The following is a 54,806-nucleotide window of genomic DNA, read 5'->3' as shown; positions in this document are numbered from 1 at the left end:
CCCGAGGCCCCCGGCGGCGAGGTCACCGTCACGGGCTGGCTGCTGCCGCCCGTCGGGGCCGAGGGGGTCGTCCCCGTCGAGGTGTCCGAGGGACAGGTCGAGCGCATCGCGGCGTCCGTCCTGGTCCAGGAGTGGGACCACCCCCTCTACGAGGGCTACGTCACCCTGCCCGGACAGGACCCGGCCACGGACTCCCTCGTCCCGGTGCCGCCGCCCGAGCCGCCCACCGAGGTCGAGGTCAACTGGCGCAGCCTCAGCTACACGGTGCAGTGGGCGATGTTCGGCGTCTCCGCGGTGGTCTTCTGGATCATCCTCATGCGCCGTGAACTGGCGGAGGCCCGCTCCCGGCGGGAGCGGGCCTCCGACGGGGAGGAGCAGGAGGGTCAGCCCGCGGTCGCGGGCTCCTGAGCCCGCTCGCCCGCGGCAGCCTCCTTGGCCTGCTCGGACCTGACGATCCGGTGCTCGACGACGAACCCGACCACGGGGACGGTGCCGGCCAGGGCCACGCCGAGGGTGCGGGCGGCGCTCCAGCGCCGGTCCAGCGCGACCCACAGCACCGCGAAGACGTACACCATGTAGATGTAGCCGTGCGGCATGGCGATGAAGAGCATCAGCGGCGACTCGGGGCCGAACCAGTGCTCCAGCCCCTGCGGCGCCGGCATCAGGGAGAAACGGGCCGTCTCACCGACCAGGTACTTGGCGGGCATGGCCACGAAGGTCAGCCCGATCAGGAAAACGCCGGTCACGTACGCGAGCACCCTGTACAGCCCGAACGACACACGCCTCTTGTCCACCGCTACCTCACACGCTTCGTCAGACTTCCGCCCCGAGGAGGGTCGGGGTCCCTCCTCGAGGCTAAACGCTGTCCGCGGCCACGGCCCCCCGGGGTGGACGAGGCCGGACAATCTCACATCGCCGCAGTTCAGCTCTTGTTGGACGTGCGGTCCGGACTGCTCCACCGGCCGTCGGAGTCGGTGGTCCACGCCTTGGAGACCATGCGCAGCGACAGGTAGGCGTCCACCAGCCTGATCGGGAAGAAGAACAGGCCGTACAGCAGGTAGGACGGACGCCGCCGGACCACGGTCAGCAGGCAGGTGAGCATGTAGTCCGGGATGAACAGGCCGATCGCGATGGCCGTCAGCGGCAGGAGCGCCGACACCGCCGTGAAGGCCCCGCCGAAGAACGGCAGCGTCCCGAAGGGCTCGCCGCCGAGCGTTCCCACGAGCACGAACACCCCGAGCAGCGCGGTGAGCAGCAGGACCAGGGAGACCAGCACGACCTCGACGACGTAGAGCGCGAGGAACGCCCAGAAGACGCTCGGCCAGATCCCGTGCCTGCGAATGGTCTGCCAGAAGCCGAGCGTCCACCGGCCGACCTGCTTGTAGTAGTCCCCGAACGTGAAGGGGTCCTGGCTGTAGGCCTTGGTGTCGGGGTTCATCGAGATGCGCCCGAGGCGCTTGTGGTGCACCTCGAAGGTCATGTTGAAGTCCTCGATCACCAGCCCCGGGGGGTTGACGTCGATCTCCCGCAGAGCCTCGCTGCGGTAGACGCTGGCGAAGCCCGGCACGATGAACGCCGTGTTGGCGTGCCGCCAGGTCTGCCCGAACCGCATGAGGTACTGGAGCATGAAGTACAGCCGGTCCCGGTAGGCGGAGATGGTCCTGCCGACGATGGTCCGCTCCTGCGGCTTCCACTCCGAGACGACGAAGCCCGCGACGGCGGCGACCGAAGGGTCCTCCAGCTGGCGCCTGGCCCCCTCCACGTACCCCGGGTCGAGTTCGGTGTCGGCGTCCAGGATGAGGACACCGCCGTAGTTCTCGGTCAGGGAGAACTCCTCGATGACCGCCTCGATGGCGCCGGCCTTGCCGCGGTTGGTGAGCAGTTCGAGCACGTTGACGCCGGTCCTGGCGGCGATCTCCGCCGTGGCGTCCTTGGAGGAGTCCGAGACCACGTAGACGTCCCAGCGGTCGAACAGGCTCAGCGCCGATCCGATGGCCGCGTGGATGACGGGTTCCTCGTTGTGCGCGGGGATGACGACCGCCAGGGAGATACCGGGGTCGTCGCCCCGCGCGCCCCCGGGCCGCCCGGAGGCGTGACGCCCCGCCGGTCGGACGGGACGACCGCCCGGCCCCGGGGGGCCTGCATCGGACGCGCCCACCTCGGAGGCGCCCGCGGCGACCAGGACCCGCTCCGGCGGGGCGGCCCCGACCGCCCGGCCCCGGCGGGCCCGCGGCCGCACCACCGCGCGGATCGAGTCCTCGCCCAGGCGCAGGAGGCCGGCGGCGGTCCACAGGAGGAGGTTGGCGCCGAACGCCAGCCACAGGAACACGTAGCCGAACGCGCCCAGTCCCGCGGCGGCCGCCATGTCCGCGGCGAAGGCGAACCAGTAGACGAAGAGTGCGACAGCGAGGACCAGGGCGATCAACCCGGTCAACAGGCCACCGATGAAACGAGCGATACGCACAGCCCTGGGACCCCTCCGAAAGATATCGGTTTTCGGACCGACATGAACCCGCACATCCAGCGTTAGGTTGACGCCCTACGGCACTGAGTGGTTGACCCTGGTTCGCGTCCTATGTAGGCCACGCAAATCGTATACACGGGCTTGCGTCAGGTGGTACCCATTAGAAGATATTTGTGAGGAGGACCGGGGTGGCGCGGTACGCACTTCGGTTTATACCAGGCTGCCCGAAAACTCGGACAATCCTCACCAAAGGTTCCCCACGGAGAGAAGGAGAACGCTCGGCGTGATCGGCGGCTTACCCTCCCCCTCGCCTGATCCGACCCGCGGCAAGCAGGACAGCAGGCCCATGAGCAACACTGCCACCAGCAATGACATCGGGGAACCCGACTCGGTCATGCGGGTGGCACTCCACCAGCCGCACTACCTGCCCTGGCTGGGCCTCATCGACAAGATCGACCGGGCCGACCTTTTCGTCGTATTGGACACGGTGCAGTTCGAACGGCGTGGTTGGCAGAACCGGAACTATGTCGCGGGGCGTGACAAGCCCGTCCTGCTCACCGTGCCGGTCAACCAGGGCAACCGCGATGATCGCATACTGGACAAGCGCATTGACAACGGGCGCCAATGGCGGATCAAGCACTACAAGGCACTCTCGGAACACTGTTACCGCAGAGCGCCGTACTGGCGCGAATACCGCGATGAGATCGCCCATCTGTACGAAACGGAGTGGGACGGCCTCGCGGAGCTCGCCACGGAGACGACCCGCATGCTGATGCGCTGCTTCGGGATCGACACCCCGGTGCTGCTCGCCAGCGAGATCGGGGACTTCCCGGGGCGCAAGAGCGAACTGCTCGCCCAGATCTGCGCCAAGACCGGCGCGGACATCATGCTCTCGGGGGACGGTGCCAGGGACTACCTGGACACCGGGGCCCTGCGCCGCTACGGGATCGGCGTCGAATGGCAGGACTTCCGGCATCCGGTCTACCCGCAGCACCTGCCCGCCGGAGCCGGCTTCGTGCCGCGCCTGTCGGCGATCGACCTCCTTCTCAACGCCGGGCCGGACGCGCTCCAGGTGCTCCGGCAGGCACGGACCCGGAGCTGACCGCGTGTCGGCACGCGGGTCGGCACCCCGCCCGCGACCGCGGGCACGGGACCGCTCCACGGGTTCGGGACAACCACGATCGCCCCCACCTCGGCAAAGGACGGCACACCGGCATGACGACGGACTGGTCCCAGGAACGGATCCTGGTCTACGCCCCCCACCCGGACGACGAGACGCTCGGCTGCGGCGGCCTCATGAGCAAGGCCAAAAGCGCCGGAGCCGAGGTGTTCGTCCAGTTCCTCACCGTCGGGGACACCGCCGACCAGTCGCCGAAGGGCTTCTCCACCGCAGAGGAGCGCTACGCGGAGATCAAGAAGGTCTCCGACCACTTCCGCTGGGACGACTGGCACATGGCCCTCCCCGGTGACGCCCACCACCTGCGGCTCGACACCGTCGCCCGGGTGGACCTGACCCGGCTGATCGAGCGGGAGAGCCCCCTGTCGGTCGAACGGCTCCGGCCGACCGTGGTGCTCGCGCCGCACCGCACCAGCTACAACCAGGACCACCAGGCCACCGCCGAGGCCGTGCACACCGCCCTGCGCCCCTCCGACACCGCCCTGCGCCACCACCCGCGGCTGGTGCTGGCCTACGAGGAGGCCGCCGACCAGTGGCGGTCGGAGCCGGTGGCGCCGCCGAACCTCGTCGTCGAACTCGACGAGTCCCAACTGGCGGACAAGCTCCACGCCATGGAGCTGTACGGCTCGCAGAGCCACAGGCACCCGCACACGCGCTCCGAACCGACCCTGCGCAGCCTCGCCGTGCTCCGCGGCATGCAGGCCGGGGTCGCGCTCGGGGAGGGGTTCCACGTGCTCCGCTGCCTGGCCTGAACGACCGGGCCCCGCCCCGGTCCACGCACTTCTCCGACACGCGCCCCGCTCGCGCAACGCTGGAAGCACCTCAACGCACACCGCTCGTAGTGGAGGGGAAACCATGAAGGCTGTAGTGACCGGAGGAGCCGGGTTCATCGGCTCTCACCTGTGCGACCACCTGGTCGCGCGGGGACACCGGGTGACGGTCCTGGACGACCTGTCGACCGGTTCCGCCGCGAACCTCTCCCGGGTGGAGGGCTCACCCGGATTCCGCTTCGTGCGCGGGGACGTCCTGGACAGGGAGCTGGTCGACGCGCTGGTCGCGGAGGCGGACACCGTGTTCCACCTCGCCGCGGCCGTCGGCGTCTACAACATCGTCGACAACCCGCTGCGCTCCCTGCGGATCAACCTGCACGGGACGGAGAACGTGGTGGAGGCGGCCGTCGCGCACCGCGTGCCGTACATGATCGCGTCCACCAGCGAGGTCTACGGCAAGAACGACGCCGACGGGCTCAAGGAGGGCGACGACCGGATCTACGGGTCCGCGACCAAGAGCCGGTGGTCCTACGCCGCGGCCAAGGGGCTGGACGAGCTGATCGCCTACGTGCACGGGACCGAGTCCGGCGTCCCGTGCGTCATCGCCCGCTTCTTCAACGTGGTCGGCCCCCGGCAGACCGGCCGCTACGGCATGGTCGTCCCCCGGTTCGTCGACCAGGCGATGGCCGGGGAGCCGATCACCGTGTACGGCACCGGGACGCAGCGCCGCTGCTTCGGCTCGGTGTTCGACGTGGTGCCCGGCCTCCTCAGACTGATGGAGACCCCCGAGGCCTACAACCAGGCCGTCAACCTGGGGGGCCACGAGGAGATCTCGATCAAGGGCCTGGCCGACCGGGTCGTCGAGCTCACCGGTTCCGCGAGCCCGATCACCTACATCGACTACGAGGAGGCGTACGGGGAGGGCTACGAGGACATGCAGCGCCGCTACCCCGACACCTCCCTGGCCGGGCGCCTGGTCGGCTACCGGCCCGAGCGCGACCTCAACGACATCATCCGGTCGATCGTGGAGCACCGGAGCACGGCACCGCCCGTGCCCGCCCCCGCGTAGGAACCCGGCCGGTCCGGCACGGGGCGCCTCCCCGCCCCAGCCGGCTCCGACGCAGGGACCCCGGACACCGCGCCCGGGAGGGGTGGCCGCCCGCTCCGGCGGACCCCCGGCGCGCACCGCGCCCGCGGAGGGACAGGAGTGACGGCGCCGGACCCCCGCCGACCAGCCCGGCCAGGGCATAGGGGCAGGACGCCAGAGGACGCCGGAACCGGCCCCTCAGGAGCCCGCCAGCACCGTCAGCACCAGGACCACGCTCAGCGCGAGCACCGACGAGCACAGGAACGCCATGGCCCACGGCCTGGCGACGGCCGACGGGGGCCCGCCCGTCCCCGGGTCCCGGGTGCCGTAGCCGATCCGGCGCCAGCGCCACCACAGGTGGAAGGCGAGCACGGCGCACACGGCCAGCAGCGCGGCCGCCGTGGCCACGCGCACCGGCGGGGACGCCTGGAGGACGCTGTCGACGTCGTTCGTGAGCGAGCCGCGCATGAACAGCAGGCCCACCACGGCGAGGAGGATGAGCGTCCGCTGCCACGACATCAGGGTGCGTTCGGGCTGCAGCCCGGGGTCGTCGCGGTCGACGGGCGCGTTCACAGGAGGTTGCCCAGCAGGACGAGGGCGCACACCAGCCCCACCGCGAACGTGGTGACCAGGGGGAGCAGGCTCAGCCGCAGGGTCCCGCCCCGGCTCATGATCCTCTGCACGCGGTACCAGCGCAGCGGCGCGTAGACCGTGATGACCCCGGCGAGCGCCGCGAGCAGCAGACCGACCGCGGTGCGGGGCCACTCCGCCCATCCCAGGGGGAGCAGGTGCAGCACCGCGACGGCTCCGGCGAGGAGGGCCAGGGACGTCCTGACCCAGGCGAGGAAGGTGCGCTCGTTCGCGAGGGTGAACCGGTAGTCGACGTCCCGCTCCCGGGCGCCGTCCCCGGGCACCGCATCGTCCTTCACGGCCACCCCCGTCCACCTGGCGCTCCGCGCGCTCCGTCCCCGTCCGGCCACGGTTCCCCACGAGGAATCCGCGCCCCTCCGACCGACCCTAGCCGCCGAGCTCCTTTCCTCCCAAACAGGTATGCAACACGTGTTGTGTCGGAAACCTCTTGTCCTGGACACGGGTCCGTGGCCCCGGGAACGCATGCGGAACAAACGAGTGGGCACGACCGCTGTAGGACTGAGAGATGGCGGTTGGCCGACGGTCGACACCAACCAACGAAGAGATCAGGAGACCACGTGCCCACGGTCGAGCTCACCAAGGACAACTTCGCGGAGACGCTGAAGGACAACGACTTCGTCCTCATCGACTTCTGGGCGGACTGGTGCGGTCCCTGCCGGCAGTTCGCCCCGGTCTTCGAGAAGTCCGCGGACACCCACACCGACATCGTGCACGCCAAGGTGGACACCGAGGCGCAGCGCGAGCTGGCTTTCGAGTTCAAGATCCAGTCCATCCCGACGCTGATGATCGTGCGCGAGCGCACCGTCATCTACAACGAGCCCGGCGCTCTGCCCTCCGAGGCGTTGGAGAGCCTGATCACCCAGGCCAAGGAGCTGGACATGGACGAGGTGCGCCAGAAGATCACCGAGCAGGGCGGCGACGCCCCGGAGTAACCGGGCGGCACCGGGAAGACCCCGCGCCCGGCCCTCCCGCGACGGCGGGAGGGCCGGGCGTTCGCATGTCCGGGCACGGGACCGCCACGTCCGCCCCCTCCTTCGGTGACGGAAGCGCAACGTTCCGCGTTCGGAACGCCTCCGAGTTCACCGCCCACGTTCACCTTCGCCACGAGGATCGTTCACTCGGCCTTCATGTGGACGGATTTGCATGGTATTCGACCGCGCTCCGCCGGTTCTGCCCCCCATGACCGCGCAAGCACCGTCCGACCCGGAAGTGGACCCATGTCTGTCAGCAACACCGCGTCCCCTCGCGGCACCGAGTCCGGTCGCGGCGTCGCACCCGACACCGTCCGGTACAACCGCGAGGTCCCCGACCTCGGAGACCCCGTCTTCGACGTCTCCGGCCTCTCGATCTACTACGGGTCCAACAAGGCCGTGCGCGACGTGAACCTCAAGGTCGGGCCGCGCCAGATCACCGCGATGATCGGCCCGTCCGGCTGCGGCAAGAGCACCGTCCTGCGGACCCTCAACCGGATGAACGACCTCATCCCCGGCGCCCGCATCGAGGGGCGGGTGACCTATCACGGCGAGGACCTGTACGCCTCGGAGGTCGACCCGATCGAGGTGCGCCGCCGGATCGGCATGGTCTTCCAGAAGCCCAACCCGTTCCCGAAGTCGATCTACGACAACGTGGCCTACGGCCCGCGCATCAACGGCGCCCGCGGCAACATGGACGACCTGGTCGAGGAGACGCTGACCAAGGCCGCCCTGTGGGACGAGGTCAAGGACAAGCTCAAGGAGAGCGCGTTCGCCCTCTCCGGCGGCCAGCAGCAGCGCCTGTGCATCGCGCGCACGATCGCGGTGAACCCCGAGGTGATCCTGATGGACGAGCCGTGCTCCGCGCTCGACCCCATCGCGACCCTCAAGATCGAGGACCTGATGTACCAGCTGGCCAGCGAGTACACCATCGTCATCGTGACCCACAACATGCAGCAGGCCGCGCGCGTGTCCGACCGGACCGCGTTCTTCACCGCCGGGGTGGACGACGCGGGCGACCGCTACGGCAGCCTCGTCGAGTACGACGAGACCACCACGATCTTCAGCAAGCCGTCCGACCAGAGGACCGAGGACTATATCGCTGGTCGCTTCGGCTGATCAGCCCCAACCGTCCCCACCCGGGCGACCAGCGATGGTGGGTCGCTTCGGCTGATCAGCCCCAACCGTCCCCACCCGGGCGACCAGCGATGGTGGGTCGCTTCGGCTGATCAGCCCTAGCTCTGCGGCCCCACCGGGGCGACCAACGATGGTGGGTCGCTTCGGCTGATCAGCCCCAACCGTCCCCACCCGGGCGACCAGCGATGGTGGGTCGCTTCGGCTGATCAGCCCCAGCTCTGCGGCCCCACCGGGGCGGCCGGCGATGGCGGGCCGCCTCGGCCGATCGGCCCGGGCGGCCGGCGACGGGACGGTCGGCCGGATCGGCCGCGACGGGGCCGCCCCTCTCCCGCACCTTCGACGAAGTGGACCCCCATGCCCGCGCTCACGCCCTCCGCGTCCGTCCCCTCTCCCACCCCGGGCGCCCTGGGCGACGCGGACCCGGTCGAGCGCCCGGAACGGTGGGAGGGCCCGCTTCGGGTCCTGCTGGTCGAACCGGAGTCGGAGCAGTCCCACCAGCTGGTGCTGTCGCTGAGCGGCCACGACGTGGACATCACGGTGTGCGTGGACGGCGCGGAGGCGCTGCTGCGGGTGGGGATGATGCGTCCGGACACGCTGGTGACCAGCGCGAACCCGCCCGAGGTGGACCTGGAGACGCTGGTGCGGGTCACCCGCCGGGCGACCGAGATCCCGATACTCATCGGGGTGGGGCCGGGCGACTCCCAGCGGGCGATGAGGGCGTTGGCTGCCGGCGCGACGGCGTGCGTGAGCCGCCCCTACCGGATCCCGGAACTGGCGGCCCTGCTGCGCGGTTCGCTCCCCGGCGCGGACGGGGGCGGACCGGACAGCGGGGCGTCGCCGTCCGCGCTCCGTTCGGGGGCGCTGGAGCTCGACGCCCTGGGACACCGGCTGTTCGTGGACGGCAACCCGGTCAACCTGGCCCTGCGTGAGTTCGGGATCATGGACTTCCTGCTGCGCAACAACGGGCGGGTGGTCAGCCGCGAGGAGCTGTGGACCGAGGTGTGGCACAAGCCCCTGCCTCCGGTGAACAACACGATCGCCGTGCACATCCGCCGCCTGAGACACAAGCTGGGCGACTCCGAGGCCCAGCCCCGGTTCATCCACACGGTGCGCGGAATCGGCTACCGTCTCGATACCGCGAATGGTGGCTGACCACATACAAAAAGCTACCGACGAACATCCAGGGTCCTCCAGCAGGCGCCGGAGCGACCCATTGTTCATGTAGGCGTCACTTCGCCGATCGACACACGCGAAGGTGAACCGAAGGGCAACCGGACACGTCACCTTCCTTGCCGGTCGGTCACGGCGAAACCCGCACAGGAGTCGGCATACCCGCAGGTCATCACCGTGAGTCCCGGGCGCATGACAGAAGTCGACAACCACGAAAACGCCCCGCCGTTATTAAACGGTTACCCCCATTCACTTCGCATTCACCCGCCTTCTACCAACCGGCCTCCATTTCGATGTCAGCGCGACTTTCTGCACGCTTACTGTCGTTTTACGTCAGCCCCGACAGCGGTGATTCAACGAGGAGAACTACGACATGCGCAACGGGCGTTCCAAGCTCGCCGTCCTGGCAGCCATCCCCCTGCTCGCCACGGCGTGCGGTGGCGGCGGCGACGCGGCAGGCGACGGTGCAGACGGTGGTGGCGGCGGCGATCTCAGCGCGCAGCTGACCGGCGCCGGTGCCAGCTTCCCCGACCCCCTGTTCCAGGACTGGATCTACGAGTACTCCAACGGCGTGCAGCCCGGGGTCAGCGTCAACTACCAGAGCGTCGGCTCCGGTGCGGGCGTCGAGCAGTTCCTGGAGCAGACCGTCGACTTCGGCTCCTCCGAGGAGTTCCTGGGCGAGGAGGACCTCGCGGCCGCCGCCGAGGCCCGCGGCTGTGAGGCCGTGCAGTTCCCCGTCGTGTTCGGCGCGGTCGTCATCGCCCTGAGCAACCCCGACCTGGACGGCCTCGTCCTGGACGCGGAGACCCTCGCGGGGATCTACTCCACCGAGATCACCACGTTCGACGACCCGGCGATCGCCGAGCTCAACCCGGACATGGACCTGCCGAGCGACGAGATCATCCCGGTCCACCGCTCCGACAGCTCCGGCACCACCTACGTGTTCTCGCACTACCTGACCACCGAGGTCGAGTCGTGGGCGGACGAGTACGGCGAGGGCAAGGAGCTGGACTGGGCCGACGGCCTGGTCGGCGGCCAGCAGAACGACGGCGTCGCGCAGGGCATCACCCAGAACCCGGGCGGCCTGGGCTACGTGAACCAGTCCTTCGCCCAGGAGGCCGACCTGGCCGTCGCCCACATCGTCAACGAGGACGGCACCCCGATCGAGCCGACCCTGGAGTCGACGATCGCCGCCACCGGCGAGGCCGAGATCCCGGACAACTTCCAGTTCTCGATCGACAACATCGGCGGCGAGGGCTACCCGATCGCCGGATCCAACTGGATCTTCACCTACACCTGCGGCTACGACCAGGCCAACGCCGACGCGATCATCGACTTCTGGACCTGGGCCCTGACCGACCAGGGCGCCCAGGACCTGGCCGGCGAGCTGGGCTACGCCCCGCTCAACGAGGAGCTGACCGAGCGCGTCATCACTGAGCTGGAGAAGACCAACTCCGAGAACGGCGGCGGCGACGCCGACGCCGACACCGGCGCCGAAGAGGACGCCGAAGCGACGGAGTAACCCTCCAGCGGGGCCGGGGTACCCGTTACCCCGGCCCCGACCCCATCCCCTCCGTCCCGAGGCGCCGGGGCGGGCCGCTCTCCACTCCCACGAAAGCCACAGAGGAGAAGCACATGTCCACCGAGGCCCCCGAGGCCCCGCAGGCCCCCGAGGCCCCCCGGCGGGGGACGCTCACGTCCGGCAAGGGGCGCCTGGCAGACCCGATCTTCAAGTGGGTCGTCGCGGCCTGCGGCACCATCGTGCTGGTCATCCTGGCGCTGATGGTCATCCGGACCACGACCGAGGCCTGGCCCGTCTTCGCGAAGGAGGGGTTCTTCGGCTTCCTCATCGGGGAGGAGTGGACGGCCGGCGGCTCCCGCACGGAGATCACCGGCACCTACGGCGCCTGGCCGTTCATCTACGGCACCCTGATCACGTCGGTGATCGCGATCGCCATCGCGCTGCCGCTGTCGATCATGGTCGCCGTCTACCTCACCCACCTGGCGCCGCGCCGGATCGCCAAGCCGCTCTCCTACACGGTCGAGCTGCTCGCCGCGGTGCCCAGCGTCATCTTCGGCCTGTGGGGCCTGCACTGGTTCCTGCCCAACGTCATGCGGCCGTTCTTCGAATGGCTCGAAGGCGCGATGGGCTGGTTCTTCCTCTTCGAGGGCCCGGTGCGCGGCGTCGGCTACCTGCCCGCCGGCATCGTCCTCGCCATCATGATCCTGCCGATCATGACCGCCATCATCCGCGAGGTCGTCGCCGTCCAGCCGCTGGAGCAGCAGATGGCGGCCTACGCGCTGGGGTCGACCCGGTGGGAGGTCATCACCAAGGTGGTCCTGCCCGCCAGCTTCTCGGGCATCGTGGCCGCCGCGATGCTGGGCCTGGGCCGAGCCCTGGGCGAGACCATCGCCGTGCTGATGCTGATCGGCGGGTCCCAGGGATGGGGCGCGAGCCTGTTCGGCACCGGCAGCAGCATGGCGTCGCACATCGCCGCGACCTTCGGCGAGTCCTCGCCGGAGACCAGGACCGGGCTGATGGCGATCGGTGTCGCCCTGTTCCTCGTCACGATGATCGTCAACATCCTGGCCCGCGTCATCGTGTGGCGCCTGGGACAGTTCACGGGAGACGCCGCCGTATGAGCACCACGACCACCACCCCTCCGGCCGCACGGCCCGCCCCGCTGAGCCAGCGTCCCCCCGGCTCCGGGTTCCGCAGGTTCAAGAACCGCTCCGCGACGGTGGTCCTGACCGCCGCGATGGTCCTCGCCATGATCCCGCTGGTCCTCATCATCTTCGAGGTCACCCGGCGCGGCATCGGCGTGGTCAACCTGGACTTCTTCACCCAGACCGAGCCCCCGCCCCGCCGCGAGGGCGGCGGCTACGCGGCCGGTTTCGTCGGCACGCTGTACATCATGGCGCTGGCGGTCCTGATGTCGATCCCGTTCGGCATCGCGACGGCGGTGTACATCGTGGAGTACGGCCCGAACAGGCTGACCTCCTCGATCCGCTTCTTCACCGACGTGATGACGGGCATCCCCTCGATCTTCGTCGGCCTCTTCGTGTACGGCCTGCTGGTGATCGGCTGGGGCGGGATGGGCTTCGGCACGTTCGTGGGCGCCGTGGCGATCGCGGTGATGATGCTGCCGATCGTGACGCGCTCGGCGGAGGAGATGCTCCGCCTGGTGCCCAACGAGCTCCGCAACGCCAGCTACGGCCTCGGCGCGCGCAAGTGGCAGACCATCGTGCACACGGTGCTGCCCGCCGCCGCGCCCGGCCTGACCACCGGCTCGATGCTGGCGATCGCCCGCGGCATCGGTGAGACGGCTCCGCTGCTGCTGACGGCCTTCGGTTCGGGCCTGATCGTCACGGCCATGCAGGGCTCGCCGCAGGGCGCCGTGCCGATGCAGCTGTACCGGGGCGCCGCCCAGCCGTTCGAGGCCGGCGTCGACCGCGCCTGGGGTGCGGCGCTGTGCCTGTTCGTCCTGGTCGTGCTGTTCACCATCGTCGCGCGGTGGATCGGCTCGCGGGCGTCCGTGGGCTCCCGGTAGGAAGACGCCGGGGAGCAGGGATCCAGGGGCCGCGCCGGTGTGCGCGGCCCCTTCCCGTGTCCGGGGCGTCCGGCGCTTCCCCGGAGCGCCGGGCCCCCGGTAGCCTTTCGCCGAACACACCCCGACCCCTGGAGCCACAGATGCCCACCACCGAGTACGCGGCCACGTTCGCCCTCGTCGACACCGACGGCGACGGACGCATCTCCGCCCAGGAGCTGGCGTCGCTCATGCACAACCTCGGCGACGAGTGCACCGAGGAGCAGGCCGCCGAGGTGGTCCGCTCCATGGACGGCGACGGCGACTCCCGCATCTCCCTGGAGGAGTTCGCCCGCTACATGGCGCGAAACAGGGCCTGAACACGCCCACCGCCGGGGACCGGCGCGGCCGGGTCGGCCCCCGGCGGACCGGTCACGGGGCCTTGGGCCCGCTGACCAGGTAGACCACGTCCGGCACGCTGTGCGAGACCGTCACCTCCATGACCTCGACCTCCGCGAAGTGCCCGCGCAGCAGGACCTCGAAGCTCTCCACCTCGTTGGCGCTCCAGAAGGCCAGGACCCCGCCGGGCGCCATCAGGCGGGCGAGCTGCTCCAGTCCCGCCGCCTCGTAGAGGCGGTTGTTGTTCTCGACCACCGTCCAGTCGGGTCCGTTGTCGGTGTCCAGGCAGATCACGTCGTAGCGGGGAGGCTTCTCCTTCGCCGACGCCGCCGCCAGCCACGCCACGATGTCGGCGTTGTGCACGCGGCACCGGGGGTCCCGGTGGACGTACTCGGCGGCCTCCCCCAGTTCGCCGTCGTGCCAGGCGATCACCTGGGGTTCGAGTTCGACGACGTCCACGAGCGACACCTTGGGGTTCTCCAGGGCCTCCCTCGCCGAGAAGCCCACGCCCAGCCCCCCGATGAGGACGCGGGCACGGGAGCGGCCGTCCGGGAGGGCCGCCAGGCCGGCGCGCACCATCTCCCTCTCGGAGGTGCCGTCGCGGGTGTCCATGAGGAACACCCCGTTGCTGTAGATCTCGTAGTGGGCCCCCACGCGGCGGAGCACGAGGTCGCCCCCGGTCTCGCCGGTCACCCTCGCGAGGGTGACGGCACCGTCTTCCAGTGCGGAGAAGTCCGTGGAGGGGGCGGTGTCCGGGATTCGCTGGTTCATCTCCACATTGTGCCCGTGCCGCCCCGCACCGCCGTACTCCTCCGCACCGGCGAAGGCCCCGGACACCCGGAAACACGTGTTACGGGAAAGTTCCCCGGGTGTTGAATCCGTGATCCAATCGGTGTCTTTGTGACGCCGGCTACAACGCCTCTCCTGGGCACGATGGTCGCTACCAGACCACCGGATCCTCCCTGGTGGTTGCCAGCGAGAAGAGGAGAATGATCGGATGTCCTCTGTTCCGATCAGTAGGCAGGCGGCGCAGCCGCCCAAGCCGAAATGGACACCCCGGAGCATCGCCCTCTGGGTCGCCGTCGCCCTGGTGGGAGCACTCGCGTGGGGCGTCATCGCGATCAACCGCGGCGAGGAGATCTCGGCCGCCTGGCTGATCTTCGCCGCGCTCTCGTCCTACGCGATCGGGTACCGGTTCTACGCGCGGTTCATCCAGTACAAGGTGCTGCTGACCGACGACACCCGGGCCACCCCCGCGGAGCGCCTCAACAACGGGGCGGACTTCCACCCGACCGACCGCCGGGTCCTGTTCGGCCACCACTTCGCGGCCATCGCGGGCGCCGGTCCCCTGGTCGGCCCCGTCCTGGCCGCCCAGATGGGCTACCTGCCGGGCACGATCTGGATCATCCTCGGCGTCATCTTCGCCGGCGCCGTGCAGGACATGGTGGTGCTGTTCTTCTCCACCCGGCGCAACGGCCGCTCGCTCGGCCAGATGGCCCGCGAGGAGATCGGCCCGGTCGGCGGCATCGCCGCGCTGGTCGCCGTCATGGCGATCATGGTCATCCTGCTCGCCGTGCTCGCCATGGTCGTGGTCAACGCGCTCGCGGACTCCCCGTGGGGCTCGTTCTCCTTGATCATGACGATCCCGATCGCCCTGTTCATGGGGGTGTACCTCCGCTATCTGCGGCCGGGCAAGGTCATGGAGACCTCCGCCATCGGCGTGGTGCTGCTCCTGCTCGCCATCGTCGGCGGCGGCTGGGTGGCCGAGCACGCGGTGCTGCGCGAGGTCTTCCTGTTCACGCCGAACGAGCTGACCTTCGGCCTGATCGTCTACGGCTTCGTCGCCTCGGTCCTGCCGGTGTGGCTGCTGCTGGCCCCGCGCGACTACCTGTCGACCTTCATGAAGGTCGGCGTGGTCGTGCTGCTCGCGGTGTCGATCCTCGTGGCGATGCCGAAGCTCCAGCTCCCGCAGTTCACCGAGTTCGCGTTCAACGGCCAGGGCCCGGTGTTCGCCGGTTCGCTGTTCCCGTTCGTGTTCATCACCATCGCCTGCGGAGCCCTGTCCGGCTTCCACGCCCTCATCTCGTCGGGGACCACCCCGAAGCTCATCGAGAAGGAGGGCCAGGTCAGGATGATCGGCTACGGCTCGATGCTGACCGAGTCGTTCGTGGCGATCATGGCCCTGATCGCGGCCTGCATCATCGACCCGGGCGTGTACTTCTCGATGAACATGCCCGCGACCGCCCTGGGCGACAGCGTGGAGAGCGCCGCGCAGGCGGTGAGCCAGCTCGGCTTCACCATCGACGCCGCGACGCTCCAGCACACGGCCGACCTGATCGAGGAGGACTCGATCCTCGCGCGCACCGGCGGTGCGCCGACGTTCGCCCTCGGCGCCGCGTACATCTTCTCGGAGGTGTTCGGCGGGGACGCCATGATGGCGTTCTGGTACCACTTCGCGGTCATGTTCGAGGCGCTGTTCATCCTCACCACCGTGGACGCCGGCACCCGGGTGGGCCGCTTCATGCTCCAGGACACCCTGGGCAACGTGTACAAGCCCATGCGCGACCCGAGCTGGAAGCCCGGGGCGTGGTTCTGCAGCGCGGTGATCGTGGCCGCGTGGGGCTACTTCCTGTGGGCGGGCGTCAACGACCCGCTCGGCGGCATCAACCAGCTGTTCCCGCTGTTCGGCATCGCCAACCAGCTGCTGGCGGCGGTCGCCCTGGCGGTGTGCACGACGCTGCTGATCAAGTCGGGCCGCGCCAAGTACGCGTGGGTGACGCTGGTGCCGCTGGCGTGGGACGCGGTGGTCACGCTGACCGCCAGCTACCAGAAGGTGTTCTCGGCCGACCCGAAGATCGGTTTCTTCGCCCAGCGCCAGCAGTTCTCCGACGCCCTCGCCAACGGGGAGACGAGCGTCGGCGCCATCCAGGGGGAGGAGGCGATGCGCCAGGTCGTGGTGAACACGACCGTGGACGGCGTCCTGTCGGCCCTGTTCGCGCTGCTGATCGTCATCATCCTGGTCGACTCGGTCCGGGTGTGGATCAAGGCGCTGCGGGCCCCCGACGGTACGCTGCCCCTCACCGAGGCCCCCTACGAGGAGTCGAAGATCTGGGCGCCGTCCGGTCTCGTCCCCACCAGGGCGGAGAAGGAGTTCTCCGAGCGGCTCGCCGCCGTGGGCGCCGAGGGCGCGCGGGGGACGGACGGGGAAGCCGGGGGCGGGTCCCCGGAAGCGAAGAAGGAGTAGGGCATGCGGGCACGCCCGGAGTTCGGGGCGAACCTGGCGCGCGGTCTCCGGGAGGCGTGGCAGATCGCCCGGGGCGTCGTGGGCGCGAGGGCCTACGAGATCTACCTGGAGCACCACGCCCGGGAGCACCCGGAGGAGGAGCCGATGACCGAGCGCGTCTTCTGGCGCCACCACACGGACAAGGGCGACACCGACCCCGGTGCGCGCTGCTGCTGAGGCGCCGGTCCCGTGAGGGCCCCGGAACCCCCTTCGGGTTCCGGGGCCCTCGGCGTCGGGGACCCGCACCGGCGCGGCCGGGATCCGGGCGGTGGGGCGGAGCGGGCCCCGCCGGTCGCACGCGGACCCGGGGTGGAGCGGGCCCCGGAGGCTACCAGCGAGTAGTTTGAGGCTGACCGGCGCGGACCCCCAGCCCAGAAGGAGAGACCATGACCCCCTCGAAGCGGACCGGCGGCCTGCTGTCCAAGGTGCGCGGAGCCGCCCCGTACGCGCTCGGCGGCCTGTTCGTGGCGTCGGGCGTGCTGCACTTCGCCGCGCCCGGGCCCTTCCGGGCGATCATGCCCCGGAGCCTGCCGAAGCCGGAGGCGTGGGTGTACGGCAGCGGCGCCGCCGAGCTGGTCTGCGGGGCGGGCCTGCTCACGCGCAGGCGGTGGGCCGGTCCGGCGAGCGCCGCGCTGCTGCTCGCCGTGTGGCCCGCCAACGTGCGCATGGCCCTGGACTCGGGGTCGGGCAGGCTGCCCGGCCCCGCCGACGGCAAGCTGGTCGCCTGGGGGCGGGTGCCGCTCCAGATCCCGTTGATCTGGGCCGCGCTCCAGTCACGGCCGGCCCCTCACCGGGCCGACGGCCCGCGGGACTGAGGGCCCGCGGGCGCCGGGGTCAGTCCTTCCAGGAGGGACCCCAGCCGGAGCTGTCCGAGACGCCCTCGGGGAGCGGGTCCATGTGGACGGCGCCCGGGGGCGTGGTCGCCGCGTGCGCGGGGACCGGACGGGCGCTCCGGTCCCCGGGTCCCGCGCCCGGCGGAGGCGGCGGAACGGACTCCGGGGACTCCCCCGCGAAGTCCTCACCGGGCCCCCGGGGGTCCCCCCAGGACCCGTGCGGGGCGGGAACCGTGCGCTCGTCCGCCGGCGCGTCCCAGGTCTCCGACGGCACAGGCGCGTCCCACGGCTCCGGCGCCCCTGCACGGTGACCGGGCACGCCGCCGGGGGCCCCGTGCCCCGGGGCGCCCCCGCTGTCGGTCGGCGGCTCCCCCCAGGACCCGTGCGGGGCGGGGACCGTGCGCTCGTCCGCCGGTGCGGCCTCCCCCCGCCCGTCGTCCCGCGAGTGCCGCGCGACGCGGGCCGGGGCAGCCGTGTCCGGGGACCCGGTCCCCGGTGCGCGGTCGGGCCCCCCGTGGTCCGGGAGGGGCGGGGGCACGAAGTCGTGCCGGTACGCCTGGGGCACGCCCCACGGCTCCGCCGGGGCCGGCGGGGCCCCCGGCCCCGGTTCGGGCGCGGGCGGCGGGGCGGGGAGCATCGGGTGCACCACGGCGCCGGGCGGGTGGGCCCGTTTCCACCACTGCGCCCCCTCCTCCGGGGACAGCTCCTCCTCGACCCGCAGCCAGCCGTCGATGTGCGGGTGGCGGCGGCCGGTCCGCCAGCTGTGCGGGAGCGAGATCGGCTCCAGCACCACGGCGCGCTCGCCGTCCACGACGGGGACCGCGCCCGGGGCCGCCTCGCGGTCGACCCAGGTGCCGCCGACACCGACCAGGTCCCACTGGCCCTCGACGATCGACGTGCGCGGGTCGTCACGGAGGTCGGTGGCGGAGGCCACCCACTCCGGGAGCGGGCGGCGCCCGGGGACGGCGAGCCCCTGGTCCCCGATCAGCGCGTCCTCGAGCAGGGTGTGCAGCTGGAAGTTGTCCGAGACCCCGTCGAACCGGACCCGGAAGACGCGGGCGGACTGCCGGTGGAGGACCACCATGCGGTCGGCCTCGGCCATGCGCAGCAGTTCGGCGATCTCGCCGTACTCCTCGACGTGCGGACCCAGCTGCCCGGCGATGACGACCAGTTCCCCCAGCGTCCGGGGGTCCTCGCGCAGGGCGGCGCGCACGCCGGGGTCGCACAGCATCGTCTTGGCGGCCAGGCCGTAGCGGTGCGACACCCACCAGCCGGTGGTGGCGAGGGGCGCCAGCTGTTCGAGCTCGGGCGTGACGCGCTCCTCCGAGGCCTCGCCGACCTCGCTGGGGTGGGGCGGGGCGTCGTCCCCGGTCTTCTGCCACACGTGCAGGAAGACCCCTGCCAGCTTGCCGTACTCGGCGAGCTGGCGCATGACCTCGAGCCCGGCGGGCCCGGCGGGGACGCCGCTCTCCACCAGCGCCCCGCAGAGCAGGGCGATGTCGGCGGCGACGCCCGCCGACCACTGGTGGGCGCGCAGGGTCCCGGTCAGCACGGCGAGGCCCTCGACCCGGGCGTCGGCGGGAACCCGGTCGGCCAGTCGGAAGACCGCGCTGACGGCGGCGCGCAGCTGGGAGGGCTGGTTCTCGGCGGCTTCGGCCACGGCGCTGACGGCACCGCGGAAGTCTTCGATCATTCGGGCATCCTGACACAGACCACCGTCAAGCAGACTCGGCGGCCTCCACCGTCGCGCCCGTGCGGCGCCCCGCCCACGCTCAGGGGTCCGGCCCGCGCAACGGGCCCCGCGACGGTCGTCGCGGGGCCCGTGTCAGGCGTGTGCCGCCGGAGGGGTCAGAGCCGGCAGGCGTATATGTCGGTGACCAGGATGGCGCGGGCGCCGAGCGTCCACAGGTCGTCCATGATCTGCTGGGCGCCCTTGCGCGGCACCATCGACCGGACGGCGACCCAGCCCTCCCGGTGCAGCGGGGAGACCGTCGGCCCCTCCATGCCCGGGGTGAGCGCGACCGCGGCCTCCAGGTGCTCGGCGTGCACGTCGTAGTCCATCATCACGTAGTCGCGGGCGACCAGGACGCCCTTCAGCCGGCGGATCAGCGTCTCGATCTTGGGGTCGTCCCCGGCGCCGGTCGGCCGGATGACGACCGCCTCGGACACCAGGATCGGCTCGCCGAAGGTCTCCATGCCGGCCTGGCGCAGGGTGGTCCCGGTGGAGACCACGTCCGCGACGGCGTCCGCCACGCCCAGCTGGACGGAGCTCTCGACCGCGCCGTCCAGGTGGATGACGCGGGCGTCGACGCCCTTCTTCGCGAGGTGGGCTCGCAGCAGCTCGTCGAAGGAGGTCGCGATGCGCTTGCCGTTGAGGTCGGCCAGCGTCATGCCCGCGCCGTTGGGGGCGGCGAACCGGAACGTGGAGCCGCCGAAGCCCAGTGCCAGGACCTCGTCCACGGGCGCGCCGGAGTCCAGCAGCATGTCGCGGCCGGTGATCCCGGCCTGGAGGATGCCCTCGCCGACGTAGACGGCGATGTCCTTGGGGCGCAGGAAGAAGAACTCGGTGTCGTTCTCCGGGTCGACCATGACCAGGTCGCGGCTGCTCTTGCGCTGCCGGTACCCGGCCTCGCGGAGCATCTCGACGGCGGGTTCGGAGAGCTGGCCCTTGTTGGGCACGGCGATTCTCAACATGTCGGGCATGTTCATGGCTTTCTGTGGGCTGTGCGTACGGGTGCGGAGACGTCCGGGCCGGTACGCGCCGCGGCGGGCGCGAGGACCGACCTACAGATGCTTGTAGACGTCCTCGAGCCGCAGGCCACGGGCCAGCATCAGAACCTGGAGGTGGTAGAGGAGCTGGGAGATCTCTTCGGCGGCCTGCTCGTCCGATTCGTACTCGGCGGCCATCCAGACCTCTGCGGCCTCCTCGACGACCTTCTTGCCGATGGCATGGACGCCGGCGTCGAGCTGGGCGACGGTCCCGGACCCCTCGGGGCGGGAGCGCGCCTTCTCGGACAGCTCGGCGAACAGCTCTTCGAAGGTCTTCATGGTGTCTTTCCTCGACCGACAGATGCGGTACCAGGGTAGGCGCTCCGGAGGCCCGGCGCCGCACCGGCCCGGGGATGTCTCAGCATGTGGGCGGCGGTTTTCGCCACACCGCCCTCCGCCCGCCCCGCAGCCTCCTCACCAGACGCGGCGGGCGGTGGCGCGTACGAGCGTTCTGGGCAGGAGCCGGAGGATGCCGCTCGCGGCCTTGTACTGCCCGCCGGGGACCACGCTGGGACGGCCCGCCGCCCAGGCGACGAGCGACTCGCGGACGACCTGGTCCTTGGGGACGAACGCGAACGCGGGCAGACCGCTCTTCTGGACTCCCAGGGTCATGTCGGTGCGGACGAAGCCCGGCAGGACGACGGTGACGTGCACGTCGTGCCGTGAGACCTCGGCCGCGACGCTCTCGCTCCACAGGGTGACGAACTTCTTGCCCGCGCCGTAGACGGAGCCGCCGGGGTTCGCGGCGATCTCGCCCGCGAGGGAGGACACGTTGATGACGCCGAGCCTGGTCCGGGTGTCGCCGGCCTCGCGGCGGGCGATCTGCACCGGCAGGACCGCGCGGGCCAGGTGGAGGACGGCGCGCACGTTGAGGTCGAGCATGGAGTCGATCTCGTCGGGCTCCTGCTCGGCGAAGGTCCCGCCGTCCCCGCGCCCGGCGTTGTTGACCAGCAGGTCGACGGGGGGCTCGGCCCCGCTGCCGTCGGCCCGGAGCCGCTCGACGACGGGGGCGAGCCCCTCGTCGGTGCCGAGGTCGGCGGCGAGCGGCCGGACGTCCACGCCGTAGCGGTCGGCGATCTCCCCGGCGAGCGCGTCGAGGACGTCCCCGCGCCTGGCCACCAGGACGAGCGAGTAGCCGCGTTCGGCCAGCCTGCGGGCGTACTCCTCCCCGATCCCGGTGGAGGCTCCGGTCACCAGGGCGGTCCGGGTGCGGGCGGGGGGCTCGGGGGACTTCGCCGGTTCGCTCATATCCCCAGGGTAGGGCGTTGCCGCGCGGGGGGCCGGGGCGCGGTCCGGGTCGCGCGCGCACGTGCGGGACGAGAGGCCGGGGGTTCCCGATTTCCCGGTGTGGTTCTGCACACCCTGCCCTGACCTGGTATTCCACCGGAAGGCGGTCGCGTCGCCTCCCCCTCGGGGGGCCGGAGGCGTTAGCGTTCGGGTATGTCCGAGATCCAGAGCCCCGCCGGACCACTTTCCTCTCTCAGGCTGGAGGAGCGCCTGCGCGACACCAGGCTGTTCTTCAGCCAAGCGCTACGCACGTTCCACGCGACCGGTTCCATCCTTCCCAGCAGTGCCGCGCTGGCGCACTCGATGGCGGAGTACGTCCGCAGCCGCCCCGTCCCCGACAAGCCCGTGCGCATCCTGGAGGCGGGCGCCGGGACCGGCGCGATCAGCCGGGGCATCGCGGCCGCGATGATCCCCGGCGACACTTTGGACCTGGTCGAGTCCAACCCCGAGTTCGCCGCCCATGTCGAGGAGCTGCTGAGGAGCGACCCGGCCATGTCGCCGGTCGCCGACTCCGCGACGGTGCACGCCAAGCTCGTCAACGACATGGGGAGGGACCGCAGGTACGACGTGATCGTGTCGGGCCTGCCCTTCGCCAACTTCACGGCGGACGCGGTCCGGGACATCCTCGACTACTACTTCGAGGTCCTCGAACCGGGCGGCACCCTCTCCTTCTACGGCTACCTGTACACGAAGGAGGTCAAGGCGGTCATCGCCCGGCGCGAGGACTACCTCCGCCAGGCCCGCACGAGCTGGCTGGTCCAGGACTGGATCGACCGGTACGGCATCCGTTCCGACAAGGTGTTCGCGAACGTCCCGCCCGCGTGGGTGCACCACCTGCGCAAGCCCGGGAAGACCGGCTGACCCCTCCCCGACCGCTCCGTCCACCGGGCCCGCCGCAGCCGCGGCGGGCCCGCTCACGTGTCCGGGTCCGCCGCGCGCCCCCGGCGGGGGCCGCACGGGGATCCGGGGGTGCGGCGGGGCGGTCCCGCCGCACCCCCGCGCCGGTCACCCGGCCCCGATCCGCCCGATCGCCTCCCGCACGTCGTCCACGAGCCGCCGGTCCCTCAGGGCGTCGCGCCAGCCCGCGTCGGTCCAGCTCGGCAGCGCACTGCGCCCGGAGTCCCGGAGCGCGCGCAGCGGTGGCAGGGCCTCGGCCGCGTCCGGCCCGATCCGGCCCAGCAGCCGCACCGCCGGAGGACCGACGCGGGTGGCCGCCCACGTGGTCAGGACACGGTTGCGCGGGGAGAGCAGGCACCGGAGGACGAGCGGGGTGTCCCCGGTGGTGCTCCACAGTGCGCTCAGGGCGCGCGTCTCCCTCAGGCAGCCCGATGCCAGGTGGTCCTCCAGGTGTTCGCGCAGGTGGGGGGCGAAGCGGTCCGCCGGAGGGCCGATCCCGTCCAGGAGCACCTGGACCCGCTCGTCCCGCACGAGCTGCCGGCTCGGGGGCCCGAGAAGGTCGAGGGCGGTTCCCGCGTCGCCCGTGATCCGGTGGTGGGCGTGCGCCGCCTCCACCCCGCCCGAGGCCCGGACCCGGTCGGCGTGGGCGGCGGCGGCCGGACCGATCCCGGCCAGCACCCGCAGGGCCGCGCCGGCGAGCGCGCGGTCGTCGAGGAGGGCGGCCACGTCGTCGGCCAGCGGCGCCGCGGCCGGCCCCCACCCCGCCAGGGAGCGGAGCAGGACCTCCGTGTCCGCGTCCCCGCCCCGGAGCCGCTCGCGCAGGTGCGGCAGCAGGACGTCCGCGTGCGCCGGGAGCCGGCCGAGGACGTCCTCCGGGCCGGGCCCGGAGGTGTGGTGGGGTCCGCCCCGGCCGAACCCGAAGCGGGTCCGGTCGGCGCGCGCCAGGAGCAGCGTGGCGGCGCGGGCGTCGCCGACGAGCGCGAGGGTGAGCAGCGCCGTGTCGGAGCCCTCCCCGTCCGCCTCGGCGAGCGCGGCCAGGCGGTCCGCGCAGGGTCCGGCCGCACCACCGGCCACGGCCAGGAGCTGGAGGCTCCAGGTGCGGACGCCGGGGTCGGGATCGTCGAGCAGCGCGCCCGCCGGCCCCGCCCACCGCTCCCCGGCCGAGCGGTACTCGGCGACGAGGTCGCGTGCGAGCCGCACGGCGCCGAGTCGCACCGGGGCGCGCGGGTGGTCGATCAGGGCGTCGACGATCCGCTCCCTGCCCTGCCGGTCCCCGGCGAGGGCCCGTGCGACGAGGCGGAGCCCGTGCCTGACCCGGAGGGCGTCGCCCGCCGGGGCGAGGGCGGCGACCTCCAGCCACAGCGGCCTCCCGGCGGCGGGGCCGGCACCCTCCCCGGCGATCCCCTCCAGGACCAGGGGCAGTGGGTCCTCCGGGACGAGGGCCGGGGACGCGAACGCCACCACCATGCGCTCGTCCAGGTCCCCGCGCTTTCCGCGGTCGAGGAGCCAGGACCTGACGTCCGGCGGGGTCGGCCCGGGGACGGAGTCCAGCAGCCGGACGGCGCGGGTCAGCAGCCGGAGGCGGGTCCGCCGGTCGGCCGCCTCCCCCGCCCCGGTACCCGCGCGGTCGCGCCGCGGGGGCGCTCCGGCGCCCCCGGAGGCGTCCTGTGCGCCGTCCGCGCCGTGCCCGCCGTCCCCGCCGTCCCCGCCGTCCCCGACGGCCTCCCAGCGGTCGCGCAGCACCCGGAGCAGGCGGGGCGCCGTCCGGGGCTCGCGGGCGAGCGCGTCCACGGCGAGCAGGAGCACGGACGGGTGGGGGTCGCCGAGGAGGGCTTCGACACGCGGCCCCTGGTCGGCCCACGCCCCCGGCCACGCGGCGTCCAGGTGCTCCGGCCGGACCCTGTGGGCGAGGTCGGCCAGGTCGGCCACCAGGTTCAGCGCGGCCACACGGGCCTCGTCCGGGCGGTCGCGGTCGGAGGCGATCCGGACGAGGAAGGGCAGCAGCGCGGGGACGGACGAGGTGAGCACGTCGGGTTCGGGGACGGGGACCCACAGCCGCACCGTGGTGTCGACGCGGTCCGCGATCTCCTCGACCGCGTCGACGGCCTCCTGCGGGGAGGGGTCGAACGCCTGGACCAGCAGGCCCGGGATCCCGGTCGCGGGCCCGTCCAGGTCCTCCAACGTGTCCCATGGCACGTCGTGCACGTCGGCGGCCCAGGTGAGGGGGTCGGTCATGGCGGATTCCTCCGTGGCGGCGGCTGATCGGGGGAGCGCGCGACCCGGTCGCGCGGTGTCCCGCACGACAGAGTGACACATTTGTGACCTGCCCCACTTAATCGTCATGCGCGCAGACCCTTGGGGCGCAGGTAGTCTCGCGTTGACTTCCCAAGGGGCGGATCTTTGCGACTGGCATGACCAGATTGCCCGCACACAGGCTGAAAGTTCCTGAAATCCGGCTGAAGACCCTTGAAGTTCATCCCGCGCCACAAGCCCCGGATCTACCTTCATCACACCAGTCACGTGTGAACCGGAAGCATGCTCGCGGAACACTACATTTCACCCATTTCCCCAGGTCATCGTGGACCGACGGAGGAGGCAGCGTGACGCTCACCCAGGCGGTGGAGACGGCCCAGGAGACGCCGGAGGGCGGCATCGTCCCCGAAGGCATGTCCGTGGACGTCCGGCAACGCGTCTCAGCCCTGGCCAGAACCTCACGCCTCCTGGTCGCCTGCGACTACGACGGCGCCCTGGCCCCGTTCGACCCCTCCGACGGCGCGGACGCCGCCAGGCGCCGCCCCGTCCCCGAGGCCGTCCGCGCGCTGCGCGACCTCGCCGACCTGCCCGGCACGGTGTGCGCGGTCATCTCCGCCCGCCCCCTGCGCGACCTCGCCGCCCTGTCCCGGCTGCCCGCCGAGATCCGCCTGGTGGGCGCCTACGGCACCGAATTCGACACCGACCTCACCATCGAGCCCGACAGCCTGGAGACCGGCCCCGGCGCCCCTCCGGCCGACAAGGCCGCCGCCCTCGGCCTGCTCCGCGAGCAGGTCGAGGCCACCGCCACCCTGTACATCGGGGGCGGCGAGGGCGAGGAGCCCGTGTTCATGCAGCTGACCGGCGCCGACGCGGGCGTGCGGGTCGGCGCGGAGCCCACCGTGGCCTCCCACCGGGTGGCCGACACCCCGGCCGCAGCGTCCCTGCTGTCCGCGCTCGCGGCCGAGCGCCGCTCCTGGGTGTTCGGCGAGCGGCCCACGCCCATCGAGCGCATGTCGATGCTGTCCAACCAGGCCTCCGTCGCCCTGGTCGGCCCGGACGCGCGCCTGCTGTGGTTCTGCCACCCCGAGCCCGACTCCAACGCCCTGTTCGCCGAGGTCCTGGGCGGACGGTCCGCGGGTGTGTTCGCCATCGCGCCCGCCCACGGCGGACGCCCGCTCGGCCAGCGCTACCTGCCCGGAACCATGACGGTGCGCACCCGCTGGTCGCGGATGGACGTCACCGACTACCTCGCGCACGGCACCCCCCGGGGCCGCACCGACCTGGTCCGGGTGATCAGCGGCGTCACCCCGGCCACCGTGGAGTTCGCGCCCCGCCCCGACTTCGGCAGGGCGCCGGTGAGCATGTCCGTCCAGGAGAACGGCCTCCTCGTGGAGGGCGCCGACTTCCCGATGGCGCTGTACTCCCCCGGCGTCGAGTGGGAGATCGACCAGGACGACGCGGGCGACATCGCCCGGGCGGTCGTGCACCCCCGCTCGGAGAGCCCCGTGGTGCTGGAACTGCGCTGCGGCACCGACTCGCTCGTGCCGGGCACGCTGCCCGAGTCCGAGCTCCAGCGCACGTCCGGCGAGCACTGGTCCGCGTGGCTCGACGGCCTCAGCCTCCCCGAGACCGCCCGGCAGCTGTCGGCGCGCTCCGCCCTGACGCTGCGCGGCCTGTGCACGCCCTCCGGCGGCGTGATGGCCGCGGCGACCACGTCGCTGCCGGAGGAGATCGGCGGCGTCCGCAACTGGGACTACCGGTACTGCTGGCTGCGCGACGGCGCGCTGACCGTGCAGGCGCTGGTGTCCCTGGGCTCGACCGCCGAGGCGGAGGGCTTCCTGGACTGGGTGCACGGGGTCGTGGACTCGCTGCCCAGCCCCGAACTGCTCGCGCCCCTGTACTCGCTGCGCGGCACCTCGCTGGGGCCGGAAGAGGTCATCGAGTCGCTGTCCGGCTACGCGGGATCGCGGCCGGTCCGGATCGGCAACCTCGCCGACCGGCAGGTGCAGCTGGACGTGTTCGGCCCCGTCGTGGAGCTCATCACGCGGCTGTCGGCGGTGCGCGGCACCCTCGCGGACCGGGACTGGAACCTGGTGCGGGCGATGGCCGAGGCGGTGGCCCGGCGCTGGTTCGAGCCCGACCACGGCATCTGGGAGGAGCGGGACGAGCCCCGCCAGCGCGTGTACTCCAAGGTGATGTGCTGGGTGACGCTGGACCGCGCCGTCTCCCTGGCCGGTTCGTACGGCCGCGAGGCGGACCCCTCCTGGCGCGGGCTGCGCGACGAGATCGCGGCCGAGGTGCTGGAGAAGGGCTGGAACGAGGAGGCGGAGTCCTTCACGACCGCCTACGACGGCACCGACCTCGACGCGGCGTCGCTGCACATCGGCCTGTCGGGGCTGATCGACCCGGCCGACGAGCGGTTCCAGGCGACCGTGACGGCGATCGAGGCGGAGCTGCGCAGCGGCCCGACCGTGTACCGGTACCACCGCGAGGACGGCCTGCCCGGCGGCGAGGGCGGCTTCCACCTGTGCACCACGTGGCTCATCGAGGCCTACCTGCTGACCGGGCGGCGCGCCGAGGCCGAGGAGCTGTTCAAGCACCTCGTGGACGCCGCCGGTCCGACCGGGCTGATCCCGGAGGAGTTCGACCCGGTCACCGAGAGGGCCCTGGGGAACCACCCGCAGGCGTACTCGCACCTGGGCCTGATCCGCTGCGCCCAGCTGCTCGACCGCCTGTAGGCGGACGACGCGCGTACGAGGGGGCCCGACGTCCGACTGTCGGGCCCCCTCGCTATGTTCCGGCCATGGCGGAATTCGTGTTGGCGGCAGGGGCGTGGCCGGGCTCGCGGGCATGGGACGGGCTCCTCCCGGAGTTGCGCCCGGCCGGGCACGGTGTGCCCCCGACGGCCCCGGCCGGACCCCCCGGGAGCCGCGGCGGGAGGGCCGGACGGAGCGTCCGCGCCCAGGACGTCGTGGGCGGGGTCGAACGCCCGGACCTGCGCCACGCGGTCCCGGTCGGCGCGGCTCCCGGCGCCTGAGAGGCGTCCGCTCCCGCCCGCCCCGGGGCCGAGCGCCGTACGGGTCGCACCCGCGCACCCGCCCCCGGGGAACGCGGTGGAGCGGCGGGGCCCGCCCGGCACGAGCGCCCCCGGCCCCGCGCGCCGCATGCGCGGACGCGCCCGTGGGAGCCGCCCGGTCCGCGCGCGGACCCCGCCGCGCCCCGCCCCGATCCCACCCCGGCTCCGCGCGCACCCGTCGCGCGGACGGAGAACCTGGAGGACGACGATGTACGCGATTTCCCTGGACGACGAGGGCTCGGAACTGCGCCCGCTGGAGCCGTGGCGGGCCGAGGAGTTCCTGGAGCACATGGACCGGGGCCGGAAGTTCATCGGCCGCTTCGTCGGGCTGGCGGACGCCGTCACGGACCTGGATTCGAGCCGGAGGTTCCTCCAGGGATACGCCCACAAGGCCGCCAACGACACCGGGCGCCTCTACGGCATCTGGACCGGCGGCGAGCTGGTCGGCGGGGTGCTCTTCCGGACGTTCGACACGAGATCCGGCGTGGCCGAGGCCGGCTGCTGGCTGGAGCCGTCGGCGGCGGGCCGTGGGCTGGTGACCCGCGCCTGCCGCGTGATCATCGACTGGGCGATCGAGGAGCGCGGCATCCACCGCGTGGAGTGGCACGCCGCCTCGGGGAACGCGGCAAGCATCGCCGTGGCCCGCCGGCTCGGGATGTCGAGGGACGGCGTGCTCCGGGAGAGCTACCCGTACAGGGGCGAGCGGCACGACATGGAGGTGTGGTCCGTGCTCGCCCCGGAGTGGCGGGCGGCCGACCGGACCCCCTGAGCGGCGCACGGCGTGGTCCGGGCCGCGGCGGAGCCTCCGTCGGGAGGCGCGACGCGGCCGGGGGCCGGCCGGCCCCCCCACCGGCGCCGGGACCGGGGCGGGCGCGGTCAGACGAGGAGCACCGCGAGCAGGGCCACTGCCAGGAGCACGACGTAGGCCACCGCGTGGACGCGGTCGGGGATGCGGCCCACGACCCGCCGCGCGAGGGCGATGGTCGGCAGCGACCCGGCCAGGAGCGCTGCGACGGCCACCGCGTCCACGTAGCCGACCTGCCCGGACGCGCCCCCCGCCGCGTCCGCGCCGCCCGCCAGGGCGTACACGGCCGTGCCGACGACGGCGACCGGGAGGCTGAGCGGGTTGGCCATCGCGGTGGCGTAGGCCATGGGCAGCCCCCGGCGGCGCAGGAGCGGGACCGTCAGCACGCTGCCGCCCACGCCCAGACAGCCGGCCGCGGCGCCGATGCCGACCCCGCCGACCGTGGTGGTGACCGGCCCCAAGCCGCGCGGCTCGGTGCCCGGTCCCGTGAGGAAGCCCTTCCGGACCACGCTGTCCACGATCGTCACGGCGAGGTAGGCGGCGAAGAGGAACCGCTGCACGGTGTCGCCGACGGCGAGGGCCCCGGCCGCGCCGAGGAGCGCCCCGAGGCCCACGTAGAGCACCAGCGGCCACAGGTACTCGCGTCTGAGGCGGCCCGCCCGGTACTGGGCCACGGTCGCGCCGAGGGAGTTCACGACCATGACCGCGGTCGAGGTGGCGACGGCGACGTGCATGGGGTCGCCGCCCGGCCCGCTCTGCGCCTGGGCGAACGCGTACACGACCGGCACGGTGACGAAGCCGCCGCCGAACCCGAAGAGCACGGTGGTCAGGCCGGTCAGGACGCCGAACGCGAGGAGGGGGAGGACGTGGTCGATCACCCGCTCCACGCTAGGGGCGCGGGCGCTGTCCGGCATTCGACGGAACGACGTGTTCCTTCGCGAAACGGACAGCGCGGGTAGACTCGCCCGCGTGCGGAACACCCCTGTGGACGAGGTGGACGGGATCGACCGCCCCGTCCTGGCCCTGGGCACCGACTACCCCACCGGCCACGTGCTGGAGTTCCACCGGCACCGCCGTGTCCAGTTCCTGTACGGGGCGACGGGGGTGATGCGGGTGGAGACGGCGGACGGCTCCTGGACGGTTCCGCCCCACCGCGCCGTCCTCATCCCCGCGGGGACCGGGCACCGGGTCTCCATGACGGGGGTCAGCACCCGGAGCCTGTACGTGGAGCCGGAGGCCGTGCCGTGGTTCCCCCGGACGTGCCAGGTCGTGGACGTCTCGCCGCTGCTCCGGGCACTGCTCCTGTCGGCGGTGGACATGCCGCCGAGGTACGACCCGCACGGCCGCGACGGTGCCCTGGCGGCGCTGCTGCTGCACGAGATCAGGGGTCTCGTGCCGCTTCCGCTGGACCTGCCGCTCCCGGAGCACGCGGGGCTCAGGTCGCTCTGCGAGCGGTTCGCGGCGGCTCCGGTGGTCCACGAGCCGCCCGCCCGCTGGGCGGAACTGCTGCACGTGAGCGAGCGCACCCTGCACCGGATGTTCCTCGCCGGGACGGGGATGGGGTTCGCGCGGTGGCGGCAGCGCGCCTGCGTGCTGCACGCCCTGCCGCTCCTGGCACGGGGCGTGCCGGTCGCCAGGGTCGCCTCCGACCTGGGATACGCGAGCCCGGCGGCGTTCGCGACGATGTTCTCGCGCGTTCTCGGTGCGCCTCCGCGGGACTTCCGCCCCGCCCCCGGGTGAGCGGAACGCTCCACACCTCACGGACCGGCGCGCGGCGGGCCCCGCCCCGGCGAGGGCCCGCCGCCCGGCTCCGAAGCCCTGCTCCGGTGCCGCCCTTCGGTACCGGGAGGCTCGGGCCCGCTCGCCGGCCCCGCGGGGCCGGCCTCCCGCAGGGAAGAAACCTGGTCGGCCAGGTGCGGAAATGCGGAGGCACGAGGGTTCCGGGGCGTCCGGAGAGGAAACATCCTAGGCGGCCACGTCGAGTGATGACCGTGGCACTCACGGTCCCCCACTCCTCGGAAGGAAGCCCCCATGCCCCCTCCGCTCCGCGGCGCGTGGCGTCGGCGGTCGCCGCCGTCCTCTCGGGCACGCTGCTCGCCCCCGCACCGGCGTCCGACGCGGCGCCCGACTGCGACACGTACACACACGCGAACGCCCCGGACCTGGGGATGGCCGCCTGTGGCGACCCCATCGGCCAGGGGCAGACCTTCCGCGCCGCCGTCACCTGCGGCCGGGCTCCGGACGTGAAGGGCGCGTGGGCCACGGTGGGCCGGGGCGGCCACGAGGTGTCCCGGGGCAGGTGTGCCCGGTTCGGCAGCGGCGTCGGCGCGAACGGTGTGGACGAGCGCCCGGTATGAGAGACAGGGCCGCGCCACCCGACGGGGCAGCCTGGCCGACCACCTGACCAGTGAGGTGCCGGCCGCCCGGAGGACGTTCGGAGTGCGGTCCGGCGGGTCGGCCCCTACTGGGGCGGGGGCCGACCCGCCACCCCGGTGCCGCCCGTGCCCGACCGTCCCCGGTCGGGCGCCGGTGGGGCACGGGTAACCGCCCGGCCGTGGCCGGGAGGGCCCCGCGCAGGCGGTGCGCGGCAGGGTGTGGGGGCGGTGCGGGGTCGGCACGGAGCCGACGCGAGGCCGATGGAACATCACCGGACAAGGCCGCATATAGGGTGCGGCCATGCATCAATGGTCCCCTCATCACCAGTACCAACACGGCTACCACCAGGGGCCGCCACCCCCGGCCGGACTCGCCGGGACCCCGGTCTGGTTCGACACCCGCCCGTTCCAGCAGGTCAAGGAGAACGTGTGGGTCGACGCCGCAGGTGACGCCGTCGTCCTCGACCGCTTCGACATGGCGCCGAACCTCCCCGCGCCCCTGGAGGACGTGGCGGCCCTGCGCGCCCGGACGAGCGCCAACACGGCGCAGGCCGGGATGGGCCTGGTGGACCTCGACGTGATCGGGCTGGACGGGATGGCCGCCATCCGGCAGATGGTCAAGGGCGACCACCCCCACCAGGAGCGTGGCACGGCCTACCTCGGGACGTACACGATCCCGAGGGTGGGCTCCAGTGTCGTCGTGAAGGTCCAGTGCCTGGAGGGGCAGCCCACGGGCGTGCGGGAGGCGTCCGTGCTGCCGGGGTTCCTCCAGCAGTACAGGGGCGGCCAGGCCTCGCCGGAGGAGGCGATGGCGGCCTGGGCCCAGCACCCCTACGCCTACGGGATCACGGGCGGAGTCCCGCGCAACCACGCCGACGACCCCGCGTGGGACCCCCACTTCCCGGACCACCCGCTCTCGCGCGCCCGGCGGCTCCTGGGGTCGCTGGCGTACTCGATCAGGATCGACGCGGCCTTCAAGGCCCAGCCCGCGTTCTGGCCCCGGTACTGACGGACGTCCGACCGGCGCGGGGCACGGGGACGGCCCGTCACACGAAGGCACGAAGGCACGAAGGCACGAAGGCACGAAGGCACGAAGGCACGAAGGCACCGACAGATGATCACCCAACGGAATCCTATGGACACACCGGGTGGTCTACAGTGCTGTGTGCCCCCTGCCGCGGTGGCGCGTCCGGTGTCCTGCCCCCGCACGCCCCCGGCGTCGCGCCCGGCGCACGGGCGGCCCGTCCGCCGTGCCGGACCGGCGCGCCCGCGGGAGCCCGGCGCGCGGAAGGCGCCCGGCCCGCGGGATGGCCGGGGTCGCCCCGTCCGGCCGCCGGGGCCGCGGAACGACCGAGGAGGACGAGGATGCACGTGATCGGGGCGGGTCTCCCACGCACCGGGACGACGTCGATGAAGGCGGCACTGGAGCAGCTCGGCCTCGGCCCCTGCCACCACATGTTCGAGGTACTGGCCTCACCGGACCTGGCCCGGCGCTGGGCCGGCACCGTGCCGCCGGTTCCGGGGGGCATCGACTGGGGGCACGTGCTGGAGGGGTGGCCGTCCGGGGTGGACTGGCCGCTGTCGTTCTTCTGGCGCGAACTGGCGGAGGCCTACCCCGACGCGAAGTTCGTGCTCACGGTCCGCGACCCGCACCGGTGGTACACGAGCATGCTCACCACCATCTTCGAGCTGACGCGCAAGGCCTGCGCGGAGGACGCCGACGCCCGTGTCCCCGTGGAGTTCCGGCGGATCCGGCCCCTGTTGGACCACATGTGGCAGGCGTCCTTCGGCGTTCCCTGCGGTGCGGTGCCCTCGGAGGAGGTCGCCGTCGCGGCCTTCGAGCGGCACGCGGAACAGGTGAGGGCCGAACTCCCGGCCGACCGGCTCCTGGTGTACCGGGCCGGGGAGGGGTGGGAGCGGTTGTGCGCGTTCCTCGGGACAGAGGTCCCGGACGGGCCGTTCCCCCACCTCAACGACACCGAGGCGATGCTCAGGCAGCATGAGACGTGGTTCGGCGGCGCCACCGCCCTCTGAGCCCGGACGGGCAGGGGCGGGGCGGCGACCCCCGGCGGAAGCCGCCCCGCGTTCGGGGCCGGGCTACGCGGAAGGCTCGGCGATGGCCGCGACGAGTCCGCCGTCGATGATGAGGTCCTGGCCGTTGACGTAGGCCGCGTCCTCGGAGGCGAGGAAGGCGACCGTCTTCGCGACGTCCTCCGAGGTGCCCAGGCGGCCCGCCGACACGGCGGCCACGACGTCGTCCTGCTCCTCCTCGGGGATGGCCTCGTGGAACATCGGGGTGTCGATGTAGCCGGGGCTCACGGAGTTGACCCGGATGCCCTTCGGGCCCAGCTCCGCGGCGAGGGTGTGCGAGAGGTTGTGCACCGCCGCCTTGGTCGCCGCGTACAGGGAGGCGCCGGCCATGCCCCGGTGCAGCGTCCACGACGCGTTGATCACGATCGCCCCTCCCTCCGCGAGCAGGGGCAGGGTCTTCTGGACGGTGAAGAACACGCCCTTGAAGTTGATGTCCGCGACCCGGTCGAACTCGGCCTCGGTGATGTCGCCGATCGGCAGGAACGAGCCGACGCCCGCGTTGGCGAAGACCACGTCCAGGCGCCCGAACCGGACCTTGACGGCGGCGGTCAGCGTGTCGAGGTCGTCGAGGTCCGCCGCGTCGCCGCGCACCGCGAGCACGCGGTCGCCGCCGTCGAGGTCCTTCACCGCGGCGTCGAGGCGGCCCTGGTCGCGCCCGGTGATGACCACCCGCGCCCCCTCGTCCAGGAACCTGCGCGCCGCCGCCTGGCCCATGCCGCTCGTGCCGCCGGTGATGAGTACGGTCTTGCCGTCGAATCGTGCAGTGTGGTTCGTCATGGGTACGAGCGTTCCAGCACCCGTGCGAAGCGAACAGGGCTCGTTTATCCGGGGTGTGCGACCACCAGGCTCGGGCCCCGGCCCGGCCCCGCGTCCCGGGGCGGGGTGGCGCGTATGGGCGCCCCCCGCTGTCACCCTTGCAGCCTTCTGTTTCCATTGACAGAAAGGCTACGTTGCATACACATATAGAGAAACACCAGCGTCGCGATACGCGGGCGCTTGCACAGGCCAATTCCACTGGATCGTTGCATTCAGTCAACGGTCAGCGCAACACCCCCATCACGCACGTTGCAACGAATGAGCGCTGGGCGCTAGGGTGGGCACCCCCACGGACCACGGAGGAGCCCGCGATGCCGGGAGGCAGACTCACCCAGCAGGAACGCCGGCAGATCGCCCTGGGGCTGGCCGAGAACCTGGCCTACGCGGAGATCGCCAGGGGCCTGGACCGCCCGACCTCGACCGTCACGCGCGAGGTGATGCGCAACGGCGGCCCCACCGCCTACCGTGCCGACCTGGCCCAGCGCGCCACCGAGCAGCGCACCCACCGGCGCAGGAGGACCGCGTCCCCGGGGGCGCAGGCGCCCCCGCAGCCCCACGGGCGCGACGCCGAGGCGGTGCGCGAGTACGAGGAGGCGTTCGCCACCGTCTTCATGGAGGCGGGCCTGCCCAAGATGACGGCCCGGGTGCTGGTCAGCCTCCACACCGCCGACTCGGGCAGCCTCACCGCCGCCGAACTCGTCCAGCGCCTCCAGATCAGCCCGGCCTCGGTCTCCAAGGCGGTCACGTACCTGGAGGGCCAGGGCCTGCTCCGCCGTGAACGCGAAGAGCGCCGCGAGCGCTACGTCGTCGACGCCGACGTCTGGTACCAGTCGATGATCGCCACCGCCCAGGCGCACACACACCTCATCGAGGTCGCGCGCCAAGGCGTCGGCGTCCTGGGTCCCGGCACTCCGGCCGCCGCACGCCTGGAGAACATCGCCCGCTTCGTCGACTTCGTCCGCGAGAACATCATCCGCGCCGCGGAGCAGGCCCGCGAGGTCCTGCACACGAAACCCGGAGCGGACACGTCCGACGGCACCGCCGAGCCGGGCCCGGACCGCGGCTAGAAAGCCCCGTCCCCGGCGGGCGGCGGCGCCGGAGGTCAGGCCGAGGTGGCGGCGGGCGCGTGCGCCAGCAGGGCGAGGCGGCCCTCCGTCCCGGTACCCGGACGCGGGTTGTACAGCTCAAGGGTCCAGTCCGGGCGGTCGGCCACCGTCAGGGTCGTCTTGTCGAAGACCAGGTCGCCGGCCTCGGGGTGCAGCACCGCCTTCACCGTCTGGACGTGGTCGCCGACGTCGTGGCGCGCCCACAGTTCGGCGAAGTCGGGGCTCACGGTGCTGAGGTCGTCCACGAGCCGGCCGAACTCCGTGTCGTCGGGGAACCGGGCCGCGTCGGCGCGGAAGGCGGCGACGACGTCCGGCGCGACCGACGCCCAGTGGACGTGCATGGCGCGGTACCGGGCGTTGGTGAAGAACGTGACGAGGCAGTTGTGGTCGGTGTCGCCGTAGCCGAACACCGTCCGGGCCGTGCCGTTGAGGACGAGCAGGTTCCAGTAGCGGTCCCGCAGCATCGCGGGGCGCGGCATCCACGCCTCGATGAGGTTGCGCAGCTCGGGGGTGACGGAGGTGGCCCTGGGCCCGCCGTCGCGCGGCGGGTTGACCCCGGCGAGCGTGTACAGGTGGATGCGCTCGGGGCCGTTCAGGCGCAGCGCCCCGCTGATCGCGTCGAGCACCTCGACGGAGACGTTGATGTCGCGGCCCTGTTCGAGCCACGTGTACCAGGAGACCCCGACCCCGGCGAGGACGGCGACCTCCTCGCGCCGCAGGCCGGGTGTCCGGCGTCGCCCCCCGGCCGCCATACCGACGTCCTCGGGGGTGAGCCTGGCCCTGCGGGTACGCAGGAAGTCGCGGAGCTGGTCGCGGCGGGTCCGGGCCGCTGCGGGGGTTTCGCTGGCCATGCGTCATGGTAACCGGGTGGTGCCGGGCGGCCGGTGACCGGGAAGCGGGGCGAAGCGGCCGTGGGCGCGGGCCCACGGCCGGTGCAGGGGTGTACGTGACAGTCAGTCGAAGAGCTGCTCGGGGCTCTGGACGTCCACAGCCCTGGACACCCAGCTCTCCAGGACAGCCAGATCGGAGCAGGACTCGATCCGCTCCCGAACCTCGTCGGAGACGGAGAAACGGCGCGCGACCAGGACGGCGATCACGCTCTGGGCGACACCCTCCTCACGCCCCTCCTCACGGCCTTCCTCGCGGCCGAGACCGACGTACTTACGGGCGAAGTCGCTCTGCCATTCGTAGGTGTCCACGGACATCAAGCCCTCCAGGTCCTTACGGGCGGCCTCGTTGAGACCGGCCAGTACGTAGTCGGGCACGGACCCACGGCCGGTGCGGGTGACCCGACCGTCAGTCGAAGAGCTGCTCGGGGCTCTGGACGCTGACGGCCTTGGTCACCCAACTCTCCAGGACGTCCAGATCGGAGCAGGACTCGATCCGCTCCCGGACCTCGTCGGAAACCGTGAAACCGCGCGCGACCAGGAAACCGATCACGCTGCGAGCCACACCCTCCTCGCGACCTTCCTCACGGCCGAGACCGACGTACTTCCGGGCGAAGTCGCTCTGCCATTCGTAGGTGTCCACGGACATCAAGCCCTCCAGGTCCTTACGGGCGGCCTCGTTGAGACCGGCCAGTACGTAGTCATAGTAGAACGCGCGGTGTTCGGGAGCGGTGGATTCCAACGCCTCCACCACGGCTTTCAGGGTTCCCGGCTGGGTGTTGCCGTGCGCGTAGGCGGAGAGCACGGCCAGCTCGGGCAGTGCGCGGGCCTGTTCCAGGTCGGTGACCACGGGGGTGGTGCCGGGGCCGATGACCAGAGGGGTCAGCACGAACCCGGGGTGCCCGACCTCGATGGGTGTGGCGCACCAGCGCACCATGGCCTCGTCGGGGCACAGGACCACGAGTACGGCCGGGCACTTGAGGCGAAGGTTGAGGGTGGTCAGGTAGGCGGGCCAGCTCGCCCGCTTGCCGGAGTCGCGCCCGTGCTGGCGCTCCACCACCACGGCGAGGACGTGTCGGGTGCCGTCACGGAGCAGGGTGGCGCCGTCGCTGTTGAGTTCCTTGGGGTCGCAGTTGGTCAGGACCGAACTGGTGGAGACGGCCTCCGTGTGGTGGGGGACGTCGATGCCCAGGGACTCCCTGAGGAGCACGGGGACCATCGCGGGCTGGTTCTGGATGATCCGCAGGGGGATCTCGTGGGCTCGGCTCGGCATGTGGTTCCTTCGCCATCGGAGGAGCTGGGAGGGGTGGAGGGCCGGGGAGGGTCTCCCCGGCCCGGCGGGCGGGTCAGGCGGTGAAGGTGGCTTGGACGAGGGTTCCGAGACCCGACCGGGGCGGCCAGGAGTAGTGGCCCCAGGTGGCGGCCAGACGGGTGATGAGGAGGAGGCCGCGCTGGCCCTCGGCCCGGTCCCACTCGGTGGTGGTGCGCTCCACGGGCACCCTGGGCACGGGCGGGGCGGCGCCGGGGGCGTGCCTGTTGTGGACGGTCAGGGTCAGCGTCCCGTCGTGGGCGCGGGACAGGTGGCGGACGACGGGCGCGTGCGGGTGGCCGTACTTGCAGGCGTTGGCGTGGAGTTCGTGCAGGCACAGGCGCAGGGTGTCGACCAGGTCGGGGTCCAGGCCGGGGGCCAGGGCGTCGAGGTCGAGGGTCAGGTCGCGGCGGGCGGTGGACAGGTCGGCGAGCGCGCGGGTGTAGGTGCGGGTGAGCATGCGGGTGGTCAGGGAGATCACGCGGCCACCCCCGTGCTCCGGTGCGGCGCCTCGCCCCGGGGCCGGGCCCGGCGGTGGTGTTCCCGCTGGGCGAGCCAGGTGCGGGTCAGACGGGTGAAGGTGCGCCAGTCGTCGGGGTCCTCACAGTCGGGGTGCGGCGCCCGCGGGGCGGGGACCGCCACGGGTGTCGGGTCGGGGGCCAGGAGGTCGCCGCAGGGCGGGACCTCGCGGTGGGCCCAGTCGCAGAGACGGGCGGTGGCGGCGGCCCGGACGCGGTCGAGTTCGCGTTCGCGGGCACGCTCACGTGCGGTGGCGCCCCGGTGCTCCCACGCGGTGTAGTAGGGCCTGACCAGGACGGGGTCGTCGGCCGGAGGCGGTGCGGGAGCGGGAGCCAGGCGGGGCGCCGGGACCCGGACGGGGTCGGGCGCGGGGGGAGGGGACGCGTTCTCGCGCGTCACGGCCTGGGGGAGCGGGGCGTAGCGGCGCACCCGGGTCGAGCGGTGGCGGCGGCGGGCGTGGCGACCACGGGGTGCGAGGAAGAGGGCCTTCACGACGCCCAGGGCAGGGCCGAGGAAGGCAGCGCTATACTGGCGCATGCTGGCAATTCCTTTGGTTAAAGGTGTGAAGTTGCTGGCCACGGCCCCGAACGGATCTAACCGTTGCGGGGCCATCGTGTGGATTGAGTTGTGTGAGTGGGATAAATGCTAGGGCATGGGTGGGGTGGGTGTGTGCATTACCGGGAGGTAATGTGTTCGGATTTTCGAGTTGCCGCGTTCCACCAGGACGAACATGCGGAGTCCGCCCTTTTCACTTCGGTGGAATTAGTGACTTTCGCCCGAATTAACAGCTTTTTTCGGACTCACTGAACGGCGGTAAACGGCTGCTCTGTTTCCGCACTCCACTCCGGCCCAGAACCCCCGCCCGGGGCGGAAACCCGGCCGCCCGTCCACCGGGACGGCGGACCGGCCGATGGACCTTGCGCGCCGCCGCCGGACCTGCCTAGCCTGGGAGGCCGCGCGCGGGCGGTCCCCGTGCGTGCCCCGCCCCGGGCCTCGGGGACGGCCCGGAGCCGGACCGACCCCGGCGCGACGCCCCCGCCGGAGACCGGCGGACGACCTGAGGAGAGTGACGTGATGGGCCTGCCAACCTAGCCGCCCGCCCGGAGAGACCGGGAGCACGGGCGGCGGTTCGGGTGAGGAAACCATGTCCCGTACGGACAAGACGAAGCCGGTGTGGGTCCGCTGTGCCGAGCACGACCCCAGGCCCGTCCACGATCACCGCCACGGCGGCTGCGACCTGCCTCCCGCTCCGGCCCGGGAGGACGCCGGCACGCGCTGCCGGTGGGAGCACAGCGCCGGCATCACCTGCTGCCTGGGCCCCAACGGCCGTGCAGCCAAGAGGGAGATGGGCGAGATGAACCGGGCCGAGAACCGCAGGAACCGCCAGGCGGCCCGTCGCGAGGCCCGCCGCCGCGCCGCGGACGAGAACGGCGGCTGATCCTCCGGGCACGTTCCGGAGGGCCCTACCGGGGCCCCGCCGGGGCCGCGGGTCGCCGCCTCCGGGCGGCGGCCCCGCCCGTCCGCGCGAAGGGCCCCGGGAAGGTCCGCGCAGGCCCGCGGCCCGGCGCGCGAAAGACGCCCGCGATCCGCGAACCCCCGGCCGGTAGCCTGGCCCCATGCCGGAACCACCTCCCTTCAGCCCCACCGTCACCCTGCTCACGGTCGGCCGCGTGTGGGAGGCCTCCTTCAACCAGGCCCTGAAGCCCCTCGGACTGACCACCCGCAAGTACGGGCTCCTGGGACACGTCCGCGGGACCCCGGGCATCTCCTTCAGCGAGCTGGCCCGGCGCTCGCGGATCACCGTGCAGAGCGCCCACTCCGCCGTCGCCGCGTTCGTCCGAGCCGGTCTCGTCGACGACGGGACCGCGCACGCCGGCTCCGCGTCGAGCCTGCGGGTCACGGCCGAGGGGGAGGCCCTGCTCGCCCGCGCCGCCGAGGTGGTGTCACGGCTCGACGCGGAGTTCGCCGAGCGGCACCCCGAGCTGACCGAGGCGCTGCGCGTCCAGATGGCACGGGTGGTGTCGGACCCCGACTGACCTTCAGGTAGCCTGAAGGTCATGGAAGCCTTCTTGCTGTCCGTCCATGTCGTGGCGGGCATTCTCTTCGTCGGCCCCGTGGCCGTGACCACCAGCCTGTTCCCCCGGTACGCGCCTGTGACCGCCGCACCCGCGGGAGCGGACCGGGCGGAGCGGAGCACCGACACCGCCCGGCTGCTGCACCGCATCACCCGCGTCTACGGCGTCCTGGCGCTCACGGTCCCGGTCGTCGGCCTCGTCCTCGCCTTCGTCCAGGGCCGCACGACCGAGATCTGGATCGTCGTCGCGATGGTGCTCACCGCCGTCGCCGGCGCGCTGCTCGCCCTACGGATCGCGCCGCTCCAGCGGGAGGCGCTCGGCTCCCCCGACGACGGCGCCCGCCTGCGACGCCTGGGCATGCTGACCGGCCTGTTCAACCTGTTGTGGGTGGTCGTCGTGGTGCTCATGATCGTGCGCCCCGGATCGAGCTACTCGTGACCCCGCTGCTGCGCACGCTCTCCGTGCTCTCGGCACTCGAACTCGTCAGCGTCCTCGGGCTCCTGCTGAACCTCGCCACCGTGCACCACGACGCGGTCGCGAGCGTCCTCGGCCCGACCCACGGCGCGCTCTACCTGGCCACCGCCGTCACGGCGCTCCTCGGCGGCGGCCTGGCGACGCGGACCCGCCTCGGCGCGCTCGTGCCGGTGCTGAGCGGCCCGCTCACCATGGTCAACGTGCGACGGGAGGCCCGGAACCCGTGAGCCTGCGACACTACCTGCGCCGTCCCCCGGCCGTCACCGCCGCCGAAGCGGTCCGCCTCGTCGCGGAGGGCGCGCTCGTCGTGGACGTGCGCCGCGAGTTCGAGTGGAGGCGGACGCACATCCCGGGGGCCGTGCACATACCGCTGGAGCAGCTGCCCGAACGCTCCGTGGAACTCCCCGAGGACCGCCTGCTCATCACCTTCTGCACCGGAGGCATCCGGTCGGCCGGAGCGGCGAACCTGCTGGTGGAGTACGGTTTCGACGCTGTCAACATGAGCCGCGGCCTCGTGGACTGGCGCGCTGCCGGCGGACCGCTCACCGACCGGTGAGCGATCGTGTCCCCGGGGTCGACCCCTCCCCCGCGAGGACACGGAAGAATACCGAAGCGCTTCGCGACGGAACCGGCGCCGCTTTCACCCGGTCTGTTCCCCCGTCAGGTCCCACAACCTTCAGGAGGCCGCGATGCGGCAGACCAGACGTCAGCGAGTCGTCACCGGAGCGGTTCTGGGCGCCCTGCCCCTGCTCATGGCCACCGGCTGCTCCTTCAGCTTCGGCGGCCCCGGCGCCGTCGGGGCCGAAGAGGTCGCCCAGAGGTCCAGCGAGATGCTGGCCGAGCAGGTCGGCCAGACCCCCGACGACCTCACCTGCTCCGACGACCTCCCCGCCGAGGTGGGGGCCGAGATCCGCTGCGAGCTGACCAACGGCGGCGAGACCGTCGGCGTGACCGTCACGACGACGGCGGTGGACGGCTCCGACGTCCAGTGGGAGGTCCAGGTCGACGAGCAGACGGCCGACGACGCCTCCGTCGAGGACGAGGCCGGGGAGGAGACCCCGGCCGCCGGGGCGAGCGGTGGCGCCGTCGACGCCGCCCAGGTCGCCCAGAGGTCCAGCGAGATGCTGGCCGAGCAGGTCGGCCACGCCCCCGAGGACTTCAGCTGCTCCCAGGACCTCCCCGCCGAGGTGGGCGCCGAGATCCGCTGCAACCTCGTGGACGGGGGCACGAACTACGGGGTGACCGTCACGACGACCGCGGTCGAGGGCACCGACGTCCAGTGGGACATCCAGGTGGACGACGCGCCCCTGTAGGGAGGCGGGAGGCCGGTCCCCGGGCGGCTCCGCCCGGGGACCGGCCTCCCGACGACCACCGCGGTTGACCGCCTCGCCGGTCGGCCGCGGTGATCCAGGCCTAGGAGGCCCCGCTCTTCACACCTCGGAGGAAGTCGGACCAGGCGCCGGCGGTGTACTCGACGTGGCCGAGAGGGCGGTTCCGGGTGTCACGCACCAGCACCCGCTCCCCCTCCGCCACCTCCACACAGCTTCCCTGTCCCGAGCTGTGGCTGCTCTTGTGCCACACGTGCCTGTCGAGGCCATGCTCAATCATCAATGCCCTTCCTGACCTTCCTGACCAGTTCGACGGAGGCCGCCATCGGCAGCGCCTCGGCTTGCAGGAAACCGAAGATGGTCATGCACTTCTGCACGGTATCCAGGTCATCGATCAACACCTCGCCGGCCGTGTACTCGGCCGAGGCCAGGGCCGGCCTGTCGGGGAAGGTGTAGATCCGGAACGGGCCGGCCGTCCCGTAGTGGTTCCGAACATCCGTCGGCACGACCTGGAAGCGGATCTTTCCCCTCTCCGCAAGCTCGAGCACGCGATCCAGCTGGGCAGCCTGAATACTTTCGTCCCCTATCGCACGACTCAGGACGAACTCCTCGACCACGATGGTCACCAGTGGGGAGCCGTCCTTCGCCAGGAGGGACCGGCGGCCCGTGCGGGATGTGACCATCTGCTTGACCTCGGTGTCGGAGGCCCACGGCAGAGCGTCACTGATGGCAGCCCGGGCATAGGCGTCCGTCTGGATCAGCCCCGGGACGAGCTGGCACTGGTACTCCCTCAGCTCAGAAACCCGCTGTTCGATTTCGGGAACCTGCTCGTACCACTTTGGGAGATTTTCAGGCGTTTCCGCATTCTCGTACACCCGGACGAGGCGGCCGTTCGCATTGAGCGCGCGATCGAGGGCGAGCGCCTGCGCCGCGCTCATCCCCCGAATGCCGTTCTCCCACGCCGACACCTGGGCGGGAACCACCCCGGCGTGGGGCGCCACGTCCTTCTGCCGCAGGTTCGCACCCGTGCGCAGGGCCCGCAGCTCACCGCCCACCTTGCGCCATTTGGCCTTGCCGCGCTTCTTCTCCATGTCCGCCCGATCGCCCGAGGGGAAAACCAGTGGGACCACACTGCCGTAGACCTGCAACCGGCAACAACCGATTCCCTGATCACGCACCAACCTGGTTGTTTCCCTTTCCCTCCCGGCCGGGACGGTCCATTGTGTTTCCTATGGGCCGGACCCCATCCGCACCGCCGACGTCAGGGCAGCTCACAACCGGCCCTCCACCAGTCGGGAACTCTCGGGCCCCGCATTTCGGAGGCCCCGAAACGGGGATTCAAGTGGGATCAGTGATCCGTATGGAGCAACGGCGGGACAACCAGGTGGAGAGCGGCGCCCCTCCGCGCCTCCCCCGGAGGACCACCGATCCCCGCGACCGCGCGGCCATCCTGGTGGAACCGGATCCCGTGGGCATCGGCCACTCCCTCACCCTCGCGGGGGTCCCGGAGACGGCCTCGATCCTGCGCCGGCGGCTCGCCTCGCTCGCCTCGCTGCCGCCCCGGTCCACCGAACTGCTCCAGTGCCTCGCCTCGGAGCTGTTCAACAACGCGATCACCCACTCGCTGAGCGGCGCCGAGGGCGGCGAGGTCGTCGTCACCCTGCACCGGCTCCGGGGCCGGGTCCAGGTCAGGGTCACCGACCAGGGACCGCGCACCGAGGGCGCCGCCTCCCCGCACGTGCGCCCCCTGGCCCCGGACCGGGTCGGCGGCCGGGGCCTGCGCCTGGTCGCGTTGCAGTCCGACCGGTGGGGCACGCTGCACGAGGACGGACGGACCACCGTGTGGTTCGAGCTGGACCGCCCCGGAGCCCCCACAGCGCGCCACCCCTCCGCCCCCGGGGCCGCGGAGGCACGCGGGACCATCAGGGTCGCCGGGACCTCCGAGGCCACGAGGACCGCCGGGCCCGTGGGAGCCGCGCCTCCCGGGCCGGCGTCCCCCGCCTCCGACAGCGGTGGCGGCCGGTGAGGGCGGGCAACGGCCGCGCCCCCGGAACGGACGCCCCGGGAGGCCGGACGACGGGAGGCGGGGAGGCGGGCTGGGGCTGACGCGGGCGCCGCCCCGGCGAGGCCCCGCCCCGACCGGGACGCCGCCGCGCCCCCGGGCCACACCCGCGACGGGTGGGCGCCGACCGGGCGAACAAAAAAACCACTGTGTCCAAAACGACCAAAAGTCATCCTTCCAGGCAATCCGTAGGACATGCTCACGCAACCGAAGCGAAATGCGACCGGCGACACGTAGACGTGTAACGGCCGCCACTGCCCGCCTCGGGAGGTCCGCCGGCCCGCGAGCGCCCGCACGCGCCGCGGACCGGTAGCAACGGAGAGAGCCAACCCATGAGCATGCAGCGCATCCTGCGCGTCGGCGGCGCGGTCGCGGCGGCCGTCGTCATCGGCGCCGCGGCGGTCAACGCCTCGTCGACCGGCGGCGACGGCGGCGAGGCCGTGCGCAGCCGCCTCACCACCATCGTGCCCGCCGCTCCCGGCGGCGGCTGGGACCTGGTCGGACGCGAGGGGCAGAACGCCCTCCGAGAGGGCGGCATCGTCGCCAACAACCAGGTCGTCAACGTCCCCGGCGCGGGCGGCACCATCGGGCTCGCGCAGGCGGTCCGCCAGGAGGGCCGCGCCAACACGCTGATGGTGACCGGCACGGTCATGATCGGCAGCATCATCGTCAACAACTCCTCGCACGACCTCCGGGACGTCACCCCCATCGCCCGGCTGGCCGACGACTACGAGGTGATCGTGGTCCCCGCCGACTCCCCCTACCAGGACATGGGCGACCTGGCCGAGGCCTGGCGCGAGGACCCGGGCGGCACGGCGGTCGGCGGCGGCTCCCTGGGCGGCACCGACCACCTGCTGGCCGGACTCGTCGCCTCCGAGGTCGACGTCGATCCCCGCGACGTCAACTACATCGCCTTCTCCGGCGGCGGCGAGGCGCTGACCTCGCTGCTGTCGGGCAGCGTCGACGTCGGCATCAGCGGCTTCAACGAGTTCAGCGACCAGATCGAGGCGGGCAACGTGCGCGCCCTGGGCGTCTCCGCGCACGAGCGCGTCGAGGGCATCGACGTCCCGACGCTGGCCGAGCAGGACATCGACGCGGTCCTGCCCAACTGGCGCGGCCTCGTGGCCCCTCCCGGCATCACCGAGGCCGAGCGGGCCGAGCTGACCGAGATCGTCACCGAGATGCACGACACCCCGGAGTGGGCGCAGACCCTGGAGCGCAACCGCTGGGACGACACCTTCCAGACCGGCGCGGAGTTCGAGGAGTTCCTCGCCCTGGAGACCGAGCGCATCAACACCATCACCGAAGAACTGGGCCTGTCTTGAGTACCGACGCCACCACCCCCGCACGGGCCACGGAGCCCGACGCCCCGCCCCGGCCGCCCTGGTGGCAGGGCAGGTCCGAACTGCTGGTCGCCGCCCTGGTGCTGGGCATCGCCGGGTTCATCGCCGTGCAGACCGCCGCCATCCCCGTGCCGACCGGCACCGAGCCGCCCGGCCCGCGCTTCTTCCCGACCCTGGTCGCGGTCTTCATGGGCGCCGTCGGCCTCGCCCTGGCCGTGCAGGTCGTCCTGCGGCCGGCCCGCCCCGCGCAGGCCGCCGAGCAGGCCCCGGGCGCCGACGCCGCCGAGACCGGCGAGGACGCGCCCGTGCGCATCGACTGGCGCTGCCTGGGCATCGTCGTCGCCACGATGACGGTGTTCATCGCCATCCTCCAGCCGGTGGGCTGGCTCCTGTCCGCGGCGCTGCTGTTCTTCGGGATCGCCTACGCCCTGGGCAGCCGCCGCCTCCTGTTCGACGCGGTGCTGTCCCTGACGTTCTCCTCCCTCATCCAGCTCGCCTTCGTCGCCGGCCTCGGCCTGAACCTGCCGGCCGGAATCCTCGGAGGCATCTTCTAGATGGACGTCGTCGACAACCTCATGGCGGGGTTCGCCAACGCGCTGAGCCCCGAGTACCTCTTCCTGGCCCTGGTGGGCGTCGTCCTCGGCACCGCCGTGGGCGTGGTGCCCGGCCTGGGCTCCTCCATGGCCGTCGCGCTGCTGCTCCCGGTCACCTTCCACCTCGACCCCACCGGCGCGTTCATCATGTTCGCCGGCGTCTACTACGGCGGGCTGTTCGGCGACTCGACCGCCGCCATCCTCATGAACACGCCCGGGCAGGCCTCGGCCATCGCCACCGCCATCGAGGGGCACAAGATGGCGAGGCGCGGGCGGGCGCCGCAGGCGCTGGCCACAGCGGCGATCGGAGCCTTCATCGGCGCGATCGTGTCCACGGCGCTGGTGGCGTTCTTCTCCCCGGTCATCGTGGAGCTGGCGCTCCGATTCGGTCCGGCCGAGTACTTCGCGCTCACGGTCTTCGCGTTCGTCGCCACGTCCGCCGTGGTCTCGAACTCGGCCGTACGCGGCCTGATCGCCCTGGGCATCGGCCTGGCCATCTCGATGGTGGGCATCGACAGCCTCAGCGGGGCCGAGCGCTTCACCCTGGGCGTCCCCCAGCTCTTCGAGGGCTTCAGCATCATCACCGTGACCGTGGCGCTGCTGGCCGTCGGCGAGGTGTTCCACGTGGCCGCCACCGCCCACGCGGGCGGCGGGGTCGGCGGCTCCCTCCGACGCGCCGGCACTCCGTGGCTGGGCCGCGCCGACCTGCGGCGCACCTTCCCGGCCTGGATGCGCGGCACCCTGTTCGGCCTGCCGTTCGGGTCGATCCCGGCGGGCGGCTCGGAGATCCCGACCTTCCTGGCCTTCGGCGCCGAGCGCAAGCTCGCCGCGCGGCGCGCCCGGCGCGGCACCGGCGAGGACGAGTTCGGCAACGGGGCGATCGAGGGCGTGGCCGCCCCGGAGGCCGCCGCGAGCGCGACCGCCGGAACCGCCATGGGCACCCTGCTGGGGCTGGGGCTGCCCACCTCGGCCACGGCGGCGATCATGCTCGCCGCCTTCCAGCAGTACGGCATGCAGCCCGGGCCGCTGCTCTTCGAGCGCAACGCCGACCTGGTGTGGGCACTCCTGGCCAGCCTGTTCATCGGCAGCGTCATGCTGCTCATCCTGAACCTGCCCTTCGCACCGCTGTGGGCGAAGCTGCTGCTGGTCCCCAAGCCGTACATGTACGCCGGTATCGCCGTGTTCTCGTCCCTGGGCGTGTACGCGGCCGCCTCCTCCATGGTGGATCTGTGGCTGATGCTGATCCTGGGTCTGGTGGCGCTGATGATGCGCCGCTTCGACATCCCGCTGGCCCCGGTGCTGATCGCGGTCGTCCTGGGACCGGTGGCCGAGACCGAGCTGCGCCGCGCACTGGCCGTGGGCCAGGGTGACGTGTCGGTGCTCGTGGACGGCGGGATCACCCTGGGGATCTACGGGCTGCTCCTGGCGATCGGCCTGGTCGTGGCCGTCGGCCGGCTCCGCGCCCGGCGGGCCGCGGGCAGGGCCGCCCCACCGGTGGAGGCCGGCCGCGGCTGACCCCTCCCCGACCCCTCGCAAGGCGGCGGCGCGGACCGCGGTCCGCGCCGCCGCCGCGTGCGCGGGGTCGGCGGGAGCCGCGGGCCGCAGGGCCTACCGGGTGCGCGGTCCCCCCTCCAGGCGGGCCCGCACGTCCGGCCACTCGGCGCGCAGCACCGAGTAGTACACGGCGTCGCGGCGCCGCCCGCCCGGCATGACGTTGTACGAGCGCAGCACGCCCTCCTCCGTCGCGCCGACCGCGCGCAGGCCCCGGCGGGCCCGCTCGTTGAGCACGTCGGTCTTGAACTCCACCCGCTCCGCGCCCATCCCCTCGAACGCGTGCCGCATGAGCAGGAACTTCGCCCAGTGGTTCACGCCCCGGCCGCGGAAGTCGCGGCCCAGCCACGAACTGCCGACCTCCAGGCGCAGGTCCTTCTCCGAGAGGTTGCCGTAGCTCATGCTGCCCGCCACGCGCCCGCTCGCCAGGTCGGTGACCGTGAACGTCGTACGCCTGCCGGCGTCGCTCGCGGCCAGGTAGGAGTCGAAGAACTCCTCGAAGCCCGCCTCGTCGTCCACCCTGGTCACGAAGTACGTCCAGATGTCGGGGTCGAGCGCCTGCTCGCGCCACCCCGCCCTGTCGGCCTCCACGACCGGCGTGAGCGACACGTGCCCGTTCTCCAGCCGCACCCTCGACCTCTCGGTCCACGACATGCGCCCTCCCCTGCTCCGACCGGTGTGTCCGTGCCGGATTGTAGTGTTCGACCACCAACCGGACCCCGGAGGAGCCGAGCGATGGCCACCACCCGCACCGTCATCTCCCGGCGGGCGCTCAACCGCGCCACCCTGGACCGCCAGCTCCTCCTGCGGCGGGTGGACCTGCCGGTCACCGACGTGGTCACCCGCCTCGCCGGGCTCCAGGCGCAGACCACACACACCTGGTACGCCGGGCTGGAGAACCGGATCGAGGGCCTGGCCCCCGAGACGGTCGGCCGCCTCCTCACCGACGGCGCGCTCGTCCGCGTCACGCTCATGCGCGGCACCCTCCACCTGGTCACCCCAGAGGACTGCCGGTTCCTCCGCCCGACCGTCCAACCCGGCGTCGACCGGGTGCTCGCGCACAGCACGCACGGCCGGGCCGCACGGGGGCTGGACCCCGACGAGGTCGCGGCGGCCGGGTACGAGATCCTCACCCGCGCCCCGCTCGACCTGCGCGCGCTCGGCGCCCGGCTCAACGAGCGGTGGCCGGATGTGGAGGGCGCCCACCTGGCACAGGTCGTCAAGGCCCGCCTGCCCGTGCTCCAGATCCCGCCGCGCGGCGTGTGGGGCGCCTCCGGCCCGGCCGTGCTCGCACCCGCCGACACCTGGACGGGGCTGCCCATGGACGCCGCGCCGGACCCGGAGGGGATGGTGCTGCGCTACCTGGCCGCGTTCGGACCCGCCGGGGTGATGGACGCGCAGGCGTGGTCCGGGCTGACCCGGCTGGGCGAGGTGTTCGACCGCCTGCGCGACAGGCTCGTGGTCCTGCGGGGGGAGGACGGCAAGGAGCTGTTCGACCTCCCCGACGCCCCGCGCCCCGACGGGGACACCTCCGCGCCGGTCCGCCTGCTGTACGACTTCGACAACCTGCTGCGCGGGCACGCCGACCGCAGCCGGGTCGTCTCCGACGAGGACCTCGGGCGGCTCACCTCCCGCAACGGGATGCCGCCCGCGACCGTGCTGGTCGACGGGGAGGTGCGCGCCTCCTGGAAGGTCGTGCGGACCGGTCGGAACGCCGCCGTCGAGGTGGTCCCGTTCGCCCCGATCAGCGGGGCCGACCGCGACGAGGTGGAGGAGGAGGGGCTGCGGATGCTGCGGTTCCTCGCCGCGGACCGGGGCGGGCACGAGGTGCGGTTCGCCCCGACGGCCTGAGTGCCTTCGGACACCCTCCGAACACCCTCCGCGCGACCCCCCTGCGGCCTCCGAACGGACCCGGCCGGGGAGCCCCGCCTCCGATCCGGGCGGACACCGCGCGACCGCCGCACGAACCAGCGGGGACGGGCCGGGAAGCCCGTTATCCACGCACGTGGGCGACCACGGACACAACGTGCGGGTATGGAAGGATTCACGGGTGACTGATGAGTTCCGCGCCGCGTTCCAACGGGTGCTCGACACCGCCGCCAGCCAGGCCCCCGGGTTCCCGGCAGCCGTGCACGACGTGTTCCGGCTGTCCTCGCAGGTGTCCAAGGAAGAACTCGCGATCGCACTGGAGGCGCTCGCCCCCGTGCTCGGCGACTCCGAACGGGTCGCGGGCATCGCCGCCGACCTCTCCGTCCTGGCGGGGGCCCTGGTCGAGTCCGGCGCCCCCGCGGGAGAGGTGGGACTGGAGGTACTCCGACAGCTCGGAAGCTACGGTCAGGCCGCGGTGGCGTTCATGCACGCCTGGGACAAGACCGGCGGCGGCCCCCTCCCCGCCCCCGCCGACGTGTCCGAACCCGAGGAGCAGCGCGTCGAGGAGGTCCTCGGCGACAACGCGCCCCTGGCCACCGTCGGCTGGTGGACCTCCCTCCGCTACGGCCTGGCGGCCAAGGCCATGCTCGGCGACCCCGGGGTGCGCGCCGCCGTGCGCGCCGACACCAGCGCCCTGGACGGGCTCAGCCAGATCACCCGGGCCCTCTCCACCCAGCTCACCGAGTTCGCCGAGGTGAGCGAACTCCTGCGGATGGCCGAGGCCGACACCGTGCTCGTGCTCGACCGCGCCTCGTGGCGCGGCTTCCGGGTGCGCTTCGACGGCATCGGCGACAACTTCCAGCTGCACACCCTCCTCGCGGACGCCCTCATCGGCAAGGAGGGCCGCCTCGTCCCCGGCACCCGGCCCGACCCGCGGTGGACCTCCGCGTGCCGGGACACCCCCGCCGACCCCCTCGCGGACGTCGTGCGCGGCGAGTGGGACCTGGTCGGCGGCAACGGCGAGTGGGTCGGCAACGAGGCCCTGCCCGGCGACATCCCGGTGGTCGACGGCGAACGCGTGCTGGTCCTGGAGCCCCAGACGCTCACGCACTCGTGGAGGGCGGGGCGCAGGCACCCGCACATCCCCGGCTCGCTGGAGGTCGTGGCGGAGCTGCGACACGACGAGGCGGCGGCCTGGTGGGCGCGGATGCACCCCGCGGGGTCGGTGCGCCACCCGCTGGCGCCGCCGATCGAGAACGAGGACACCGGCACGCACCGCAGGCCCCCGCGCCACTTCGGGGTGGCCGCGCACTACGCCGAGGTGGACTCCGGACCGATGTCGGCGGCGTTCGCCGCCCTGGACCCGGAGAGCCTGCGGGAGGACCCCTTCGCCACGGGCGCCGCCGACCCCGCCGGAACCGCGGGCGGGGACGCCGACGACCGCCCGGCGCGGACGGACGTCCCTGCCGGGGACGCGGCCCCCTTCGGGGGCGGGGACCCGCTCCGGCCCGGGGACCCGTCGTCCGCGTCCGCTCCCCCTTCGGAGGACCGGTGGGAGCTGCCGCCGGAGTTCCGCGACGACTACGGCCGCGCGTCCTCCCCGGAACCCGACCACGGGGAGGACGACGACCCGCTGTTCGGTTCGCCGCCGAGCACGCCGACCTCGTCCGACCCGTGGGAGGCGCCGCAGGGGCGCACGGGCGGTTTCGGCGGCGGCGTGCCCGCGGACCCGCCCGGGGCCCGTGACGAACTGGGGCTGCGCGACGAGTCCGCCGGCCGGTTCGAGCCGGGCGAGGGCGACCGCTTCGGGTTCCGCAACGGCTCCTCGTACGACGGCGCCCCCGACGGCCCGGAACCGGCCGGGGCCCGCGACGGATCCGAGCCGTTCGGGTGGGCCGCCGACCCGCCGCCGCCCGCCGTTCCCGGCCACCCGGAGGCGTCCGGGGCGTTCGACCCCGGTCCGTGGGAGTCGGACCCGCCGCCGCCCGCCCCGGACCCTGTCGGGGACGGGGACGGGGCCCCGTCCGAGCAGGACGGCTCCCGCCGCCCGCCGGGCGCGCACCTGCTGCCGCCGATGCCCCCGGGTGTCTCGGACAGCTGGTCGTGGGCTCCCGGCTGGAAGTGGCCCACGCCGCCCGAGCGCTGAGGGCGACCGCCACGGGCCCGCGGGCCGCGACCCGTGGCCGGCCCGGGTCCCCGGCGCTCGCCGGCGCCGGTCCCGTCGGCCGGGGCGTCGAAGTTCCGGACCCTCGGCGACTGCGGCATGTGCTCCTCCTGCCGTCGTCGACACCGCTGGTACGGACCCGCCGGACGGGCGGAACTCATCGCGGTGTCCGCGACCGCCGGCGGGAGCCGGTACCGCACATGACACTTGTCATCGGCGACCGGTTGCAGCTCTCACACGGACGCCGTGACTCCTACGACTTCCGGGCCGCACACATGACAGGGGATCCTTGGTCCATGGCGACCACGCAGAAGCACACCTCCGGGAACCCGGACCGCCCCGCCCCCGGCACGGCGGCGGGAGCCCCTGACGCGACCCCCGGCGCGGGTTCCGACGAGGCCGACGGCAGAACCGCCGAGCAGATCGAGAAGGAGCGCAAGCAGGAGGAGGCGATGGAGGTCCTGCGGGCCATGAAGCCCTGGAAGGGCAAGGCGACCCGCCAGGACAAGGCCCTGCTGTTCACGGTCGTCGCGATCCCCCTGTTCTTCATGGCGCTGACCCCGCTGAAGCCCTTCCTGATCGCCGAGCACCCCGTCGGCCTCGCGTTCGTGACCGGCAGCAACGCGGCGATCGGCGCGGCCTCGGCCTTCGCCCGCATCGGGGAGATCCCCCTGTGGCTGGTGGTGGTCGCGGGCGTCGTCGGCAAGGTCAAGGTCGACTGGCTCTTCTGGTGGGTGGGCAGGCGCTGGGGCCGGGGCTTCGTCAACCTCATCGCCCAGGGCGACAAGGCGCAGCGGTTCGCGGACCGCGCCGAGGACATGAACCCCTGGATCATCCGGGCCGCGATGCCGCTCTCCTACCTCCCGGGCGTGCCCGCCCTCTTCGTCTACGTCGTCGCGGGCTGGACCGGCATGCGCCTGCGGACCTTCCTGCTGCTGGACGCCCTCGGCGCGCTGCTCCTGACGGCCACGGTCGCCGGCGTCGGCTACGCGGCGGGGCAGACCGGGGTGGACATCGTCCTGGCGGTGGACAGGTACGCCCTGTGGGTCACGCTCGCGATCGTCTTCGTGATGGCGTTCGTCCCGGTCGTCAAGCAGATGCGCCTGGCCAAGGCCGAGGAGGCCGCGAGGGCGGCCGAGGCCGCCGGGACCGCCGGGGACCACGACGGGGAGCGGTCCGGGGAATCCGCCGCCACCGGCGCCGAGGACGGCTCCGCCGCGGCCCCCGCGGGCGGGGAGCTCGCCGGCGCCGAAGGCCCCGCACCCCGCGCCTGACGGGCGGAAACCCCCCGGGGACACCCCTGTGACCAGCCGCGACGCCCGAACGCCCGACCGGTCCCGACCTGGTCACACACCCGGTGGCCTCACGCGACTAGGCTGGCGTTCGGCAATCGGACACCCCGGGCAAGCCGTCTGCGCTGGGTGCGTCACAAACACACTCAAGGAGATCCCGTCATGGGACAACGACACTTCGATCTGGTGGTCCTCGGCGCGGGGCCGGGTGGTTACGTGGCGGCCATCCGCGCCGCCCAGCTCGGCCTCAAGACCGCCGTCATCGAGGAGAAGTACTGGGGCGGCGTCTGCCTCAACGTGGGCTGCATCCCCTCCAAGGCGCTCCTGCGCAACGCCGAACTGGCCCACCTCTTCAACAACGAGGCCGACTTCTTCGGCATCAAGGTCGACGGCAAGGTCGAGTTCGACTACGGCAAGGCGCACAGCCGCAGCCGTGAGGTGGCCGACGGGCGCGTCAAGGGCGTCCACTTCCTCATGAAGAAGAACAAGATCACCGAGATCGACGGCCGCGGCACCTTCACCGACGACCACACGGTCGAGGTGCGCGGCGAAGACGGCTCCACCGAGACCGTCACCTTCGACCACGCCGTGATCGCGTCGGGCTCCTCCACCAAGCTGCTGCCCGGCACGGAGCTGTCCGAGCGGGTCGTCACCTACGAGCAGCAGATCCTCGACGAGAACCTGCCCGGGAGCATCGTCATCGCGGGCGCGGGCGCCATCGGCGTCGAGTTCGCGTACGTCCTGGCCAACTACGGCGTGGACGTCACGATCGTGGAGTTCCTGGACCGCCTCGTCCCCCTGGAGGACGAGGAGGTCTCCAAGGAGCTCGCCCGCGCCTACAAGAAGCTCGGCGTGAAGGTCATGACCTCCACCCGCGTGGAGTCGGTCGAGGACACCGGCGAGGGAGTCCGCGTCCACGTCACCGGCACCGACGACAAGAAGCAGACCCTGGAGGCCGACAAGCTCCTCCAGGCCATCGGCTTCGCCCCCAACGTCGAGGGATTCGGCCTCGACAAGACCGGCGTGGAGCTCACCGAGCGCGGCGCCGTCGCCATCGACGGCCGGGGCCGCACCAGCGTCCCGCACATCTTCGCGATCGGCGACGTCACCGCCAAGCTCATGCTGGCCCACACCGCCGAGGCCATGGGCATCGTCGCCGTCGAGACCATCGCGGGCGCGGAGACGCAGGAGATCGACTACAAGTTCATCCCCCGCGCCACCTACTGCCAGCCGCAGATCGCCAGCTTCGGCTACACCGAGAACGAGGCGCGCGAGGCCGGGTACGACGTCCAGGTCGCCAAGTTCCCGTTCATGGCCAACGGCAAGTCGCACGGGCTCGGCGACACCCGCGGCTTCGTCAAGGTGCTCTCCGACGCCAAGTACGGGGAGATCATCGGCGCCCACATGGTGGGTCCGGACGTCACCGAGCTGCTGCCCGAGCTGACCCTGGCCCAGCAGTGGGACCTGACCGTCCACGAGGTGTCGCGCAACATCCACGCGCACCCGACGCTCAGCGAGGCCGTCAAGGAGGCCGTGCACGGCCTCTCCGGGCACATGATCAACCTGTAGCCCCGCCCGCGGAGGTCCCCCGCCGCGCCCCCGGGCGGCGGCGGGGGACCCTGCCGCGCGGTCAGCGGATCAGGTCGTCGACGACGTTGCCCAGTCCCACGCTCTCGTAGTGCGCGCGGGCCATCTCGATCTTGGTGAACACGTCCTCGTAGCCGGTCTGGACGCCGTCGTCGTCCACGTAGACCATGGCCCCGCTGATGTTGAAGAACGTGACCATGTGGTCGCAGTCCTCGGGGACCGCGAGCGTGTGGATCTCGCCCGGCGGCTCGTACACGAAGTGCCCGGCCTCGGCCACCCAGGGGTGCTCGTGGTAGTGCCACTTGCCCTCGATGACGTAGCCGAACACGGCCCCGGGGTGCCGGTGCCGGGACACGATCCCGGACGCGGTGACCTTGAGCAGGTTGCACCACTGGCCCGTGACGGTGTTGAGCATCAGCGGACGGAACCAGACGTTCGGCGCCTGCGGGACCCACATGCGCGGGTCCTCGGGGACCGCGGGGATCGCGATCTCGGCGGGGATGCCCGGCGACGGTGCGATGCGCACGGGCTCGTTGGCGGATGCGGCGTTCGGTGACACGGTGTCCTCCCTGCTGTGCCGTCCGGCCCTGGGGCCGGCGCGGCTCGGTGTGGCCGGTCCTGCTCTGCTGCGCCTGGTCGCGGCGCCTGCCGTTCTTCCTTCGTGGAAGGCACCTGAGGAGCTGTCCGCCCCGCCCCACCGGGTGACCGGTGACGGTGGGAGCTCCCCAGGGCGTCTGTGGGGCGCGGGCGCGGGGCCGCGCCGCCCCGTGGGGCGCGGGCGCGGGCGCGGGGCCGCGCCGTGGGGCGCG

At 72.6% G+C, this 54,806-nt stretch carries 58 protein-coding genes (1 of these 58 running past the window's edge); 37 read left to right on the top strand and 21 right to left on the bottom strand.

The features are described from left to right. On the top strand, positions 1–408 hold the 3' portion of the coding sequence (locus ACFQBR_RS29090) for an SURF1 family protein (RefSeq protein ID WP_344181170.1). Its footprint begins 381 nt before the window's first position; the window shows 408 of its 789 coding nt (coding positions 382–789); its start codon lies off the left edge, out of view; its stop codon occupies positions 406–408. Here the strand turns inward: ACFQBR_RS29090 and ACFQBR_RS29085 are convergent. Continuing rightward, the gene (locus tag ACFQBR_RS29085) at positions 384–794 is read right to left on the bottom strand and encodes a DUF3817 domain-containing protein (protein ID WP_267947584.1); all 411 of its coding nucleotides are present in this window, start codon (positions 792–794) and stop codon (positions 384–386) included. The two genes, ACFQBR_RS29090 and ACFQBR_RS29085, sit on opposite strands and share 25 nt — an antisense overlap. A 128-nt stretch (positions 795–922) precedes the next feature. Then, complete coding sequence (locus tag ACFQBR_RS29080) at positions 923–2,464, bottom strand: glycosyltransferase family 2 protein (RefSeq protein ID WP_344181172.1); 1,542 nt, start codon at positions 2,462–2,464, stop codon at positions 923–925. Positions 2,465–2,858: 394 nt separating this feature from the next. On the opposite strand from ACFQBR_RS29080, the gene ACFQBR_RS29075 reads away from it, so the two are divergent. The 3 genes from ACFQBR_RS29075 (at position 2,859) to ACFQBR_RS29065 (ending at position 5,480) form a co-directional block, all read left to right on the top strand. Further along, positions 2,859–3,566 carry a WbqC family protein gene (locus ACFQBR_RS29075; protein ID WP_344181199.1) on the top strand — a complete coding sequence of 236 codons (708 nt, stop codon included), beginning with the start codon at positions 2,859–2,861 and terminating at the stop codon, positions 3,564–3,566. A 113-nt stretch (positions 3,567–3,679) separates the two neighbouring features. After that, positions 3,680–4,393 (top strand): PIG-L deacetylase family protein, encoded by a 714-nt coding sequence (locus tag ACFQBR_RS29070; RefSeq protein ID WP_267947582.1) that lies wholly within the window; start codon positions 3,680–3,682, stop codon positions 4,391–4,393. A gap of 103 nt (positions 4,394–4,496) precedes the next feature. Then, positions 4,497–5,480: an NAD-dependent epimerase/dehydratase family protein gene (locus ACFQBR_RS29065; protein ID WP_330156781.1), complete on the top strand. Its 984-nt coding sequence runs from the start codon at positions 4,497–4,499 to the stop codon at positions 5,478–5,480. A 216-nt stretch (positions 5,481–5,696) separates the two neighbouring features. Here ACFQBR_RS29065 and ACFQBR_RS29060 read toward each other — a convergent pair whose 3' ends face one another. Both ACFQBR_RS29060 and ACFQBR_RS29055 read right to left on the bottom strand, forming a co-directional pair. Continuing rightward, entirely contained in the window at positions 5,697–6,071 is a 375-nt protein-coding gene (locus tag ACFQBR_RS29060; protein ID WP_267947580.1) for a DUF202 domain-containing protein, read from the bottom strand. Continuing rightward, complete coding sequence (locus ACFQBR_RS29055; RefSeq protein WP_344181174.1) at positions 6,068–6,433, bottom strand: YidH family protein; 366 nt, start codon at positions 6,431–6,433, stop codon at positions 6,068–6,070. Before ACFQBR_RS29055 ends, ACFQBR_RS29060 begins: the two co-directional genes overlap by 4 nt. A gap of 273 nt (positions 6,434–6,706) precedes the next feature. On the opposite strand from ACFQBR_RS29055, the gene trxA reads away from it, so the two are divergent. From trxA to ACFQBR_RS29020, 7 genes are all read left to right on the top strand, one after another. Beyond that, the gene (gene trxA / locus ACFQBR_RS29050; RefSeq protein ID WP_267947578.1) at positions 6,707–7,081 is read left to right on the top strand and encodes a thioredoxin; all 375 of its coding nucleotides are present in this window, start codon (positions 6,707–6,709) and stop codon (positions 7,079–7,081) included. 285 nt (positions 7,082–7,366) lie between these two features. Then, the gene (pstB, locus tag ACFQBR_RS29045) at positions 7,367–8,239 is read left to right on the top strand and encodes a phosphate ABC transporter ATP-binding protein PstB (protein ID WP_267947577.1); all 873 of its coding nucleotides are present in this window, start codon (positions 7,367–7,369) and stop codon (positions 8,237–8,239) included. Between the two features lie 372 nt (positions 8,240–8,611). After that, positions 8,612–9,409 carry a response regulator transcription factor gene (locus tag ACFQBR_RS29040; RefSeq protein WP_267947576.1) on the top strand — a complete coding sequence of 266 codons (798 nt, stop codon included), beginning with the start codon at positions 8,612–8,614 and terminating at the stop codon, positions 9,407–9,409. A 391-nt stretch (positions 9,410–9,800) separates the two neighbouring features. Further along, a complete protein-coding gene (pstS, locus tag ACFQBR_RS29035) occupies positions 9,801–10,949 on the top strand; it encodes a phosphate ABC transporter substrate-binding protein PstS (protein WP_267947575.1) in 1,149 nt (382 codons plus the stop codon). A 113-nt stretch (positions 10,950–11,062) separates the two neighbouring features. Continuing rightward, positions 11,063–12,070 carry a phosphate ABC transporter permease subunit PstC gene (gene pstC / locus ACFQBR_RS29030; protein ID WP_267947574.1) on the top strand — a complete coding sequence of 336 codons (1,008 nt, stop codon included), beginning with the start codon at positions 11,063–11,065 and terminating at the stop codon, positions 12,068–12,070. Further along, positions 12,067–12,978, top strand: coding sequence for a phosphate ABC transporter permease PstA (gene pstA, locus ACFQBR_RS29025; RefSeq protein WP_344181177.1), 912 nt, complete (start codon positions 12,067–12,069; stop codon positions 12,976–12,978). Before pstC ends, pstA begins: the two co-directional genes overlap by 4 nt. A gap of 140 nt (positions 12,979–13,118) precedes the next feature. After that, entirely contained in the window at positions 13,119–13,334 is a 216-nt protein-coding gene (locus ACFQBR_RS29020; protein ID WP_267947572.1) for an EF-hand domain-containing protein, read from the top strand. Between the two features lie 52 nt (positions 13,335–13,386). On the opposite strand, the gene ACFQBR_RS29015 is transcribed toward ACFQBR_RS29020, so the two are convergent. After that, positions 13,387–14,124, bottom strand: coding sequence for a spermine/spermidine synthase domain-containing protein (locus ACFQBR_RS29015; RefSeq protein WP_344181179.1), 738 nt, complete (start codon positions 14,122–14,124; stop codon positions 13,387–13,389). A 226-nt stretch (positions 14,125–14,350) separates the two neighbouring features. On the opposite strand from ACFQBR_RS29015, the gene ACFQBR_RS29010 reads away from it, so the two are divergent. The 3 genes from ACFQBR_RS29010 (at position 14,351) to ACFQBR_RS29000 (ending at position 17,451) form a co-directional block, all read left to right on the top strand. After that, a complete protein-coding gene (locus tag ACFQBR_RS29010; RefSeq protein ID WP_344181181.1) occupies positions 14,351–16,597 on the top strand; it encodes a carbon starvation CstA family protein in 2,247 nt (748 codons plus the stop codon). A 3-nt stretch (positions 16,598–16,600) separates the two neighbouring features. Further along, the gene (locus ACFQBR_RS29005) at positions 16,601–16,813 is read left to right on the top strand and encodes a YbdD/YjiX family protein (RefSeq protein WP_344181183.1); all 213 of its coding nucleotides are present in this window, start codon (positions 16,601–16,603) and stop codon (positions 16,811–16,813) included. 209 nt (positions 16,814–17,022) lie between these two features. After that, positions 17,023–17,451, top strand: coding sequence for a DoxX family protein (locus tag ACFQBR_RS29000; protein WP_344181185.1), 429 nt, complete (start codon positions 17,023–17,025; stop codon positions 17,449–17,451). 19 nt (positions 17,452–17,470) lie between these two features. Here the strand turns inward: ACFQBR_RS29000 and ACFQBR_RS28995 are convergent, their stop codons facing one another. From ACFQBR_RS28995 to ACFQBR_RS28980, 4 genes are all read right to left on the bottom strand, one after another. Continuing rightward, complete coding sequence (locus ACFQBR_RS28995; protein WP_378554901.1) at positions 17,471–19,162, bottom strand: hypothetical protein; 1,692 nt, start codon at positions 19,160–19,162, stop codon at positions 17,471–17,473. A gap of 155 nt (positions 19,163–19,317) precedes the next feature. Continuing rightward, positions 19,318–20,172 carry an ATP phosphoribosyltransferase gene (hisG, locus tag ACFQBR_RS28990; RefSeq protein ID WP_267947566.1) on the bottom strand — a complete coding sequence of 285 codons (855 nt, stop codon included), beginning with the start codon at positions 20,170–20,172 and terminating at the stop codon, positions 19,318–19,320. Between the two features lie 81 nt (positions 20,173–20,253). Continuing rightward, a complete protein-coding gene (locus tag ACFQBR_RS28985; RefSeq protein ID WP_014913038.1) occupies positions 20,254–20,517 on the bottom strand; it encodes a phosphoribosyl-ATP diphosphatase in 264 nt (87 codons plus the stop codon). Positions 20,518–20,652: 135 nt separating this feature from the next. Then, positions 20,653–21,486: an SDR family NAD(P)-dependent oxidoreductase gene (locus tag ACFQBR_RS28980; protein WP_267947565.1), complete on the bottom strand. Its 834-nt coding sequence runs from the start codon at positions 21,484–21,486 to the stop codon at positions 20,653–20,655. A gap of 192 nt (positions 21,487–21,678) precedes the next feature. Between ACFQBR_RS28980 and ACFQBR_RS28975 the strand changes: the two genes are divergently transcribed. Further along, positions 21,679–22,386, top strand: a complete 708-nt coding sequence (locus tag ACFQBR_RS28975) for a class I SAM-dependent methyltransferase (RefSeq protein ID WP_267947564.1) — start codon at positions 21,679–21,681, stop codon at positions 22,384–22,386. Between the two features lie 144 nt (positions 22,387–22,530). On the opposite strand, the gene ACFQBR_RS28970 is transcribed toward ACFQBR_RS28975, so the two are convergent. Beyond that, positions 22,531–24,657, bottom strand: coding sequence for a hypothetical protein (locus ACFQBR_RS28970; protein WP_378554900.1), 2,127 nt, complete (start codon positions 24,655–24,657; stop codon positions 22,531–22,533). A gap of 365 nt (positions 24,658–25,022) precedes the next feature. Between ACFQBR_RS28970 and ACFQBR_RS28965 the strand changes: the two genes are divergently transcribed. From ACFQBR_RS28965 to ACFQBR_RS28955, 3 genes are all read left to right on the top strand, one after another. After that, on the top strand, positions 25,023–27,413 hold the full coding sequence (locus ACFQBR_RS28965; RefSeq protein ID WP_344181193.1) for a trehalase-like domain-containing protein: 2,391 nt from the start codon (positions 25,023–25,025) through the stop codon (positions 27,411–27,413). Between the two features lie 65 nt (positions 27,414–27,478). Continuing rightward, positions 27,479–27,712, top strand: a complete 234-nt coding sequence (locus tag ACFQBR_RS28960; RefSeq protein ID WP_378554899.1) for a hypothetical protein — start codon at positions 27,479–27,481, stop codon at positions 27,710–27,712. 247 nt (positions 27,713–27,959) lie between these two features. Then, entirely contained in the window at positions 27,960–28,520 is a 561-nt protein-coding gene (locus ACFQBR_RS28955; protein ID WP_344184039.1) for a GNAT family N-acetyltransferase, read from the top strand. Between the two features lie 107 nt (positions 28,521–28,627). Here the strand turns inward: ACFQBR_RS28955 and ACFQBR_RS28950 are convergent, their stop codons facing one another. Then, positions 28,628–29,434: a sulfite exporter TauE/SafE family protein gene (locus ACFQBR_RS28950; protein WP_344184040.1), complete on the bottom strand. Its 807-nt coding sequence runs from the start codon at positions 29,432–29,434 to the stop codon at positions 28,628–28,630. 91 nt (positions 29,435–29,525) lie between these two features. Between ACFQBR_RS28950 and ACFQBR_RS28945 the strand changes: the two genes are divergently transcribed. The 4 genes from ACFQBR_RS28945 (at position 29,526) to ACFQBR_RS28930 (ending at position 32,965) form a co-directional block, all read left to right on the top strand. Further along, a complete protein-coding gene (locus ACFQBR_RS28945) occupies positions 29,526–30,296 on the top strand; it encodes an AraC family transcriptional regulator (protein ID WP_267947558.1) in 771 nt (256 codons plus the stop codon). Positions 30,297–30,541: 245 nt separating this feature from the next. Further along, on the top strand, positions 30,542–30,913 hold the full coding sequence (locus tag ACFQBR_RS28940; RefSeq protein WP_378554898.1) for a hypothetical protein: 372 nt from the start codon (positions 30,542–30,544) through the stop codon (positions 30,911–30,913). Positions 30,914–31,232: 319 nt separating this feature from the next. Then, complete coding sequence (locus tag ACFQBR_RS28935; protein ID WP_267947556.1) at positions 31,233–31,940, top strand: hypothetical protein; 708 nt, start codon at positions 31,233–31,235, stop codon at positions 31,938–31,940. A gap of 356 nt (positions 31,941–32,296) precedes the next feature. Next, positions 32,297–32,965, top strand: coding sequence for a sulfotransferase family protein (locus ACFQBR_RS28930; RefSeq protein ID WP_344184042.1), 669 nt, complete (start codon positions 32,297–32,299; stop codon positions 32,963–32,965). Positions 32,966–33,028: 63 nt separating this feature from the next. On the opposite strand, the gene ACFQBR_RS28925 is transcribed toward ACFQBR_RS28930, so the two are convergent. Beyond that, a complete protein-coding gene (locus tag ACFQBR_RS28925; RefSeq protein WP_344184043.1) occupies positions 33,029–33,799 on the bottom strand; it encodes a glucose 1-dehydrogenase in 771 nt (256 codons plus the stop codon). A gap of 350 nt (positions 33,800–34,149) precedes the next feature. On the opposite strand from ACFQBR_RS28925, the gene ACFQBR_RS28920 reads away from it, so the two are divergent. After that, on the top strand, positions 34,150–34,905 hold the full coding sequence (locus ACFQBR_RS28920) for a GbsR/MarR family transcriptional regulator (protein ID WP_344184044.1): 756 nt from the start codon (positions 34,150–34,152) through the stop codon (positions 34,903–34,905). A gap of 35 nt (positions 34,906–34,940) precedes the next feature. Here ACFQBR_RS28920 and ACFQBR_RS28915 read toward each other — a convergent pair whose 3' ends face one another. From ACFQBR_RS28915 to ACFQBR_RS28895, 5 genes are all read right to left on the bottom strand, one after another. Next, a complete protein-coding gene (locus tag ACFQBR_RS28915; RefSeq protein WP_344184045.1) occupies positions 34,941–35,795 on the bottom strand; it encodes a helix-turn-helix transcriptional regulator in 855 nt (284 codons plus the stop codon). A 102-nt stretch (positions 35,796–35,897) separates the two neighbouring features. Then, positions 35,898–36,209, bottom strand: coding sequence for a hypothetical protein (locus ACFQBR_RS28910; RefSeq protein WP_344184046.1), 312 nt, complete (start codon positions 36,207–36,209; stop codon positions 35,898–35,900). A 31-nt stretch (positions 36,210–36,240) separates the two neighbouring features. Next, positions 36,241–37,104: a hypothetical protein gene (locus tag ACFQBR_RS28905; protein ID WP_344184047.1), complete on the bottom strand. Its 864-nt coding sequence runs from the start codon at positions 37,102–37,104 to the stop codon at positions 36,241–36,243. A gap of 73 nt (positions 37,105–37,177) precedes the next feature. Then, on the bottom strand, positions 37,178–37,621 hold the full coding sequence (locus ACFQBR_RS28900; protein WP_344184048.1) for an ATP-binding protein: 444 nt from the start codon (positions 37,619–37,621) through the stop codon (positions 37,178–37,180). Further along, positions 37,618–38,196 carry a hypothetical protein gene (locus ACFQBR_RS28895; RefSeq protein ID WP_344184049.1) on the bottom strand — a complete coding sequence of 193 codons (579 nt, stop codon included), beginning with the start codon at positions 38,194–38,196 and terminating at the stop codon, positions 37,618–37,620. Before ACFQBR_RS28895 ends, ACFQBR_RS28900 begins: the two co-directional genes overlap by 4 nt. 607 nt (positions 38,197–38,803) lie before the next feature. Between ACFQBR_RS28895 and ACFQBR_RS28890 the strand changes: the two genes are divergently transcribed. The 6 genes from ACFQBR_RS28890 (at position 38,804) to ACFQBR_RS28865 (ending at position 41,521) form a co-directional block, all read left to right on the top strand. After that, positions 38,804–39,097: a hypothetical protein gene (locus ACFQBR_RS28890; RefSeq protein WP_267947549.1), complete on the top strand. Its 294-nt coding sequence runs from the start codon at positions 38,804–38,806 to the stop codon at positions 39,095–39,097. A gap of 178 nt (positions 39,098–39,275) precedes the next feature. Next, complete coding sequence (locus ACFQBR_RS28885; protein ID WP_344184050.1) at positions 39,276–39,695, top strand: MarR family winged helix-turn-helix transcriptional regulator; 420 nt, start codon at positions 39,276–39,278, stop codon at positions 39,693–39,695. Positions 39,696–39,716: 21 nt separating this feature from the next. Next, on the top strand, positions 39,717–40,172 hold the full coding sequence (locus tag ACFQBR_RS28880; RefSeq protein WP_267947547.1) for a hypothetical protein: 456 nt from the start codon (positions 39,717–39,719) through the stop codon (positions 40,170–40,172). Next, positions 40,169–40,435, top strand: coding sequence for a hypothetical protein (locus tag ACFQBR_RS28875; protein ID WP_267947546.1), 267 nt, complete (start codon positions 40,169–40,171; stop codon positions 40,433–40,435). The genes ACFQBR_RS28880 and ACFQBR_RS28875 overlap by 4 nt, the downstream gene beginning before the upstream one ends. Next, entirely contained in the window at positions 40,432–40,764 is a 333-nt protein-coding gene (locus tag ACFQBR_RS28870) for a rhodanese-like domain-containing protein (protein WP_344184051.1), read from the top strand. The genes ACFQBR_RS28875 and ACFQBR_RS28870 overlap by 4 nt, the downstream gene beginning before the upstream one ends. Before the next feature lie 133 nt (positions 40,765–40,897). Beyond that, positions 40,898–41,521: a DUF4333 domain-containing protein gene (locus ACFQBR_RS28865; RefSeq protein WP_344184052.1), complete on the top strand. Its 624-nt coding sequence runs from the start codon at positions 40,898–40,900 to the stop codon at positions 41,519–41,521. Between the two features lie 100 nt (positions 41,522–41,621). On the opposite strand, the gene ACFQBR_RS28860 is transcribed toward ACFQBR_RS28865, so the two are convergent. Together ACFQBR_RS28860 and ACFQBR_RS28855 are read right to left on the bottom strand one after the other, a co-directional pair. Continuing rightward, positions 41,622–41,816, bottom strand: a complete 195-nt coding sequence (locus tag ACFQBR_RS28860) for a DUF397 domain-containing protein (RefSeq protein WP_267947543.1) — start codon at positions 41,814–41,816, stop codon at positions 41,622–41,624. Beyond that, positions 41,809–42,714 carry a helix-turn-helix domain-containing protein gene (locus ACFQBR_RS28855; protein WP_378554897.1) on the bottom strand — a complete coding sequence of 302 codons (906 nt, stop codon included), beginning with the start codon at positions 42,712–42,714 and terminating at the stop codon, positions 41,809–41,811. Before ACFQBR_RS28855 ends, ACFQBR_RS28860 begins: the two co-directional genes overlap by 8 nt. A gap of 182 nt (positions 42,715–42,896) precedes the next feature. Between ACFQBR_RS28855 and ACFQBR_RS28850 the strand changes: the two genes are divergently transcribed. The 4 genes from ACFQBR_RS28850 to ACFQBR_RS28835 all read left to right on the top strand — a co-directional run bounded on the left by ACFQBR_RS28850 (position 42,897) and on the right by ACFQBR_RS28835 (position 47,049). Next, positions 42,897–43,562, top strand: a complete 666-nt coding sequence (locus ACFQBR_RS28850; RefSeq protein WP_344184054.1) for an ATP-binding protein — start codon at positions 42,897–42,899, stop codon at positions 43,560–43,562. A gap of 368 nt (positions 43,563–43,930) precedes the next feature. Next, a complete protein-coding gene (locus ACFQBR_RS28845) occupies positions 43,931–44,923 on the top strand; it encodes a Bug family tripartite tricarboxylate transporter substrate binding protein (protein ID WP_344184055.1) in 993 nt (330 codons plus the stop codon). After that, the gene (locus tag ACFQBR_RS28840; RefSeq protein ID WP_344184056.1) at positions 44,920–45,495 is read left to right on the top strand and encodes a tripartite tricarboxylate transporter TctB family protein; all 576 of its coding nucleotides are present in this window, start codon (positions 44,920–44,922) and stop codon (positions 45,493–45,495) included. Before ACFQBR_RS28845 ends, ACFQBR_RS28840 begins: the two co-directional genes overlap by 4 nt. Continuing rightward, positions 45,496–47,049: a tripartite tricarboxylate transporter permease gene (locus ACFQBR_RS28835; RefSeq protein ID WP_267947538.1), complete on the top strand. Its 1,554-nt coding sequence runs from the start codon at positions 45,496–45,498 to the stop codon at positions 47,047–47,049. It begins immediately after the preceding gene. Between the two features lie 93 nt (positions 47,050–47,142). On the opposite strand, the gene ACFQBR_RS28830 is transcribed toward ACFQBR_RS28835, so the two are convergent. After that, on the bottom strand, positions 47,143–47,739 hold the full coding sequence (locus ACFQBR_RS28830) for a GNAT family N-acetyltransferase (RefSeq protein ID WP_344184058.1): 597 nt from the start codon (positions 47,737–47,739) through the stop codon (positions 47,143–47,145). A gap of 81 nt (positions 47,740–47,820) precedes the next feature. Here ACFQBR_RS28830 and ACFQBR_RS28825 point away from each other — a divergent pair, with 81 nt between their 5' ends. The 4 genes from ACFQBR_RS28825 (at position 47,821) to lpdA (ending at position 53,979) form a co-directional block, all read left to right on the top strand. Next, positions 47,821–48,936, top strand: coding sequence for a winged helix DNA-binding domain-containing protein (locus ACFQBR_RS28825; protein WP_344184059.1), 1,116 nt, complete (start codon positions 47,821–47,823; stop codon positions 48,934–48,936). 199 nt (positions 48,937–49,135) lie between these two features. Continuing rightward, positions 49,136–51,100 (top strand): hypothetical protein, encoded by a 1,965-nt coding sequence (locus ACFQBR_RS28820; RefSeq protein WP_344184060.1) that lies wholly within the window; start codon positions 49,136–49,138, stop codon positions 51,098–51,100. A 314-nt stretch (positions 51,101–51,414) separates the two neighbouring features. Next, positions 51,415–52,392, top strand: a complete 978-nt coding sequence (locus ACFQBR_RS28815; RefSeq protein WP_344184061.1) for a DedA family protein — start codon at positions 51,415–51,417, stop codon at positions 52,390–52,392. A gap of 180 nt (positions 52,393–52,572) precedes the next feature. Further along, positions 52,573–53,979 (top strand): dihydrolipoyl dehydrogenase, encoded by a 1,407-nt coding sequence (gene lpdA, locus ACFQBR_RS28810; protein ID WP_344184062.1) that lies wholly within the window; start codon positions 52,573–52,575, stop codon positions 53,977–53,979. A gap of 61 nt (positions 53,980–54,040) precedes the next feature. Here the strand turns inward: lpdA and ACFQBR_RS28805 are convergent, their stop codons facing one another. Beyond that, positions 54,041–54,556, bottom strand: a complete 516-nt coding sequence (locus ACFQBR_RS28805; protein ID WP_267947532.1) for a 2,4'-dihydroxyacetophenone dioxygenase family protein — start codon at positions 54,554–54,556, stop codon at positions 54,041–54,043. Positions 54,557–54,806: the final 250 nt, after the last annotated feature.

Source organism: Nocardiopsis tropica, from assembly GCF_042660575.1.
In the GTDB taxonomy this organism is placed as follows: Bacteria; Actinomycetota; Actinomycetes; order Streptosporangiales; family Streptosporangiaceae; genus Nocardiopsis; species Nocardiopsis tropica.
Note: the sequence above shows the minus strand (reverse complement) of the source record. Positions and strands in the feature narration are given on the sequence as shown.

Bases quoted from the DNA above. Each gene is read 5' to 3' on its own strand.
- ACFQBR_RS28920 (WP_344184044.1), top strand. From the start codon at position 34,150: ATGCCGGGAGGCAGACTCACCCAGCAGGAACGCCGGCAGATCGCCCTG.
- ACFQBR_RS28860 (WP_267947543.1), bottom strand. From the start codon at position 41,816: ATGATTGAGCATGGCCTCGACAGGCACGTGTGGCACAAGAGCAGCCAC.
- ACFQBR_RS29015 (WP_344181179.1), bottom strand. From the start codon at position 14,124: ATGAACCAGCGAATCCCGGACACCGCCCCCTCCACGGACTTCTCCGCA.
- ACFQBR_RS28970 (WP_378554900.1), bottom strand. From the start codon at position 24,657: ATGACCGACCCCCTCACCTGGGCCGCCGACGTGCACGACGTGCCATGG.
- ACFQBR_RS28975 (WP_267947564.1), top strand. From the start codon at position 21,679: ATGTCCGAGATCCAGAGCCCCGCCGGACCACTTTCCTCTCTCAGGCTG.
- ACFQBR_RS28995 (WP_378554901.1), bottom strand. From the start codon at position 19,162: ATGATCGAAGACTTCCGCGGTGCCGTCAGCGCCGTGGCCGAAGCCGCC.
- ACFQBR_RS28830 (WP_344184058.1), bottom strand. From the start codon at position 47,739: ATGTCGTGGACCGAGAGGTCGAGGGTGCGGCTGGAGAACGGGCACGTG.
- ACFQBR_RS28960 (WP_378554899.1), top strand. From the start codon at position 27,479: ATGGCGGAATTCGTGTTGGCGGCAGGGGCGTGGCCGGGCTCGCGGGCA.
- ACFQBR_RS29010 (WP_344181181.1), top strand. From the start codon at position 14,351: ATGTCCTCTGTTCCGATCAGTAGGCAGGCGGCGCAGCCGCCCAAGCCG.
- ACFQBR_RS28865 (WP_344184052.1), top strand. From the start codon at position 40,898: ATGCGGCAGACCAGACGTCAGCGAGTCGTCACCGGAGCGGTTCTGGGC.
- ACFQBR_RS28835 (WP_267947538.1), top strand. From the start codon at position 45,496: ATGGACGTCGTCGACAACCTCATGGCGGGGTTCGCCAACGCGCTGAGC.
- ACFQBR_RS28940 (WP_378554898.1), top strand. From the start codon at position 30,542: ATGACCGTGGCACTCACGGTCCCCCACTCCTCGGAAGGAAGCCCCCAT.
- ACFQBR_RS28955 (WP_344184039.1), top strand. From the start codon at position 27,960: ATGTACGCGATTTCCCTGGACGACGAGGGCTCGGAACTGCGCCCGCTG.
- ACFQBR_RS28935 (WP_267947556.1), top strand. From the start codon at position 31,233: ATGCATCAATGGTCCCCTCATCACCAGTACCAACACGGCTACCACCAG.
- ACFQBR_RS28905 (WP_344184047.1), bottom strand. From the start codon at position 37,104: ATGCCGAGCCGAGCCCACGAGATCCCCCTGCGGATCATCCAGAACCAG.
- ACFQBR_RS28880 (WP_267947547.1), top strand. From the start codon at position 39,717: ATGGAAGCCTTCTTGCTGTCCGTCCATGTCGTGGCGGGCATTCTCTTC.
- ACFQBR_RS28895 (WP_344184049.1), bottom strand. From the start codon at position 38,196: ATGCGCCAGTATAGCGCTGCCTTCCTCGGCCCTGCCCTGGGCGTCGTG.
- ACFQBR_RS28885 (WP_344184050.1), top strand. From the start codon at position 39,276: ATGCCGGAACCACCTCCCTTCAGCCCCACCGTCACCCTGCTCACGGTC.
- ACFQBR_RS29000 (WP_344181185.1), top strand. From the start codon at position 17,023: ATGACCCCCTCGAAGCGGACCGGCGGCCTGCTGTCCAAGGTGCGCGGA.
- ACFQBR_RS28915 (WP_344184045.1), bottom strand. From the start codon at position 35,795: ATGGCCAGCGAAACCCCCGCAGCGGCCCGGACCCGCCGCGACCAGCTC.
- ACFQBR_RS28925 (WP_344184043.1), bottom strand. From the start codon at position 33,799: ATGACGAACCACACTGCACGATTCGACGGCAAGACCGTACTCATCACC.
- hisG (WP_267947566.1), bottom strand. From the start codon at position 20,172: ATGCCCGACATGTTGAGAATCGCCGTGCCCAACAAGGGCCAGCTCTCC.
- ACFQBR_RS28825 (WP_344184059.1), top strand. From the start codon at position 47,821: ATGGCCACCACCCGCACCGTCATCTCCCGGCGGGCGCTCAACCGCGCC.
- ACFQBR_RS28980 (WP_267947565.1), bottom strand. From the start codon at position 21,486: ATGAGCGAACCGGCGAAGTCCCCCGAGCCCCCCGCCCGCACCCGGACC.
- ACFQBR_RS29075 (WP_344181199.1), top strand. From the start codon at position 2,859: ATGCGGGTGGCACTCCACCAGCCGCACTACCTGCCCTGGCTGGGCCTC.
- ACFQBR_RS28930 (WP_344184042.1), top strand. From the start codon at position 32,297: ATGCACGTGATCGGGGCGGGTCTCCCACGCACCGGGACGACGTCGATG.
- ACFQBR_RS28890 (WP_267947549.1), top strand. From the start codon at position 38,804: ATGTCCCGTACGGACAAGACGAAGCCGGTGTGGGTCCGCTGTGCCGAG.
- pstB (WP_267947577.1), top strand. From the start codon at position 7,367: ATGTCTGTCAGCAACACCGCGTCCCCTCGCGGCACCGAGTCCGGTCGC.
- ACFQBR_RS29070 (WP_267947582.1), top strand. From the start codon at position 3,680: ATGACGACGGACTGGTCCCAGGAACGGATCCTGGTCTACGCCCCCCAC.
- pstC (WP_267947574.1), top strand. From the start codon at position 11,063: ATGTCCACCGAGGCCCCCGAGGCCCCGCAGGCCCCCGAGGCCCCCCGG.
- ACFQBR_RS28845 (WP_344184055.1), top strand. From the start codon at position 43,931: ATGAGCATGCAGCGCATCCTGCGCGTCGGCGGCGCGGTCGCGGCGGCC.
- ACFQBR_RS29020 (WP_267947572.1), top strand. From the start codon at position 13,119: ATGCCCACCACCGAGTACGCGGCCACGTTCGCCCTCGTCGACACCGAC.
- ACFQBR_RS28850 (WP_344184054.1), top strand. From the start codon at position 42,897: ATGGAGCAACGGCGGGACAACCAGGTGGAGAGCGGCGCCCCTCCGCGC.
- ACFQBR_RS29065 (WP_330156781.1), top strand. From the start codon at position 4,497: ATGAAGGCTGTAGTGACCGGAGGAGCCGGGTTCATCGGCTCTCACCTG.
- ACFQBR_RS29040 (WP_267947576.1), top strand. From the start codon at position 8,612: ATGCCCGCGCTCACGCCCTCCGCGTCCGTCCCCTCTCCCACCCCGGGC.
- ACFQBR_RS28985 (WP_014913038.1), bottom strand. From the start codon at position 20,517: ATGAAGACCTTCGAAGAGCTGTTCGCCGAGCTGTCCGAGAAGGCGCGC.
- ACFQBR_RS29005 (WP_344181183.1), top strand. From the start codon at position 16,601: ATGCGGGCACGCCCGGAGTTCGGGGCGAACCTGGCGCGCGGTCTCCGG.
- lpdA (WP_344184062.1), top strand. From the start codon at position 52,573: ATGGGACAACGACACTTCGATCTGGTGGTCCTCGGCGCGGGGCCGGGT.
- ACFQBR_RS28815 (WP_344184061.1), top strand. From the start codon at position 51,415: ATGGCGACCACGCAGAAGCACACCTCCGGGAACCCGGACCGCCCCGCC.
- pstA (WP_344181177.1), top strand. From the start codon at position 12,067: ATGAGCACCACGACCACCACCCCTCCGGCCGCACGGCCCGCCCCGCTG.
- pstS (WP_267947575.1), top strand. From the start codon at position 9,801: ATGCGCAACGGGCGTTCCAAGCTCGCCGTCCTGGCAGCCATCCCCCTG.